General features: G+C 34.0%; 57 protein-coding genes and 1 tRNA gene (1 of these 58 only partly in view). 33 read left to right on the top strand and 25 right to left on the bottom strand.

Annotated elements, in window-relative coordinates; genetic code table 11:
* On the bottom strand, window positions 1-489 hold the 5' end (the start) of the coding sequence (gene gltX, locus BUR19_RS18370) for a glutamate--tRNA ligase (protein WP_074236965.1). 1,233 nt of this gene lie to the left of the window's left edge; only the first 489 of its 1,722 coding nucleotides appear in the window; it begins with the start codon at window positions 487-489; its stop codon lies beyond the left edge, outside the window.
* A gap of 156 nt (window positions 490-645) precedes the next feature.
* On the opposite strand from gltX, the gene BUR19_RS18365 reads away from it, so the two are divergent.
* The 6 genes from BUR19_RS18365 to BUR19_RS18340 are packed head-to-tail and all read left to right on the top strand — an operon-like array spanning window position 646 to window position 6,034.
* Window positions 646-990 carry a phosphomannose isomerase type II C-terminal cupin domain gene (locus BUR19_RS18365; RefSeq protein ID WP_074236964.1) on the top strand — a complete coding sequence of 115 codons (345 nt, stop codon included), beginning with the start codon at window positions 646-648 and terminating at the stop codon, window positions 988-990.
* A 5-nt stretch (window positions 991-995) separates the two neighbouring features.
* Entirely contained in the window at window positions 996-2,192 is a 1,197-nt protein-coding gene (locus tag BUR19_RS18360) for a glycosyltransferase family 2 protein (RefSeq protein ID WP_074236963.1), read from the top strand.
* Window positions 2,155-2,808, top strand: a complete 654-nt coding sequence (locus BUR19_RS18355) for a glycosyltransferase (RefSeq protein WP_074236962.1) — start codon at window positions 2,155-2,157, stop codon at window positions 2,806-2,808. Before BUR19_RS18360 ends, BUR19_RS18355 begins: the two co-directional genes overlap by 38 nt.
* A 29-nt stretch (window positions 2,809-2,837) precedes the next feature.
* On the top strand, window positions 2,838-4,061 hold the full coding sequence (locus tag BUR19_RS18350) for a glycosyltransferase family 4 protein (RefSeq protein WP_074236961.1): 1,224 nt from the start codon (window positions 2,838-2,840) through the stop codon (window positions 4,059-4,061).
* A 12-nt stretch (window positions 4,062-4,073) separates the two neighbouring features.
* Window positions 4,074-5,207 carry a glycosyltransferase family 4 protein gene (locus BUR19_RS18345; RefSeq protein WP_074236960.1) on the top strand — a complete coding sequence of 378 codons (1,134 nt, stop codon included), beginning with the start codon at window positions 4,074-4,076 and terminating at the stop codon, window positions 5,205-5,207.
* Window positions 5,204-6,034 (top strand): glycosyltransferase family 2 protein, encoded by an 831-nt coding sequence (locus BUR19_RS18340; RefSeq protein WP_074236959.1) that lies wholly within the window; start codon window positions 5,204-5,206, stop codon window positions 6,032-6,034. The genes BUR19_RS18345 and BUR19_RS18340 overlap by 4 nt, the downstream gene beginning before the upstream one ends.
* Before the next feature lie 78 nt (window positions 6,035-6,112).
* Here BUR19_RS18340 and BUR19_RS18335 read toward each other — a convergent pair whose 3' ends face one another.
* Window positions 6,113-7,078: a glycosyltransferase family 2 protein gene (locus tag BUR19_RS18335; RefSeq protein WP_074236958.1), complete on the bottom strand. Its 966-nt coding sequence runs from the start codon at window positions 7,076-7,078 to the stop codon at window positions 6,113-6,115.
* A gap of 209 nt (window positions 7,079-7,287) precedes the next feature.
* Here BUR19_RS18335 and BUR19_RS18330 point away from each other — a divergent pair, with 209 nt between their 5' ends.
* Window positions 7,288-8,157, top strand: coding sequence for a hypothetical protein (locus tag BUR19_RS18330; protein ID WP_074236957.1), 870 nt, complete (start codon window positions 7,288-7,290; stop codon window positions 8,155-8,157).
* 18 nt (window positions 8,158-8,175) lie between these two features.
* On the opposite strand, the gene BUR19_RS18325 is transcribed toward BUR19_RS18330, so the two are convergent.
* The 7 genes from BUR19_RS18325 to pdxA all read right to left on the bottom strand — a co-directional run bounded on the left by BUR19_RS18325 (window position 8,176) and on the right by pdxA (window position 14,276).
* A complete protein-coding gene (locus BUR19_RS18325) occupies window positions 8,176-8,928 on the bottom strand; it encodes a glycosyltransferase family 2 protein (RefSeq protein ID WP_074236956.1) in 753 nt (250 codons plus the stop codon).
* A gap of 1 nt (window position 8,929) precedes the next feature.
* On the bottom strand, window positions 8,930-10,180 hold the full coding sequence (rocD, locus tag BUR19_RS18320; protein WP_074237048.1) for an ornithine--oxo-acid transaminase: 1,251 nt from the start codon (window positions 10,178-10,180) through the stop codon (window positions 8,930-8,932).
* A 102-nt stretch (window positions 10,181-10,282) separates the two neighbouring features.
* Window positions 10,283-11,641 carry an acetyl-CoA carboxylase biotin carboxylase subunit gene (accC, locus tag BUR19_RS18315; RefSeq protein WP_074236955.1) on the bottom strand — a complete coding sequence of 453 codons (1,359 nt, stop codon included), beginning with the start codon at window positions 11,639-11,641 and terminating at the stop codon, window positions 10,283-10,285.
* 88 nt (window positions 11,642-11,729) lie between these two features.
* Window positions 11,730-12,206, bottom strand: a complete 477-nt coding sequence (gene accB, locus BUR19_RS18310) for an acetyl-CoA carboxylase biotin carboxyl carrier protein (RefSeq protein WP_074236954.1) — start codon at window positions 12,204-12,206, stop codon at window positions 11,730-11,732.
* 105 nt (window positions 12,207-12,311) lie between these two features.
* Window positions 12,312-12,515, bottom strand: a complete 204-nt coding sequence (gene rpmF / locus BUR19_RS18305) for a 50S ribosomal protein L32 (protein WP_027383684.1) — start codon at window positions 12,513-12,515, stop codon at window positions 12,312-12,314.
* A 43-nt stretch (window positions 12,516-12,558) separates the two neighbouring features.
* Entirely contained in the window at window positions 12,559-13,086 is a 528-nt protein-coding gene (locus BUR19_RS18300; protein ID WP_074237047.1) for a YceD family protein, read from the bottom strand.
* Between the two features lie 101 nt (window positions 13,087-13,187).
* Entirely contained in the window at window positions 13,188-14,276 is a 1,089-nt protein-coding gene (gene pdxA, locus BUR19_RS18295) for a 4-hydroxythreonine-4-phosphate dehydrogenase PdxA (protein WP_074236953.1), read from the bottom strand.
* Window positions 14,277-14,492: 216 nt separating this feature from the next.
* Here pdxA and BUR19_RS18290 point away from each other — a divergent pair, with 216 nt between their 5' ends.
* The 3 genes from BUR19_RS18290 to BUR19_RS18280 all read left to right on the top strand — a co-directional run bounded on the left by BUR19_RS18290 (window position 14,493) and on the right by BUR19_RS18280 (window position 17,424).
* Entirely contained in the window at window positions 14,493-15,107 is a 615-nt protein-coding gene (locus BUR19_RS18290; protein ID WP_074236952.1) for a riboflavin synthase, read from the top strand.
* Window positions 15,108-15,159: 52 nt separating this feature from the next.
* Window positions 15,160-16,614, top strand: coding sequence for a sensor histidine kinase (locus tag BUR19_RS18285; RefSeq protein WP_074236951.1), 1,455 nt, complete (start codon window positions 15,160-15,162; stop codon window positions 16,612-16,614).
* Window positions 16,615-16,719: 105 nt separating this feature from the next.
* A complete protein-coding gene (locus tag BUR19_RS18280) occupies window positions 16,720-17,424 on the top strand; it encodes a tRNA1(Val) (adenine(37)-N6)-methyltransferase (protein ID WP_074236950.1) in 705 nt (234 codons plus the stop codon).
* A 40-nt stretch (window positions 17,425-17,464) separates the two neighbouring features.
* On the opposite strand, the gene BUR19_RS18275 is transcribed toward BUR19_RS18280, so the two are convergent.
* Window positions 17,465-18,175: a cell division ATP-binding protein FtsE gene (locus BUR19_RS18275; RefSeq protein WP_074236949.1), complete on the bottom strand. Its 711-nt coding sequence runs from the start codon at window positions 18,173-18,175 to the stop codon at window positions 17,465-17,467.
* A 135-nt stretch (window positions 18,176-18,310) separates the two neighbouring features.
* Window positions 18,311-18,469: a 50S ribosomal protein L34 gene (rpmH, locus tag BUR19_RS18270; RefSeq protein ID WP_039365072.1), complete on the bottom strand. Its 159-nt coding sequence runs from the start codon at window positions 18,467-18,469 to the stop codon at window positions 18,311-18,313.
* A gap of 342 nt (window positions 18,470-18,811) precedes the next feature.
* On the opposite strand from rpmH, the gene BUR19_RS18265 reads away from it, so the two are divergent.
* Both BUR19_RS18265 and BUR19_RS18260 read left to right on the top strand, forming a co-directional pair.
* The gene (locus BUR19_RS18265) at window positions 18,812-19,156 is read left to right on the top strand and encodes a cupin domain-containing protein (RefSeq protein WP_074237046.1); all 345 of its coding nucleotides are present in this window, start codon (window positions 18,812-18,814) and stop codon (window positions 19,154-19,156) included.
* A 3-nt stretch (window positions 19,157-19,159) separates the two neighbouring features.
* Window positions 19,160-20,416 carry a 3-deoxy-D-manno-octulosonic acid transferase gene (locus BUR19_RS18260; RefSeq protein ID WP_074236948.1) on the top strand — a complete coding sequence of 419 codons (1,257 nt, stop codon included), beginning with the start codon at window positions 19,160-19,162 and terminating at the stop codon, window positions 20,414-20,416.
* Here BUR19_RS18260 and BUR19_RS18255 read toward each other — a convergent pair.
* Window positions 20,408-21,034, bottom strand: a complete 627-nt coding sequence (locus tag BUR19_RS18255) for a deoxyuridine 5'-triphosphate nucleotidohydrolase (RefSeq protein ID WP_074236947.1) — start codon at window positions 21,032-21,034, stop codon at window positions 20,408-20,410. The genes BUR19_RS18260 and BUR19_RS18255 overlap by 9 nt on opposite strands.
* Window positions 21,034-21,789, bottom strand: a complete 756-nt coding sequence (locus BUR19_RS18250) for a glycosyltransferase family 2 protein (protein ID WP_074236946.1) — start codon at window positions 21,787-21,789, stop codon at window positions 21,034-21,036. The genes BUR19_RS18255 and BUR19_RS18250 overlap by 1 nt, the downstream gene beginning before the upstream one ends.
* Window positions 21,790-22,245: 456 nt before the next feature.
* Between BUR19_RS18250 and leuS the strand changes: the two genes are divergently transcribed.
* The 11 genes from leuS to BUR19_RS18195 all read left to right on the top strand — a co-directional run bounded on the left by leuS (window position 22,246) and on the right by BUR19_RS18195 (window position 33,410).
* The gene (gene leuS, locus BUR19_RS18245; protein WP_074236945.1) at window positions 22,246-25,056 is read left to right on the top strand and encodes a leucine--tRNA ligase; all 2,811 of its coding nucleotides are present in this window, start codon (window positions 22,246-22,248) and stop codon (window positions 25,054-25,056) included.
* A gap of 286 nt (window positions 25,057-25,342) precedes the next feature.
* Entirely contained in the window at window positions 25,343-26,206 is an 864-nt protein-coding gene (locus BUR19_RS18240; protein WP_074236944.1) for a MotA/TolQ/ExbB proton channel family protein, read from the top strand.
* Between the two features lie 82 nt (window positions 26,207-26,288).
* Window positions 26,289-26,891: an ExbD/TolR family protein gene (locus BUR19_RS18235; protein ID WP_074236943.1), complete on the top strand. Its 603-nt coding sequence runs from the start codon at window positions 26,289-26,291 to the stop codon at window positions 26,889-26,891.
* Between the two features lie 11 nt (window positions 26,892-26,902).
* A complete protein-coding gene (locus BUR19_RS18230) occupies window positions 26,903-27,442 on the top strand; it encodes an ExbD/TolR family protein (RefSeq protein WP_074236942.1) in 540 nt (179 codons plus the stop codon).
* 33 nt (window positions 27,443-27,475) lie between these two features.
* The gene (locus tag BUR19_RS18225) at window positions 27,476-28,303 is read left to right on the top strand and encodes an energy transducer TonB (protein ID WP_074236941.1); all 828 of its coding nucleotides are present in this window, start codon (window positions 27,476-27,478) and stop codon (window positions 28,301-28,303) included.
* 67 nt (window positions 28,304-28,370) lie between these two features.
* The gene (locus tag BUR19_RS18220) at window positions 28,371-28,556 is read left to right on the top strand and encodes a C4-dicarboxylate ABC transporter (protein WP_074236940.1); all 186 of its coding nucleotides are present in this window, start codon (window positions 28,371-28,373) and stop codon (window positions 28,554-28,556) included.
* Between the two features lie 2 nt (window positions 28,557-28,558).
* Window positions 28,559-29,431, top strand: a complete 873-nt coding sequence (locus BUR19_RS18215) for a PstS family phosphate ABC transporter substrate-binding protein (RefSeq protein WP_074236939.1) — start codon at window positions 28,559-28,561, stop codon at window positions 29,429-29,431.
* 116 nt (window positions 29,432-29,547) lie between these two features.
* Window positions 29,548-31,191 (top strand): tetratricopeptide repeat protein, encoded by a 1,644-nt coding sequence (locus tag BUR19_RS18210; protein ID WP_245799104.1) that lies wholly within the window; start codon window positions 29,548-29,550, stop codon window positions 31,189-31,191.
* Between the two features lie 83 nt (window positions 31,192-31,274).
* Entirely contained in the window at window positions 31,275-31,997 is a 723-nt protein-coding gene (gene bshB1 / locus BUR19_RS18205) for a bacillithiol biosynthesis deacetylase BshB1 (protein ID WP_074236937.1), read from the top strand.
* Between the two features lie 35 nt (window positions 31,998-32,032).
* Window positions 32,033-32,108, top strand: a tRNA-His gene (locus BUR19_RS18200).
* A gap of 81 nt (window positions 32,109-32,189) precedes the next feature.
* On the top strand, window positions 32,190-33,410 hold the full coding sequence (locus BUR19_RS18195) for a glycosyltransferase family 39 protein (protein WP_074236936.1): 1,221 nt from the start codon (window positions 32,190-32,192) through the stop codon (window positions 33,408-33,410).
* 19 nt (window positions 33,411-33,429) lie between these two features.
* Here the strand turns inward: BUR19_RS18195 and BUR19_RS18190 are convergent, their stop codons facing one another.
* Together BUR19_RS18190 and BUR19_RS18185 are read right to left on the bottom strand one after the other, a co-directional pair.
* The gene (locus BUR19_RS18190; RefSeq protein WP_027383662.1) at window positions 33,430-33,765 is read right to left on the bottom strand and encodes a DUF3276 family protein; all 336 of its coding nucleotides are present in this window, start codon (window positions 33,763-33,765) and stop codon (window positions 33,430-33,432) included.
* 140 nt (window positions 33,766-33,905) lie between these two features.
* Window positions 33,906-35,594: an ABC transporter ATP-binding protein gene (locus BUR19_RS18185; RefSeq protein WP_074236935.1), complete on the bottom strand. Its 1,689-nt coding sequence runs from the start codon at window positions 35,592-35,594 to the stop codon at window positions 33,906-33,908.
* A 170-nt stretch (window positions 35,595-35,764) separates the two neighbouring features.
* Between BUR19_RS18185 and mqo the strand changes: the two genes are divergently transcribed.
* Window positions 35,765-37,246 carry a malate dehydrogenase (quinone) gene (gene mqo, locus BUR19_RS18180; RefSeq protein WP_074236934.1) on the top strand — a complete coding sequence of 494 codons (1,482 nt, stop codon included), beginning with the start codon at window positions 35,765-35,767 and terminating at the stop codon, window positions 37,244-37,246.
* Window positions 37,246-37,641: a hypothetical protein gene (locus tag BUR19_RS18175; RefSeq protein WP_074236933.1), complete on the top strand. Its 396-nt coding sequence runs from the start codon at window positions 37,246-37,248 to the stop codon at window positions 37,639-37,641. The genes mqo and BUR19_RS18175 overlap by 1 nt, the downstream gene beginning before the upstream one ends.
* Before the next feature lie 31 nt (window positions 37,642-37,672).
* Here BUR19_RS18175 and BUR19_RS18170 read toward each other — a convergent pair whose 3' ends face one another.
* Genes BUR19_RS18170 through dapA form a run of 3 tightly spaced genes read right to left on the bottom strand, consistent with a single transcriptional unit; the run spans window position 37,673 to window position 40,597 of the window.
* On the bottom strand, window positions 37,673-38,734 hold the full coding sequence (locus BUR19_RS18170) for a M48 family metallopeptidase (RefSeq protein ID WP_074236932.1): 1,062 nt from the start codon (window positions 38,732-38,734) through the stop codon (window positions 37,673-37,675).
* Window positions 38,735-39,694 carry a YjgN family protein gene (locus BUR19_RS18165; protein WP_074236931.1) on the bottom strand — a complete coding sequence of 320 codons (960 nt, stop codon included), beginning with the start codon at window positions 39,692-39,694 and terminating at the stop codon, window positions 38,735-38,737.
* A 24-nt stretch (window positions 39,695-39,718) separates the two neighbouring features.
* Window positions 39,719-40,597, bottom strand: a complete 879-nt coding sequence (gene dapA, locus BUR19_RS18160) for a 4-hydroxy-tetrahydrodipicolinate synthase (RefSeq protein ID WP_074236930.1) — start codon at window positions 40,595-40,597, stop codon at window positions 39,719-39,721.
* A 235-nt stretch (window positions 40,598-40,832) separates the two neighbouring features.
* Between dapA and BUR19_RS18155 the strand changes: the two genes are divergently transcribed.
* From BUR19_RS18155 to BUR19_RS18125, 7 genes are all read left to right on the top strand, one after another.
* On the top strand, window positions 40,833-41,600 hold the full coding sequence (locus BUR19_RS18155) for a 5'-nucleotidase C-terminal domain-containing protein (protein ID WP_074236929.1): 768 nt from the start codon (window positions 40,833-40,835) through the stop codon (window positions 41,598-41,600).
* Window positions 41,600-42,550, top strand: a complete 951-nt coding sequence (locus BUR19_RS18150; RefSeq protein ID WP_074236928.1) for a bifunctional metallophosphatase/5'-nucleotidase — start codon at window positions 41,600-41,602, stop codon at window positions 42,548-42,550. The genes BUR19_RS18155 and BUR19_RS18150 overlap by 1 nt, the downstream gene beginning before the upstream one ends.
* Before the next feature lies 1 nt (window position 42,551).
* Window positions 42,552-44,828 carry a type IX secretion system anionic LPS delivery protein PorZ gene (porZ, locus tag BUR19_RS18145; protein WP_074236927.1) on the top strand — a complete coding sequence of 759 codons (2,277 nt, stop codon included), beginning with the start codon at window positions 42,552-42,554 and terminating at the stop codon, window positions 44,826-44,828.
* A 3-nt stretch (window positions 44,829-44,831) separates the two neighbouring features.
* On the top strand, window positions 44,832-45,509 hold the full coding sequence (recO, locus tag BUR19_RS18140; RefSeq protein WP_074236926.1) for a DNA repair protein RecO: 678 nt from the start codon (window positions 44,832-44,834) through the stop codon (window positions 45,507-45,509).
* A 3-nt stretch (window positions 45,510-45,512) separates the two neighbouring features.
* Window positions 45,513-46,007, top strand: coding sequence for a GNAT family N-acetyltransferase (locus tag BUR19_RS18135; protein WP_083600823.1), 495 nt, complete (start codon window positions 45,513-45,515; stop codon window positions 46,005-46,007).
* A 701-nt stretch (window positions 46,008-46,708) separates the two neighbouring features.
* Complete coding sequence (locus tag BUR19_RS18130; protein ID WP_074236924.1) at window positions 46,709-48,172, top strand: hypothetical protein; 1,464 nt, start codon at window positions 46,709-46,711, stop codon at window positions 48,170-48,172.
* Window positions 48,173-48,185: 13 nt separating this feature from the next.
* Window positions 48,186-48,713: a hypothetical protein gene (locus BUR19_RS18125; RefSeq protein WP_074236923.1), complete on the top strand. Its 528-nt coding sequence runs from the start codon at window positions 48,186-48,188 to the stop codon at window positions 48,711-48,713.
* 6 nt (window positions 48,714-48,719) lie between these two features.
* On the opposite strand, the gene BUR19_RS18120 is transcribed toward BUR19_RS18125, so the two are convergent.
* The 7 genes from BUR19_RS18120 to BUR19_RS18090 form a co-directional block, all read right to left on the bottom strand.
* Window positions 48,720-49,088, bottom strand: a complete 369-nt coding sequence (locus BUR19_RS18120) for a hypothetical protein (protein WP_139297427.1) — start codon at window positions 49,086-49,088, stop codon at window positions 48,720-48,722.
* Window positions 49,089-49,121: 33 nt separating this feature from the next.
* Window positions 49,122-51,209: an ATP-dependent DNA helicase RecG gene (recG, locus tag BUR19_RS18115; protein ID WP_074236921.1), complete on the bottom strand. Its 2,088-nt coding sequence runs from the start codon at window positions 51,207-51,209 to the stop codon at window positions 49,122-49,124.
* An 87-nt stretch (window positions 51,210-51,296) separates the two neighbouring features.
* A complete protein-coding gene (locus BUR19_RS18110; protein ID WP_074236920.1) occupies window positions 51,297-52,031 on the bottom strand; it encodes a serpentine receptor domain-containing protein in 735 nt (244 codons plus the stop codon).
* Window positions 52,032-52,064: 33 nt separating this feature from the next.
* The gene (locus BUR19_RS18105; protein ID WP_074236919.1) at window positions 52,065-52,805 is read right to left on the bottom strand and encodes a hypothetical protein; all 741 of its coding nucleotides are present in this window, start codon (window positions 52,803-52,805) and stop codon (window positions 52,065-52,067) included.
* A 230-nt stretch (window positions 52,806-53,035) separates the two neighbouring features.
* Window positions 53,036-53,569 (bottom strand): thioredoxin family protein, encoded by a 534-nt coding sequence (locus BUR19_RS18100; RefSeq protein ID WP_074236918.1) that lies wholly within the window; start codon window positions 53,567-53,569, stop codon window positions 53,036-53,038.
* Window positions 53,570-53,629: 60 nt separating this feature from the next.
* Complete coding sequence (locus BUR19_RS18095) at window positions 53,630-55,141, bottom strand: peptide MFS transporter (RefSeq protein ID WP_074236917.1); 1,512 nt, start codon at window positions 55,139-55,141, stop codon at window positions 53,630-53,632.
* 178 nt (window positions 55,142-55,319) lie between these two features.
* The gene (locus BUR19_RS18090) at window positions 55,320-57,035 is read right to left on the bottom strand and encodes a peptide MFS transporter (RefSeq protein WP_074236916.1); all 1,716 of its coding nucleotides are present in this window, start codon (window positions 57,033-57,035) and stop codon (window positions 55,320-55,322) included.
* Window positions 57,036-57,144: 109 nt separating this feature from the next.
* Between BUR19_RS18090 and BUR19_RS18085 the strand changes: the two genes are divergently transcribed.
* Window positions 57,145-57,636 (top strand): GNAT family N-acetyltransferase, encoded by a 492-nt coding sequence (locus BUR19_RS18085; RefSeq protein WP_083600822.1) that lies wholly within the window; start codon window positions 57,145-57,147, stop codon window positions 57,634-57,636.
* The last annotated feature ends 35 nt before the right edge of the window (window positions 57,637-57,671 follow it).

The raw sequence follows: 57,671 nt of genomic DNA, 5'->3' as shown, positions 1-57,671 counted from the left end.
GAAACGAACCACATAAGGAACATTCTCATCCAATAATTTCTGAACTTCTTTAGAAGAAAGAGAAATACTGTTTCTCAATTGCTGTCTTGTCTGATGATTGTAGGCAAAAACATCACCTCTAGCTTCGAAGTCTTTTCTGATGGCATCCAATTCTTCAGGCGTATCGAAAGCTAAATAAGCATAATCTGTTTTCAGGATTTCCTCTTTGTATCTGTCGTAAATATCTCTTCTTTCAGATTGTCTGTAAGGAGCATAAGGTCCACCAACTTTTGGGCTCTCATCAGGAATAATTCCGCACCATTCCAAAGAATTCATAATATAGTCTTCGGCACCTTCTACATATCTTGCAGTATCCGTATCTTCGATTCTAAGAACAAATTCTCCACCTTGATTCTTAGCAAAAAGATAATCATACAAAGCAGTTCTAACACCTCCTAAGTGTAAAGCTCCCGTTGGACTTGGTGCAAAACGCACTCTTACTTTTTTCATTTGTAGATATTTAATTTTCTTTTAAAAGTCATATGCAATCGTATTATGATTCATTTCAAAAATTGTGGTGCAAAATTAAGAAATTCTGAGCGTTTTGCCTTTCGAATTTGGTTAATCTTTTCCGAAATACTATTTTTGTAGATTAAAATAAAAGCTATGCTAGAAATCGGAGAAAGACCTTGGGGTAAATATTATGTTTTGGCGGATGAACCAAATTACAAACTGAAAAGAATAGAAGTAAATCCCGGTCAGAAATTATCTTACCAGTTCCATCACAAAAGACAGGAACAATGGACAATTATTGAAGGAAATGCAACTATTGTTTTAGACGGAGAAGAAATCCCTTTGACTTATGGACAAAGCATTTTTATTCCACTAGGAGCGAAACATAGAATCATGAATCTTACAGAAGAACCTGTTGTTTTCATAGAAGTTCAGACAGGAACTTATTTTGGAGAAGAGGATATTGTGAGGCTGGAGGATGATTATGATAGGGAGTAAATGGAATGAACAATTTATCTTTTCTTGTTGGCTTAAAAAATAATTTAGAGTATTCTCAGAAGTTTTATGAGAATACTCGTTTATTATATAACGAAATTGAAATTGTTTTTGTGAGCTTTGGAAGTACAGACGGAACGCACGAATGGCTTGATTCTTTACAGGATAAAAATTTAAAATATTATTATTCAGATCATCATAAAACATTATCTGACACCTATAATAAAGCCCTAAAAGTTGCTACAAAAGAATTTGTTTGTTTCTTACATAATGATATGGTTTTAGGAAATAACTTCCTTGCAGAAATTTACCTCGCATTAGAAAAGCATAATATCATATATTATAAAACAATTGAACCTCCAATCTTCGGGAAAGATGAACGGCTTTGGAAAGAGGTGAAAGATTTTGGTAATTCTTTTGATGATTTTGATTACAAAGGTTTTTATGATTATGAGAAAAATAGCAATCCAAAACCCGGACAATTCGTAGATTCTGCTAGTTTCTTTCTAGCTTGTAGAAAAGATCTTTTATTAAATATTGGAGGTTTGGATCCGCTGTTTGCTCCTATGTTTTGTGAAGATGATGATTTGATACTACGGTTAAGGTTATCAGGAGAGAAAATTTTCTTATGTGTAAGTGCCATTACTTATCATTTTGTAAGTAAGACATCAAGATTTTCCGAAGAGTTCAGAAATAAAACTCTATCAATTGAAAAAAAATCCCAAAGAAATTTTGTCCGGAAATGGGGATTCCCTACCTTTTCAAAATCTAAAGCAAAGTATGATATAGGATTGATTCTGAAAAATGGAACTTTAGAGACTCTTTCAGGATTGGAGCCTTTAGTCTCTCAAATTTACACAGATTTTGACTTTAAAAGTTATTTGGAAACTGAACAACTGAATACTTCTATTAATTTGAATGAAAAGATACATCTATTAGCAGAAAAAAGAGAGCACGATGTTATGGTCTATGTGGATGGCAGTAAAATGAATTCGAAGACTTTACATATTTTGAATAATTTATCTGAGTTAATTTCGAATAGAGTAGAACAGAAACAATTTCGAATTTCATTTTTCAAACAACTGTATTATAAGATATTTAAAAATTATAAACCGATTATCATTATAAAAGAAGGAATAAGATTAGAAAAAAAACTTATAAAAAACTATGCTGAACAGGATTCTCAATTTTTTAAGAGTAAATAGCGTTACTTATGGGATTACTGTAAATAATGAAGCTAAGGAAGTGAAAAAACTTCTGGATATTCTTATTCCACTGATTGACGAAAATGATGAAATTATTGTATTGCAGGATGTTACAAAAGAAAATGCTGATGTTACAAAAACTTTAGATTCTTACGGAGGAAAAATCATAAGGATTACTTCCAAATTAGATGGTGATTTTTCAACCTTTAAAAATAATCTTATATCCCACGCTACCAAACAGTATTTATTTCAAATTGATGCCGATGAATATCCTCAGAAAAAGCTCATAAAAAACCTTAAATTCTTTCTTTGGAAAAATTTTAACTATGACTGTTTCGTGGTACCTCGGATAAATATTGTTAAGGGAATTACAGAATCTGATATTAAAAATTGGAATTGGAATTTGAATGAAAAGGATTATATAAACTTTCCGGATTATCAGAACAGAATTTTTAAATTGGGAAAAGATATAAGATGGCAGAATAAGATTCACGAAGTACTTGTCAATTTCAAAAAAGTAAAGAAGATGCCATCTAATACTGAAGATTATTGTTTAGTTCATATCAAAAATATTGATAGACAAAGAAATCAAAATGCTTTTTACGATACTTTATAGTTAAAGATTAAACACAAGAATTTATTATCGTGCAAAAAATAAAAGTCATATTTGATCTAGAAGTTATAGGAAATTCCTATAAAAATAATCAAACGGGAGTATACAGAGTTGCTTATGAGATCTTCAAACGTTTTGCATTGAGAGCAGATTTGAAAGTTCTATATTCTAACTTTAATTTTAACAAAGATAAACATACAAATTCAAAGATTGATCGGTTTATTTGTGAAAATCATGTAGTGATTAAACCTGCCACTTCTTTTAAAAGAATTAGATTTATTCCCTTTCGTAAAGAGAAATTTTTCAGAAAACTTTATAATAAATTTGGATTATTTGATTATAGAATAAGCTATAGTAAAGAAGTTGATACGGCCAACATATATCATTCATTATTCTATCCAATTCACGAAAGTCTTGCTAAATTCCCAGATATTAAAAAAATTGTAACAATACATGATTTGATCCCAGTATTGTTACCGGAATATAATTCTAATACGGAACTTCTGGAAAATACTATTACAAGTATTGGTAAGAATAATTTTGCAATCTGCGTATCCGAAAATACAAAAATGGATTTATTGAAATATGCTCCACAAATTGATCCTAATAAAGTATTTGTAAGTCTTTTAGCAGCATCGCCAGAATTTTTTTATCAATGTAAAAACGAGACAAAGTTCTCGGAAGTTCAAGGAAAATATAATATTCCAGAAAAGTATTTTTTAAGCCTAAGTACTTTAGAGCCACGTAAAAATATTGATCACGTCATTCGAAGTTTTGTGAGATTGATTTCTGACAAAAAAATTCATGATCTTAGTTTAGTTTTAGTTGGCGGTAAAGGTTGGGATTTTGATAAAATATTCAATGAATTTGGTCATGCAAAAGATTTTCAAGATAGAATTATCATAACTGGACGAATTCCTGATGAAGATTTGGCAAGTATTTACAGTCACGCGAATTCATTTTACTACATGTCTTTTTATGAAGGATTTGGACTTCCGCCACTTGAGGCAATGCAATGCGGCACGCCAAGTGTTGTTTCTGATACATCGTCATTACCCGAAGTCGTAGGAGAAGCTGGGATATTATTGGATCCAAAAGATCAGGAAAGTCTTGTAAAGTCTATGTGGAAGCTTTACAATGATAAGTTTTACAGAAATGAACTAAGTGAAAAATCGCTTATGCAAGCCAAAAAATTTTCGTGGGAAAAGACAGTTCAACAACATATTGATATTTATAATAAAATATTAAGTCTTTAATCTTGAGTCAATATGAAAATATTATTAGATCCGCAGATTTTTAGTCAGCAAACTTATGGTGGGATATCGAGATATTACACAGAAATATTTTCTGAACTTGAGAAAAAGGATGATTTGGAAGTTGTTTTACCAATTTACTATACCGATAATTTTTATCTCAAAACAAGCAATCTTCTTTCTAAAAATAAAATTCTAGTATCATTTTATAATCTTCTATCATTTTTTAAAATAAGTACAAAAACGCTCAGAAAGAAAAAATCAGAAAAGTCTTTAAAACAAGTTTGCCGGAATAATAATTATGATGTTTTTATTCCCACTTATTACAATCCTTATTTTCTTGATTTAATAGGAGAAAAACCTTTTGTGCTAACTGTTTATGATATGATTCACGAATTGTTTCCACAGTATTTTTCTGATGATCCTTATAGGGTTATAGAAAATAAAAAAAAACTAATTTACAAAGCTACTCGCATCATTGCGGTTTCTCATAATACAAAAAAAGACATACTAAAAATCTTTCCTAATATTGATGCGAATAAAATTCATGTCATTCACCATGGCAGTTCTATAAAAATTAAAGAGTACGGCAAAGTTAATTTGCCAAAGAATTATGTTTTATACGTCGGATCCAGAGCCGATTATAAAAATTTCAGATTTTTAGTCAGTGCTATTAAACCAATTCTAAAAGAAAATCCAGATTTGGTATTATTAGCCGCAGGAGGTGGTGAATTCAAAGATGACGAAATCAATTACATCGAAGATAAGGGTCTGAGTCAACAAATTAAGCAAAAGAATTTTGAGGAAGATCAGTTGGGACATTTCTATAAAAATGCGAAATTTTTTGTTTTTCCGTCACAATATGAAGGATTCGGAATACCGGTTCTCGAATCAATGGCTTGTGGATGTCCTATCATCCTGTCCAATAACGCATCTTTTCCTGAAGTTGCTGGAGATGCAGGTATATATTTTGATAGTACGTCAGAAGAGGATTTAAGAAGCCAAATCAGAATGTTACTAGATGATGATAATTTAAGAACACTATTCTCCGAAAAAGGATTGGAGCAGGTGAAAAAATTTGATTGGAAAGTGGCAGCAGAACAATGTTTGGAGGTTTACAGACAAGCAGTAGAAGATAAGAGAAAATGAAATTAACAGTATTAACAATCAACTATAATAATAAAGAAGGTCTGATTAAAACTTTTGAATCTATCTGGGCTCAGACCTGGAAAGATTTTGAGTTTATTGTAATTGACGGTGGAAGCACTGATGGCAGCAAAGAACTGATTGAACAAAATGATCAGATAAATTACTGGGTTTCTGAGAAAGATTCTGGGGTCTACAATGCAATGAACAAAGGAATTAAAAAGGCAGAAGGCGATTACATCATCTTTATGAATAGTGGCGATTTCTTTTATGATGAGTTTGTTCTGGAAAAGATAAGAGCTGAATTCGATTTTGATATAGATATTTTATATGGAGATTCCGTTTTCTTTAATGACCAAGGTTATCGAAAAGTTATTAAGGCTCCGGAAAAATTAACCTTTGGTTTTTTCTATGATGGTGGGCTTAATCATCAGGCTGTATTTATCAAAAAATCTTTATTTAACGACTACTTTTTTTATAATGAAGAGTACAAAATTTGTGCAGACTGGGAGTTTTTTATTATCATGGTTTGTCTTCATAATGTATCGTTCAAACATTTGAAGGAGATTATTTGTTATTATGATTTCTCTGGTATTTCTGCAAAAGTTGAAAACCTGCCGATTTACATTCAGGAAAGAGAAACAACTCTCAATAAGTATTTTGCAGCCTTCAGAGAAGATGCAGAATTGGCTAAGGAGACTCGAACAAAAAGAGTAAAGCAGGTTTTACACATCAAAAAATATCCGGTAGCTTGGCGGATTTTTAAATGGATGATCAGCTTATTTCTTTTGTTTTTACCAAGAATTCAAAAAAAATCTTCGGACAAATAATTTGTTTTTTATGTAAAAGATTTGAAAAAGGCTTAAGTCATTTTTCTGTAAATACAATACAGAAAATAATCAAAGGTATTACTTTGAGATCAATCTCGTGTACAAATTTGGATAATAATAATATAGCCTTACATGAAGATAAAATTCTATACCAATATCTCTAGCAGGATATACCAAAAGTGATTTAAAAGATTGTCGAATTTCTTCCTTTTCTGTTCGCATTTCCCTTTCGGTTGTGCTTCTTAGAATCCGTTTAAGAACCATCAGAAGTTTTCGGATAAAATCTTTTATGACTTTTCCGTTATTTTTAAGATGTGTTTTACTTTGCCAAAATTTGTAAACATCCATTATCGCCAAATAAAAATAATAGGCAGTTTCAGGAGAGAGACTATGAGAGAGGCTGTCATCAAGCTGTATATAATGATAAAGCTTATCATTGCATTTAACAACTTTTTCGGCTTTATCAAAAACTTTGAAAAGTGTTGAGTAATCTTCAAAACATTTCAGGTTTTCTGGGAAGCGCACATTGTTAAAAAAAGATGCTTTGTATAATTTCCCCCACGGATGGCTTTGGATAACATTGTCTTCCAATAAAAGAGATAACGCCCTTTTTCCGTCCAATACTTTCTCTTCTGATGTGGGTTTGTCAAATACAACATTTCCGTTTTCATCTTCGTATGAGGCTTCTATAATGGAAATGTCAGCATTTTGTTCAATAAGTAGCTGATACAATTCTGAACAATAATCTGGTTCTACCCAGTCATCAGAATCGACAAAACAAATATATTCACCTGTGGCAACTTTTAAACCTTCATTTCTCGTTTTTGAAACACCTGAATTCTCTTGCCGGAAAATTTTTATTCTGTCATCTCTACGTTGGAAGTCTTCATATATTTTTGAAGTATTATCGGTCGAACCATCATCAATCAAAATAATTTCTAGATTATTGTAAGATTGTTGAATTACAGAAGTCAGACATTTCTCCAACGACCTTTCGGCATTATAACAAGGGATGATTACGCTAATCAATGGATAGTTATTCATAAGAATTTTTGATGAAGAAAAATTTATATTTGAATAAAAATCATTCCTTTTTACTTTTTAATGGCTATACTTGCCGAATATTTATGCCAAAATTAGTAAAAATATATCAAGCGGAAAAAATCGAGACCAGCTTGTTTTTATTAATTTTGGCATAAAGTTGAATAAACTTAGTATTATATTAAAAATTTTTAAACGAAATTTCCACCGATATGAATATAATTTATCTGGTATTTGGCAATAACATGGACAATTATCAGCAAGTCTATTTTTCTGTCTACACAGCTTTTGCGCATAAAAATACTGAAGACAGGATTATCGTTGTTGCAGAAGATCCATCATTATTTGCTTCTTTTCAGGATAAGATAGAAATAATACCCATTAGCCGTGCAATTATAAAAGAGTGGGAAGGCAAATATCAATTTTTTTGGAGAGTGAAAATCAAAGCGCTACAATTAGTGGCCGAAAAATATCCATTAGACTCTATTCTATATTTAGACGGAGATACTTTTTTTTATCAGAATATGGATTCTATACGGGATGGAATGAAAAATGGACAAAATTTTATGCATGTAGAGGAAGGAAAACTATCGGCTCTTTCATCAAAAACTGAAAAACTGATGTGGAAACAAATGAAGGGAAAATCGTATTTTAATACTAAAATAGACGATGATTCTACGATGTGGAATGCAGGGTTGATCGGTATTTCTCCAAAACATTTTGCTTGTCTTGATTTAACTTTAGAAATTAATGACGCAATGTGTGCAGATGGCGTGACAAGAAGACTAATAGAACAATTTGCCTTCTCATTAGGATTGAATAAATATTCATCCCTGAAACCTGCGGATCATGTCGTTGGACATTATTGGGGAAATAAGCCAGAATGGAACAAAATCATTGGCCATTTTTTGAAAGAAATCTTCATGAAGAATTATTCTTTAGATCAAATTATAGAAAGGATAAGAGAAATAGATTTTACTCAAATTCCAATTAAGGTAAAGGAATCTACTTCCCAAAGAAAACTCAAAAACTTGGTTGATCAATTTTATAAGAATAAAAAACCTATTTACATTAAGAAATAAAACTCTTAAGAATTTGAGTTAGTGCTTCAAAGTTCTATAAGTCTCGTAGACGTATAAACTCTGAAGATAGCTGATTTTCAATCCATTGATACCATCCAATATTCCAATTTTTAGAAAATAAGTTTTAAAGAATTTGAAAATAACTTTGCTCCATTGTTTGATGAAGTTATATTTTTCGCCCTTCAGTTGAAGTTCCTGCCCTTTTAATCTACCATAAGACAACATTTTATTTCTGAATTGCTCGTAGTTTTCAAAGGAATAGTGAAGAAGTTTATGTTTTAAAACTCCTGTTGTTCCACTGACTTCCAAAGTCTCATGAACTTTTTTATTTTTAGAATAACGTGCTTTTGACTTTCTGAATAAACGGAAATTTTTATCATTCTGAGTGCCTGAAAAATTGATTTGTTTCCTTCCTAGAAAAAATGTTCTGTAAAAATAATACGCATCTTTAGCATCAGGATTTTTAACAGTTTCGATAATTTCCTCTCTTAGTTTCGGTGTAATTCTTTCATCACCATCTAAAAATAAGACCCAGTCATTTTTTGTCTCCTCCAAAGCGAGATTTCTTTGTTTTGTAAAATCTTCAAATTTGTTTTGAATAATTTTCACTTTCGGAAATTGCCTTGCGATTTCTAAAGTTTTATCTGTGCTGAAAGAGTCTACAAGAATAATTTCATCACAAAAGTCAAAACATTCAAGAACTTCCTGAATGTTTTTTTCTTCATTATAAGTGATGATGAGTCCGCTTATCTGCTCTTTCAGCTGCTGCATTTTATTTTTGAAATTCTAAAATTGTATTTTCGATAATGTTTATACAATCTAAAAGTTGTTCTTCTGTAATAACCAAAGGAGGTGCCAATCTAATAATATTACCGTGCGTAGGCTTAGCTAGAAGACCATTTTCTTTCAGCTTTACACAAATATTCCAAGCGGTTTTGCTATCTGGAGTGTCATTAATAAGAATAGCATTTAATAAACCTTTCCCACGAACTTTTGTGATTAAGTCTGTTTTCTGAATTAATTTTTCAATTTTCGAACGGAATAACTGTCCTAATTCTTCCGCTCTTTCGGATAATTTTTCTTCGGCTACAACATCCAAAGCGGCAACTGCAACCGCACAAGCAATTGGATTGCCTCCGAATGTAGAACCATGTTGGCCAGGTTTGATTACATTCATAATCTCATCATTTGCTAAAACTGCAGAAACAGGATACATTCCTCCAGATAATGCTTTTCCTAAAATCAAAATATCGGGTTGAACATTTTCGTGATAACAAGCAATCAATTTTCCGGTTCTTGCAATTCCGGTTTGAACTTCATCGGCAATGAAAAGGACGTTATATTTTTTACAAAGTTCTAAAGCATTTTTTAAATAATTTTCATCTGGAACATAAACACCGGCCTCTCCTTGAATTGGTTCCACTAAAAATGCAGCAATATTCTGAGCATCATTTATAAGTGTTTCTTCCAAAGCAGCTAAATCATTGTAAGGAATTTTTATAAACCCAGGTGTGAAAGGTCCGTAGTTTTGATTAGCATCAGGGTCATTCGAGAAAGATACAATCGTCGTAGTTCTTCCGTGGAAGTTGTTTTCGCAAACGACTATTTTTGCAGCATTTTCAGAAATACCTTTGACTTCATAACTCCATTTTCTGGCTAATTTTACAGCCGTTTCTACAGCCTCAGCACCAGAATTCATTGGCAGAACTTTATCAAAACCAAAAAGAGTTGTTATTTTTTTCTCATATTCTCCAAGATTTGCATTGTAAAAAGCTCTTGAAGTCAGTGCTAATTTTTTGGCTTGATTGATTAGAGCTTCTACAATTTTTGGATGAGAGTGTCCTTGATTAACAGCGGAGTAGGCGGAAAGGAAATCATAATACTTCTTGCCTTCTACATCCCAAACAAATACGCCTTCACCTTTTTCTAAAACCACAGGAAGCGGATGGTAATTGTGTGCACCGTATTGATTTTCTAGGTCGATGAAGTATTGAGAATTCTTTTCCTGAACTGCTGTTGACATATCTTTAATTTTTGTAAAAATAATAAATTTGGATCCAATAATAACAACGAAAAATGCCCAACTTTTAAAGTCAGGCATTTTTATCTATAAGGATGATAATCTTTAGATATGATTATCAAAACTTTTGTCCATTACAAAATCTTCCATAAACTTGGTCGTGTAATTTCCGGCAAGGAAATCCTCATTTTCCAATAATTGTCTGTGGAAAGGGATGGTAGTTTTTACACCTTCGATGTAAAATTCTTCCAAAGCACGCTTCATTTTTGCAATTGCTTCATCTCTTGTTTGAGCTGTTACGATTAATTTTGCAATCATTGAATCATAGTTGGAAGGAATTGTATATCCGGAATAAACGTGCGTGTCAACTCTCACACCGTGTCCACCAGGAATATTAAGTTCTTTAATTTTCCCCGGAGAAGGACGGAAATCTGCGTAAGGATCTTCCGCATTGATTCTACACTCGATGGCGTGCATTTTCGGATAATAATTTTTTCCGCTGATTGGCGTTCCAGAAGCTAATAGAATCTGCTCACGAATCAAGTCAAAGTCTACAACTTGCTCAGTAATTGGATGTTCTACTTGGATTCTGGTATTCATTTCCATAAAATAGAAGTTTCTGTGTTTGTCTACCAAAAATTCTATAGTTCCAACACCTTCATATCCAATATATTCAGCGGCTTTTACAGCGGCTGCTCCCATTTTCTCACGAAGTTCATCCGTCATAAAAGGAGAAGGCGTTTCTTCAATCAGTTTCTGATTTCTTCTTTGGATAGAACAGTCTCTTTCAGAAAGGTGGCAAGCTTTACCAAATTGATCCCCAGCAATCTGGATTTCAATATGTCTTGGCTCTTCGATCAGTTTTTCCATGTACATTCCGCCATTTCCAAAAGCCGCAACAGCTTCCTGAATTGCAGAATCCCAATGTTCTTTCAGATCTTCTTCTCTCCAAACAGCTCTCATTCCTTTTCCACCACCACCGGCAGTCGCTTTAATCATCACAGGATAACCAACCACTTTTGCAGTCGCTTTGGCATCTTCGTAAGAATCGATCAAACCATCAGAACCTGGAACGCAAGGTATTCCTGCTTCTTTCATAGTCGCTTTAGCCGTAGCTTTGTCGCCCATTTTTTCGATTTGCTCAGGCGTTGCTCCAATGAATTTGATTCCGTTTTTCGCACAGATTCTAGAGAAATTAGCATTCTCTGAAAGGAATCCGTAGCCTGGATGGATTGCATCTGCATTAGTGATTTCTGCAGCAGCGATAATATTAGGGATTTTAAGATAAGAGTCTTTGCTCATCGCAGGACCAATGCAAACAGCCTCGTCTGCAAAACGAACGTGAAGACTGTCTTTGTCTGCTGTAGAATAAACTGCAACAGTTTTTATCCCCATTTCTTTTGCCGTACGTAAGATTCGCATTGCTATCTCACCACGGTTTGCGATCAATATTTTTTTGAACATCCTTTTATAATTAAAAATTAAGAATTAAAAATTAAGATAAAGTGCATCAACTAAATAATCACTTATCACTTATAATTTATCAATTATATTAAGATGGATCAACTAAAAATAATGGTTGGTCATATTCTACAGGAGAAGAGTCCTCTACCAATATTTTTACAATCTTTCCGCTAACTTCTGACTCGATTTGGTTGAAAAGTTTCATTGCTTCTATAACACAAACCACTTTCCCTTCTGTTACAGAATCGCCTACGTTTACGAAAACATCTTTATCTGGAGATGGTTTTCTGTAGAAAGTTCCAATCATTGGAGATTTGATAGTGATATATTTGCTGTCATCAGCAGCGCTAGCAGCATCAGAGTTTACAACAGGAGCAGAAACTGGATTTGCAGCCGGTGCAGAAACAGGAGCCTGATAAGCAACTTGTGGAGTTACATAGCTTACAGCTTCGCCTCCTAGTGGAGTTTTGATATAGATTTCGAAGTCTTTATTTTTATATTTCACTTCGGAAACACCTGCCTTTGCAACAAATCTTACAAGATTCTGAATGTCTTTTATATCCATAAAATTTTTAAATTGTTTTGAACGCCAAATATAATAAAAAACCACTCAAATTGATAAAATCCGAGTGGTTTTTTATGCTAAGTATAAGATTATCAAAGATAGATCTTAGTTTTCTTCTGTAGTTTCTACGGTTTTCTCTAATACAACTTTTCCTCTGTAATAAAGTTTTCCTTCATGCCAGTGTGCTCTGTGGTATAAGTGCATTTCTCCAGACGTAGCGTCTTTTGCCAATTGAGGAACTACAGCTTTGTAGTGAGTTCTTCTTTTATCTCTTCTTGTAGACGACTGTCTTCTTTTAGGATGTGCCATTGTTAGTACTTTTTAAAATTCTTACGAATTATATTGTTATTGCTTAATTGTTATCTTTCAATTTTTTCAAAGCTTCCCATCTTGGGTCTGTGCTTTCCTTTTCCTCTTCGACTATTTTTGGACTGTATTGGTCTAATATTTTTTGATATTCATCATTGTCTCTTACAGATGGCGCCAGTTTTTTCATCGGAATTGATAAAACAACCGCTTCATATATAAGGTTGGCAAGGTTGAATTCGCCATCTTTTTTATTGATGGTAATTACATCTTCATCACTGTCATCATATTCTTCTCCAAATTTTACAAGAATTTTCAAATCATTCTCAATATTTTCAGAAAATTCATCATTGCTAATGTCGCAAATCAATTGAACGGTTCCTGAAACATTAATGAAGAACTCCAAAAAAGTTGTATGCTTGTCCAAAAGAACATTAGCATTGATTTTTGGATTAAAAAATTCCTGCTCAGTCTCAAATAAATCAAAGAACTCTTGATTAATTTCAAATATGAAATCGTGTTTACCCGGTTTTAAGCCTAAAAAGGCAACGTCATAGTTTCTAATTCTGTCCATAAAAACGGTTTGCAAAAATAATTTATTTTTTTTAAATAACAAAATCTTTTTTGGAAATACTTGACTTGCAAAAATTTACTCCTCAAAAACTGATTTTTTGTCTAGCTATTTTCAAGCGGAAGGTCTTCGTCTATCCCATTATTAGCGTGAGAAGCTTTCGGACGAAGACGATTGCTCATCAAATCGTGGTATTCTTCTCTGTTTTTAAAAATATGGATGGCTGTAAAAATTGCTTCGGAAAAAGAAGTCTCATCCGCCATATTTTTCCCCGCAATATCATAAGCAACGCCGTGGTCTGGAGATGTTCTGATGAAAGGCAATCCTGCTGAGTAATTTACGCCCTCTTCATAAGCAATTGTTTTGAAAGGTGCCAGACCTTGGTCGTGATACATTGCCAAAACAGCATCGAAAGCTTTATATTTTTCAGGCTGGAAAAAACTGTCTGCCGGATACGGTCCAAAAGCTAAAGTTCCATTATTAAAGAGTTCTTTTATCGCAGGTTCTATAATCTCTATTTCTTCTTTACCGATTACACCGCCATCGCCAGCGTGTGGATTGAGCCCTAGGACTGCAATTTTTGGTTTTTCTACACAGAAATCTTCTTTCAAAGTTTTCACCAATTGTGTGATTTGCTTTTTCAATTTCTCTTTGGTGATATTCTGTGCAATCTCAGCAACAGGAATGTGATGTGTAGAAACAGCCACTTTCAAATTGTTGGTTACCATAAACATTACCGCTTTTTTGCCTGCCTTTTCTTCGAAATAACCAGTGTGCCCAGCGTGAGCGAAACCATATTTCATCATTTCGTCCTTATTAATAGGAGCGGTTACGATAACATCTACTTCATTATTCAGAAGAGCTTGGGTAGCAGATTCCAGAGAATCAATCGCCATTTTTGTGGATTCTTCCGTTGGAACACCGAATTCTACATTGCTATTTTCTTTGGTAAGATTCACCATATTGATTTTCCCAGACTGTGCTTCTTTTGCAGAATTGATGTAATTGAAGTTGGTCTGAAGCTTGAAAATATTTTTCTGATAAGTGAATAGTTTACCCGAACCAAAAATAACCGGCGTGAAAAAATCTGTTATGCTTTTATCTTTCAGAGATTTTAGAATAATCTCGGGTCCGATTCCGTTGAAATCGCCGATTGAAATTCCTACTCTGATTTTATGATGTTTGGAGCTCATTTGTTTATCTTTGACATTTAAAAGAATTTTACAAATTTAGGTTTTTTAGGTTGTTTTTATAACTATTTGTTTACATATTATACTAAGCAGTTAGTAAAATATGCAATATTTATAGCCCCGATTGCAACGACATCCTTTTTCTTTTTTTGCTAAAAAAGAAAAAGATATAGTGGAAAGCGGGATTAAGCTCCTGAAAAAATCAATAAAACCAAAAGAATGTTTACAGGAATAATAGAAGCGACCGGAAAGGTTGAGAAAATCGATAGAAATGAAGGGAATATTGATTTTGTGTTGAGTTGTCCTTTTACTCAGGAATTGAAAATCGACCAAAGTCTGGCACACAACGGCTGCTGCCTGACAGTTGTGGAAATCAATAGTGATTCTTATAAGGTGACGGCCATCAATGAAACGCTTGAAAAAACGAATCTTGGTGCGTGGAATGTTGGAACGGAAGTGAATTTGGAACGTTGTTTGAAATTCGAAGGTAGATTGGATGGTCATATTGTGCAAGGTCACGTGGACAAAACCGGAGTCGTTGAAAGTATCGAAGACCAGAATGGAAGTTATCTCATTACAGTTTCTTACAAGGAAACCAACGAGTATAGAACAGTTCCGCAAGGTTCTATCACGCTGAACGGAACGAGTCTTACGGTTGCTGAAAGCGAAACGAACCAGTTTTCTGTGGCAATAATTCCGTACACTTGGGAGTTTACGAATATGAAACATTTGAAAATTGGCGATGTTGTGAATTTGGAATTTGACATCATCGGAAAATATGTTGCGAAACTTTTGAAATCGCCATTGTCTAATATGGTGCAAAAATATCAGTAGAATTGGCAATTGCATAAACTCCAAAAACGAAAAACTACATTTGAAAAGCAAAATGCCATTAAATGATTATAAAGGTTACCGGTTAAGAAACAGGGTTTTTATTGGATTTCTCGCTATTTGTTTCCTAAGTGTCATCGCTTCGGCTACTTTGTCTTATGTGATTTTGAGAGACAATGCGAAGAAGCAAAGCCAACAGGATATGCAAAACAAGTCCGAAGCTCTTATGTCTTCTTTGGATTATGCGCTCAGCCATTCTCAGGTAGAAACCTATGATATTCCTAAAATTCTTGAAAACGAAATCTACGAAATTGCTGATATCAACAAGCACGACATTATTATATATGATTTAAATGGTAATTATCTTTTGTCTAACAAAGACCCGAATCTTGTTGCCCAAAAGAAAATGCCGTCTGATGTTATAAAGGCCATCAAGAAAAACGGTAAACAATACGATGATAAAGCTTACGACGAAAAACTTAAAGCGACGATTGTTTCCTCATATATGGTATTGAAAAATAATATGTTGGAAAATATTGCTTATGTATATTTTCCGTATTATCATAACGAGAGTGCTTATATGGAGGTTTTCAAAGAGTATTTTATTTACATCATTGGTGTCAATCTCCTTATCATATTGTTCAGTATTTGGTTTAGCTGGATTATTTCGAATAATTTGACGGAAGCGATTATCCGATTTACTTCGATGATTAGTAAAATCAACTTGTTTGATAAGAACCTCAATCCCATCAAATATTATAAAAACGATGAGCTAAATGCTTTGGTTAAGGCTTATAATAAAATGATTGCGGAAATTGCTGACCAACGCGAACGTCTCAGTTATATCGAGAAGCAATCAGCTTGGCAAGAAATGGCGAAGCAAGTGGCTCACGAGGTGAAAAATCCGTTGACGCCAATGAAGTTGATGATGCAAAATTTCGAGAGAAAATTTGACCCGAACGCCCCAGATAATGCTACTAAAGTTAAAAATCTTAGTGAAATTATCATTGGGCAAATTGATGTTATCAGTAGAGTAGCGAGTGCGTTTTCTGAATTTGCGCAGTTGCCTCAAAAAAATGATGAAGAAATTTCTTTGAATAAAGAAGTGAAAAATGTGTTGACGATTTTCAGTGATGAAAATATATTTGTTCACGCCAATCACGATAATATTCCGATGAAAATTGACAGAGATTATCTTTCGAGAATCATCACCAATCTAGTGACCAACGCAAGTCAGGCAAAAGCAGATGATAGAAAATCCGTCATCAATGTAGATTTGGAAAAAATTGAAAAACGAATTAGAATCACGGTCGAAGATAATGGAGTAGGGATTTCTGAAGATAAAATAACGAAGATTTTCGACCCGAATTTCACTTCCAAAAGCAGTGGAATGGGAATAGGTCTTACGATGGTAAAACGAATGGTTGAAGATTATAACGGAACGATAACTGTAGTTTCCGAGCCAGATAAAGGAGCGACATTCACCATCTCAATGCCTTCTAATTTATAGATTTCAAAGTGGTAAAGCGACGAAGTCGCGAAATATTGGTAGAAAAACGACAAATCGAATTTTGTAGCTTCGAAGGTGCGAAATGTCGGTTTTCATTATTATAATATGAAGGATTTCCAATTTCAAAAATTTTCAATTCAGCAAAGTTCTGATGTTTTCCGAGTGGGAACAGATGCGGTTTTGCTGGGGATTTTATCTGATATTCATCAAGCAAAACGAATTCTGGAAGTAGGAACTGGAACAGGAATTATTTCATTAATGTTAGCTCAGAGAAATCCAAATGCAAATATCTTAGCAATCGATATCAACTCTGAAGCTGTCAAAATTTCTCAAAATAATTTCTCCAATTCTCCTTTTTCTGAAAGAATCAAAAGTCAGCTTCAGGATTTTAAAAGGTTTGAAACTGAAGAAAAATTTGATTTAATCATTTCAAATCCGCCATATTTTGAGATTAACAATTCTGAGAAAGATATTCTGGCAAGACAAAGATTAGAATTGGATTTCTCTGATTTAATTCAGAAAGCTTCACAATTACTTTCTGATGAAGGTTTGTTTTCGGTTATTATTCCTATTGATTCAGATAAGCAATTCACTCAAATTTGTAGAGAGAATAATCTGTTTCTCAAAAGAAAAGTTATCATCAAAGGAATCGAAACTGCTGAACCCAAAAGAGTAGTTTTAGAATATTCATTCCAACAATCAGAAACGAAAGAAGAAAATTTTGTTATCGAAAAATCGCCAAGAGTTTATTCCGATGAATATCTTGAGCTGACAAAAGACTTCCATCTATTCAACAAAAAAGCTCTCTGAAATTTCAAAGAGCTTTTTCTATCTATAACTAATAATTTTCTTATTCAAACAATTCTGCTGTATCCAAAACAGAAACCTGCCCGTTTTCGCATCGGATGGCTTCGCCAGGATAATTCTGAATCATATGGTAATCGTGCGTTGCCATTACAACAGCGCAATGGTTTTCTTCCGCCAGATTTTTAAGAAGTGTCATAATATCGTTAGACGTTTCCGGGTCAAGATTTCCTGTTGGCTCGTCTGCAAGAATTAATTCAGGGTGATTCAGAAGCGCTCTTGCGATTGCAGCACGTTGTTGCTCGCCACCGGAAAGTTGGTGTGGCATTTTGTGCTTTTTAGTTTTCATTCCAACGCTGGATAGAACTTCATCAATTCTCGCTTCCATTTTGTGTTTGTCTTTCCAGCCGGTTGCTTGTAGGACAAAAAGAAGATTCTTCTCGATATTTCTATCCGATAAAAGTTGGAAATCCTGAAACACAATTCCTAATTTTCTTCTTAGGTTTGGAACATCAGATTGTTTCAGTTTCTTCAAATCAAAACCTGCAACTTGTCCGCTTCCGCCTTGTAAAGGCAATTGTCCGTAAAGAACTTTCAAAAGAGAACTTTTTCCGGAACCAGTTTTTCCAATCAGGTAGCAGAATTTTCCTTTCTTGATATGAAGGTCAACATCATTCAGGACAGTGAAGTTTTTCTGAACAATTTTGGCACTGCTCAAATCTATAATATCGACTCCAGGGTCATTTCTGTGCGGCATAATTTCAAATTGAAAGTTGTGAAACTCAAAAATAGCAAAAACTTATTTTTTGTCCTCTACTTTTGGCAAATTTTAACAACAAAAAATGTCTGAAACCAAATCCAGACATCTTTGTATATGATAATTTTGAAGAAATTATCTCTTAGCGCGCGCTGCACTAACAGTTAAGCTCTTTCTGCCTTTTGCTCTTCTAGCTGCCAACACTCTTCTTCCGTTTGGTGTAGACATTCTTTCACGGAAACCGTGCTTGTTTCTTCTTTTTCTTTCAGATGGTTGGAATGTTCTTTTACTCATCACTAATATATTTAGTTCGTAATTCTATTAAATTTTCAGATTGCAAATATAGAGATTTTATTTTGAGTGGCAAATATTTAAAAACTTTTTTATGTTAATTTTTCACTTTTCATTATTCCAATTATTTGGGCAGCTATTTGACATTCGTCGAAACCGTTTTATTATATTTTTTATGGCAGCTTTTCCGCCTTCCGCTCCCGCTATTTTTGCCATCACTAGAATCCTCAGCAAAAAATGAGCTCCGCTCAAGTCGGGCTGCGCTTCGCAAAGTTCAACATTCAAATTGAATTCAACTTTCTCAAAGAGACATCAATAATTATATTTGTATCAGAAAAAATAAAGATGATAAAATCAAAACAAAATACAGAACATTATAATTGGGGAGGGAGTTGTGATAGTTGGGTTTTACTAAATTCTGAAAGTCTTTCTATTAAACAGGAAACGATGCCTCCAAATTCACAAGAGCAATTGCATTTCCATAAAAACGCCCAACAGTTTTTCTTTATTTTAAAAGGAAAAGCCACTTTTATCGTGGATGAAGAGGTTTTCGAAGTGATTGAAAATTCAGGATTTCATATTACTCCAAGTAAAAAACATTTGATAAAAAATCAATCAGATTTCGATTTGGAATTTCTTGTCATATCTAATCCTTCAACAAATAATGATAGATTTGCAGTAGAAAAATAAAAGATGAAATCGCTATACAATCTTTCTATCCATCTAATGATTTTTGGGATGAAAATCTTTTCCCTGTTTGATTCTAAAACAAAAAAGGGAGTTAGGGGAAGAAACGAATCTTTGAAAATTGTTGAAGAAAAAATCCAAGGTCAAAAAGTGATTTGGATGCATGCTGCAAGTCTTGGAGAGTATGAGCAAGGTCTTCCAGTTCTCGAAAAACTAAAAGAACAATTCCCAGAACATAAAACTTTGGTCACTTTTTTCTCGCCTTCCGGTTACGAAAATGTGAAGAAAAGAAAGCAGATTGCTGATGCCGTTTGTTATTTGCCCTTTGATAGAAAAAAAGATATAAAAGAGTTTGTTTCCACTTTCGAGACGGAGATTTTCTTCACTGTAAAATATGATTATTGGTACAATCTTTTAGAAGAATTAAAAAATCGAGGAACGAAAATCTATGTGATTTCCGCACTGTTTTATGAGCATCAGCTGTTTTTTGAAAGCTATGGAAAATGGTTTGCAAAACAGCTTCGTCAAAACATCGATTGGTTTTTTCATCAGACTATCAAATCTCAGGCATTGGCAAAAAAAATTGGATTGACCAATTCTACGGTTTCCGGTGACACAAGATTTGACAGGGTAAAGCAGTTTTTGGATAGAGATAATCATCTTGAATTCATAGATGAATTTAAAAGCAATCAAAAGCTAATTGTTTTTGGAAGCAGTTGGCAGGCAGAAGAAGATATTGCGCAGGTTTTGGTGAAAAAACTTCCTGAAACCAAAATTGTAATTGCACCGCACGATTTGCACAGAGTTTCACATTTGAAGAATTTATTTCCGAACGCTATATTATATAGCAGTGTGCAAAATTCTCAGAAACCTGATTTTTCAAATTCTCAGATTTTAATAATCGATTCAATCGGGAAACTTTCCAAATTGTATTCTTATGCGGATTTAGCAGTTGTTGGTGGCGGGTTTCATTCGGCTGGTTTACATAATATTCTGGAAGCTGCGGTTTATGGAGTTCCCGTGGTTTTCGGAAATCAATACAAGAAAAATCCGGAAGCAGATACATTAATTGCGGCAAAAGGCGCAAAGAGCTTTGATGATTTTGTTGCAGCTTCAACTTTCATCACGGAATTGATTGACAAAGATTCTAAAACTGAAATCGGTGAAAAGTCTTATCTAAAGGAAATGGCAGAGAAGGCAAATGAATTTGTCAATTCTCAGCCAGATTCTACTGAAATTATTATCAATAAAATCCTATCGTAAGAAGCCTTGACTTTTGATGTCTTTGATGATTAAGTCCAAGTGGTCTGGGATATTTTCACATTTTAGCCAATTGAAATCAAAGCTATTATTGACACAAAGTTTGCTTAAATAAATATTGTTGTCGATTTTCTCATTAAGGTTTTCCAGTAACTCATCAAATTCCATCCAATAATCTTCGTCTAGCTTTTTGATTTGGATTAAGGCTTTGATGATTTTATTGATGAGATAAATGTAAAGTTTGTAAACCGCATCGAATCTCTGTCTTCCCAGTTTTTCGTTATGTTCAAGGACTTTATTAACTAAAAATAAATTCAGATAAACGTCACCAAATTTATCTGTTGTGATTTTGACGTGTTCTGTGATTTCTGCGCTCAGTTTTCTGATTAAAACCAAAAAATATTTCTGATTCCCAACATATTTAGAAATCTCAGAAACTCTTTCACGGATAATTTCTTCCATCATATTTCGTTTGTCATCCGTCGTTTCTGGGTCGATGAGCTCGAAATAAAGTTTTTTAGAAAGTAATTTATCTTTCTTCAACAATCGGAAAATCAACTTATCTTTTTCTGCCGGAGAAAACTCGCTCAAAGCCTGCTTGAATTCTTTTGAATATTCCATTAATTGAAGATTTTAGAATATTTGATAAAACCATTAAATGCCCAATTCGCAGTATAATACAACGATTTCAATGTTGAAAATTTCATATAATCTTTGTAAACCAAATATTGGTCTTTCATAATATTTGTTTTTTTTCTGGAAACGCTGTTGGGCAACATTCGGTATTTTGATAAAGTCTTTCTTAGAGGTTTTCCTTGCGGAATTTCCTTCAAAAGTTCCAGCCACATCACGTGATCTTCGCGTTTTGTACCTTCCGGAAAGTAGAATTTCCCCACTCTTTTGGAATCATACATCGACGCTAAAAGTGATAATCTACAAGTTTTCAAAAGATTATTAAATGTCACAATTGTATCAGCTTCGTAATCTCCTATTTTTGTTGGATTCAGATTTTCATCGCATCGGGAATAAGTGGAATAGGCCAGTTCTGCATTTTCGGATTTCATAAAATTGACCATTTCTTCAAGGAAAGTGGGTTCCCAAAAATCATCAGCATCCAGAAATGTGATAAATCTTCCGGTCGCATTTTCCAGAGAAATATTCCTTGCGTGACCAGCGCCACCATTTTTTTCAGCTTTAAAAATTTTGATTCGAGAATCCTTTTGTTTTTCCAGAATTTCCACCGAATTATCTGTCGAACAATCGTCTGTAATCAACCATTCCCAATCTTGGAAAGTTTGATTGAGGACAGAAGCAATGGTTTCATCCAGATGTTTTGAAGAATTGTAACTCGGTGTGATGATTGAGATTTCCGGCACTTGCGATTTTTTACAAAGATAAAGATATAGACTAAAAGATAATAGATGAAAGATAAAAGACTTTTTGATTACGAAACACTTCGACTCCGCTCAGTGTGACAAGTCTAATACTGACTGTTATTTTATGATTTCATACTATTTGTCATTCCGTAGGAATCTCGACAGCTTTGTTTAGATTCCTACGGAATGACAAACATTGTGGTTAATGACAAATGTTGATTCGAAGCTGGAATCTGCAGCCCGACTTGAGCGGAAATCCTTTTTTGCGTGTCATCAAGTTCAACTTAACCGAAATCGTCTGCAAAAAAGATTGGGAGCGGAAGGCGGAAAAAGCTGCCCAAATTATTGTAATTACAAAAAAGTGAACTCGAAAATTTAAAATTGTCTATTTATTCCAAAATCTTAACTTTGTGAATCTTAAAAAAAATTATTCATTACTAATTCTTACTTTATAGAATGTTTTACGACCATCAGCAGATAGAAAAAAAGTGGCAGAAATACTGGGAAGACAACAAAACTTACAAAACTTCCGACTCAACCGACAAACCGAAATTCTACGTCCTCGATATGTTTCCGTACCCTTCCGGAGCGGGACTTCACGTGGGTCATCCGCTGGGATACATTGCGTCGGACATCTATGCGAGATTCAAAAGACATCAGGGTTTCAACGTTTTGCATCCGGTTGGTTATGACAGTTTTGGACTTCCTGCTGAGCAATATGCAATCCAGACCGGAACGCATCCTGCAATTACAACGGAACAAAATATCACGAGATATGAAGAGCAATTAAGAAAAATCGGATTTTCATTTGACTGGAGCAGGGAAGTGAGAACTTCGGACGCTTCTTATTATAAATGGACGCAGTGGATTTTCATCCAGTTGTTCCATTCTTGGTACAATAAAGATTCGGACAAGGCGGAATCTATCGAAACCTTAATCAAACATTTTGAGGAAAAAGGAACAGAAGGTTTGAATGCCAATCAAAATGAGGAATTAAATTTCACTTCAGAAGAATGGAAAAATAGTTCTGAGATTAAGAAAGAAGAAATATTATTAAATTACCGTTTGGCTTTCCGTGCAGAAACGACTGTGAACTGGTGTCCGGCTCTCGGAACAGTTTTGGCGAACGATGAAATTAAAGACGGAAAATCCGAAAGAGGTGGTTATCCAGTTTTTCAAAAGAAAATGATGCAGTGGAGTATGAGGATTTCTGCATATTCGGAAAGATTGTTGCAAGGTTTGAAAACTTTGGACTGGCCTCAACCTTTGAAAGATGCTCAGGAATATTGGATTGGGAAATCTCAGGGTGCGCAAGTAAGATTTGCAACTGAAAACGGAGAAACGATTGAGATTTTTACAACAAGACCTGACACGATTTTTGGAGCGACGTTTATGGTTTTGGCGCCGGAAAATCCTTTGGTTCAAAATTTAACAACTCAGGAACAAAAAACTGAGGTTGACCAATATATAGAAGAAACTTCCAAAAAAACGGAACGTGATAGAATGGCTGACGTGAAAAACGTGAGTGGTGCTTTCACGGGAAGTTATGCTATTAATCCGTTTACGTGCAAGAATATTCCGGTTTATATTTCGGATTATGTGCTGATGGGTTACGGAACTGGCGCTGTGATGGCGGTTCCTGCGCACGATGAGCGCGACCATAGATTTGCGAAGAAATTTAATTTGGAAATCATCAAGGTTGTAGAATCTGATGTGGATGTTCAGGAAGAAGCTTACGATTCTAAGGATTCGGTTTGTGTGAATTCTGATTTCTTGAACGGCCTTAATTATAAGGATGCGAAATCCAAAATAATCGCTGAAATCGAAAACAAAGGAATTGGTCACGGAACAACGAATTACAGACAGCGCGATGCGATTTTCTCCAGACAAAGATATTGGGGCGAGCCGGTTCCTATCTATTATAAGGACGGGATGCCGTACACTTTGCCAAATTCCGCTTTGCCTTTGGAACTTCCTGAGGTTGAAAAATATTTGCCGACTGAAGACGGCGACCCGCCATTAGGAAATGCAAAAACATTTGCGTGGGATGAGGCGAATCAGAAAGTGGTTGACACAGACTTGATTGATGATAAAACGGTTTTCCCATTAGAATTATCTACAATGCCAGGTTGGGCAGGAAGTTCGTGGTATTTCCTAAGATATATGGACCCGAATGATGACGCGGTTTTTGCTAAAAAAGAATTGACCGATTATTGGGGACAAGTTGATTTGTACATCGGAGGAAGCGAGCACGCAACCGGACACTTATTATATTCCCGTTTTTGGAATATGTTCTTGAAAGACAGAGGTTACATTGAACAAAATGAGCCTTTCCAAAAATTGATTAATCAAGGGATGATTTTGGGGATGAGTGCGTTTGTTTATAGAATTGACGGAACTAATCAATATGTTTCTAAAAATTTGATTGGCGAATATAAAACCCAAGCCATTCACGTTGATGTATCTTTATTAAAAGGAACAACAGATGAATTAGATACCGAAGCTTTCAAATCTTGGCGACCAGATTATGCTGATGCAGAATTTATTCTTGAAGACGGAAAATACATCACAGGTCGTGAAGTAGAAAAAATGTCCAAATCAAAATACAATGTCGTCAACCCAGATGATATTTGTAATGAATACGGAGCAGACGGCTTAAGATTGTACGAAATGTTCCTTGGTCCATTAGAACAATCCAAGCCTTGGAACACACAAGGTCTTAGCGGCGTTTATGGTTTTCTGAAAAAATTCTGGAATTTGTATTTCGATGGTGATAATTTCTCTGTTTCTGATGAAGAGCCAACGAAAGAGGAATATAAAATCCTTCACACCTTAATAAAGAAGGTGAATTTCGATATTGAGAATTTTTCTTTCAACACTTCTGTATCATCATTTATGATTGCTGTGAACGAATTGCAGAAATTAAAATGTAATAAACGCAATATTTTGCAACCTTTGGCTGTTGTTATCTCACCATATGCGCCACATATTTGCGAAGAGGTATGGAATTTGCTGGGAAATAATGCTTCTATTGAATTTGAACCGTTTCCAACTCTTGATGAAAGCTATCTGATTGAAGATGAGATAGATTATCCGGTGAGCTTCAATGGTAAGATGAAATTTAAAATCAAATTGGCTGCTGATTTAGGAAAAGAAGAAGTTGAGAAAATAATGATGGAGAATGAGGATGTAAAAAGATTCTTAGGAGATAAATCAGTTAAAAATTTCATCTTCGTTCCAAAGAAAATCATTAATATTGTTATATGATTTTGGAATTCTTTAAGAAATGTTAAGAAAAATTGTTATCCTATACATTGGAATTTGTTGAAATTAAAATCGTAATTTATGCAAGTCAATTTTATATATCTTCCATTAATGTTTCTAAAAGAGATAATGATTTCATAAAAACAAGGTTTTAATTTAATTAATAATTAAATAATGCGGATTTAGTAGATAAAAAAATTACAAGTCAAACGGAAAATAATTTTGCATTTTCCAAATATTTGACTTTATTTTACACGATAAAATTTAACAATTATAATTTAGTTTTAATATGGAAATGAATGTTTCAAACACAGATGAGCAAGTAGTTGCTAAGAAAAAAGGAGGACTTAATCCTGCGGTAATTATTCCTATTTTATTAGTGATAGGTATTGCCATTTATTTATTTGTTTGTGGTAACCCATCAAACTTTACTGCTGACCCTCGTATTGATGGAGTAGCTTCTGTCGCTTTCGCAGATATCGAAAGTAAGGAATTACATCCACACGGGTTAGGAATGGTTTATATGGGTGGATTTATCGTACCAATCCTTATTACATTCATGATCACGGTTATTGTATTTGCTATCGAGCGTGCATTCGTTTTGAGCAAAGCAGCTGGAAACGGTAGCGTTGATAACTTCGTTTTGAAAATAAGAAGTTTGCTAAACCAAAACAAAGTTGACGAAGCTCTTGAAGAGTGTGACAGACAACAAGGATCTGTAGGTAATGTTGTGAAAGAAGGTCTTACGACTTACAAAGCATTAGCTAAAGATACTACATTAGACAAAGAACAAAAAATGGCTGCGCTTACAAAAGCAATCGAAGAAGCTACTACGCTTGAAATGCCAATGTTGGAGAAAAACATGATGATCCTTTCTACTCTAGGTACAGTTGCAACTTTGGTAGCACTACTTGGAACCGTAATCGGGATGATTAGAGCGTTCGCTGCCTTAGGTGGTGGAGGTGGAACTCCTGATGCTGCTGCATTATCAATCGGTATCTCTGAGGCCTTGATGAATACTGCTTTAGGTATTGGTACTTCTGCAATCGCAATTATTCTTTATAACTTCTTTACGTCTAAAATTGACGGATTGACTTACAAGATCGACGAGATCTCTATGAGCATCCAACAGTCTTTTGCTGAATTTCACTAAGAAATAAAAGTATCGACTATCAAAAATGTAAAGCTTTACATTTTTAAAATTCATAAATTAGTTAACAAAGACATTTATAATAATGGCGAGAATTAAACCAAAAAGACATGGAGTAGTTACGGACATGACCGCGATGTGTGATGTTGCGTTCCTACTACTTACATTCTTTATATTAACCACACAGTTCAAAAAACCTGATGTGGAACAAATAAAACCGCCTTCTTCTATATCAGAGAAATTGCTTCCTGATGCAAGTCTTATGACAATAAATGTTACACAAGCTGGTACATTCTATTTCCAACCTGTTGAAAATGGGACAGAGAGAATTCAGCTTCTAGATAAAATGGGTCAGAAATACGGAATGAGTTTCACTAACCCAGAAAAAGTAGCATTTACAAAAGTACAAGCGGTAGGAGTACCAATGGGACAGCTTAAAAGTTATTTGAATCTTCCTGAAGATCAGCAAAAAGCTTTCAAAGCAACTACAGGTATTCCAATGGATAGTACAAATAAACAATTGATTGATTGGGTACAACAGAGTTTAGCTGTTAATCCTAACTATAAGTTAGCGATTAAAGGTGACGTAACTACAAAGTATCCAAAAGTGAAAAGTTTATTTGAAGGTTTAAGAGATATTGATTTTCTTAAATTTTGGTTGATCACATCACAAGAAAAATCTAATTAATTCTATTAGAAATGGCAGAAGTTCAAGTAAAAGAGGATAGCGGGAAAGGCGGCAAGGTCCGTTCGAAAAAGCAGAACACCCGCGTAGATATGACGCCGATGGTAGATTTAGGTTTTCTTTTGATTACATTCTTTATGTTTACCACAACATTTAGTAAACCTAATGTAATGGATCTTGGCCTTCCGGCGAAACCAAAGGACAAGCAGAAATCACCCGAGACAGAAATCAAATTGAATAATTCAATTTCTATCATCATAGGCAAGGATAACAAGATTTTTTATCATCAACAAGATCAGGCTGGTCTTAATGAGCAAACACTTGTTGAAACTAACTTCGATAGAGAAGGAATTACGAAAGTAATTGAGAGAGCAAAAGCTGGAGCATCTGATAAAGACAAATTCACAGTAATTATCAAACCGACAGACGATGCAGTATATAAAAACTTTGTAGACATTCTGGATGAAATGGCAGTTACCAAAAATGAAAGATATGGGGTTACCGATATCAAACCTTGGGAAGAAGCTGTTTACAAAAAGAAAGTAGGAGAATAATCCACTACAAGTATTACATTTAATAATATTAAAATGGCAGAAGATAATTTGAATTACAATCCAACTTTGGATGAGATTGTATTCGAAAATAGAAATAAAGTATACGGAGCCTATGATCTTAGGACTGCATATCCTAAAATGCTGACAAAGTCTTTCCTAATTGGTACTGCTTTTTTCCTAGCTCTTGCAGTTTCTCCACTTGTATATCTTAAGATTCAACAAATGAATGCTAAGGATAAAGTGGAAGTAGAAGCGAAGTTAGTAGATATTTTAGAAGAAGAGCCAATCATTGAACAACCTAAAGAAGAAGAACCACCACCACCTCCTCCTCCAAAAGAAGAGGAAAAGCAAGAGGTAATTCAGAACGTTGTTCCGGAACCTAAAAAAGCGCCTAAAATTGAAACGCCACCGCCACCAATTACGAAACAATTGGAAACTACGACGGGGCTTCAAAACCAGGAAGGTGTAAAAACTCCGGTTTATGCACCACCTCCACCACCAGTAACAGGTAAAGGAGTTGCAGCTGAGGTAAAACCAGTGACGAATGAGGTTTACGAATCTGTAGATCAGGCATCTGAGTTTCCTGGTGGAATTAATGCTTTTAGGAAAAAAGTTGCTGAAAATTTTGATACAGCAGCTATAGAAGGAGCAGATGGTGTAGTTAAAGGACAGGTTTCTTTTGTAGTAGAAAGAGATGGTACTATTACTGATATTAAAGTTACTGGATCAAATAATGATTTTAATGCTGAAGCTATCAGAACGATTAAATCAATAAAAAATAAATGGACACCGGCAAAAACAAATGGACAAACTGTACGATATAGATATAGATTACCATTAGCTATGCAACCACCAGAATAATTATTTTGTAACATATTATATAAAAGAGAAGTTAGAAAAACTTCTCTTTTTTTATTAGATTTGTCATATGTTTAATTGGCTTTCTTTGATAACGGGTCTTTTCTATATTGTTTTAGGAATCGTAGTTATCGTATATAAATTCTTCATCATTATTTTAGAACCTAATGTGGCTTATCCATTAGGCGGATTACTTATAGCTTATGGTGTTTTCCGTATTGTAAGAGCTATCATATCATTAAAAAATAATAATTAGAAATGAAAAAAATCTTTTTCCTGCTTGTAGCAACTTTTGCTATTGCTGTTTCGTGTTCCAAAGAGAAACCGAAAGAAATAGATACGCCTAACAAAGGTGAAATAACGATAGAAACAGATGAGTCTTTCAAAAGTGTTATAGAAGCTTTGACAGAAAGATATATGGCGCTTAATCCTGAGACAAAAATCAATGTTATCATCAAGAAAGAGGATCTTGGGTTATTGGATTTGTTGGATAGAAAAGCAAGAGTTGTGGTAATGTCCAGAGAACTTTCGGTTAAGGAAAAAGAAGCTTATGATAAAAAGATAGATTTGCCTTGGCTCCCAGGAAAATTTGCAGCTGATGCAGTGCTTTTTGTCGTTCCAAAAGACTCACCATTGGAGTCTATTTCTATGGATGAGATTTCTAATGAACTTTCATCAGACAAAAAAAGATTAATATTTGATGGAACCAATTCAAGTAATCTTAATTTTATTGCTCAAAAATTTCAGAAGAATCCTGCTGATCTTAAGTTTTCTATCATCAACGGAAATGAAAATGTAGCAGAGCAATTGAAGAATTATCCGGATAAAATTGGTGTGATTAGTTATAATACTATCAGTAGACCTTTTGGTGAAGAAGCAACAAAACTAAGAAACGAATTAAAAGTTCTTAATGTAGTTAAAGACAATAAATCCTATGAAGTTTCTTCTGAAAATCTGAAAGATATGACTTATCCTTTTACACGAGTTTTATATTTTTTAAGTAACGAAGCGTACTATGGATTAGGAAATGGTTTTATCAGATTTTCTTGTCAGCAGTTGGGACAGATTGTTGTTGAAAAAGAAGGACTTCAACCTTATAATATCTTCAGAAGAGAAGTTCAGATGAGATGATTTAATTTTTAATATTTATTTAACAGAAGATTTAAATTTAATTATCTATTTTGGTCTAAATATTGACATTAAAACCAGAATTTTTACAGTTACGAAAAATGAAAAAAGAGAATATAATGAATTTATCAAAAAAAATTGCTGTAACAGCAGCAGTAGGTTTTTTTACAAGTTTCAGTTTTGCACAATCTGTTCAGGACGGGATTAACTTTGTAGATAGCCAAAAATATGCGAAAGCAAAACAAAACTACACAGATCTTATCAATCAAAATCCTAAAGATGCAAATAACTATTTCTATTTAGGTAATACATATTTAACTCAATTCGATCCTAATTTTGATTTAGCTAAAGAAAGCTTTGACAAAGGGCTAGCAGCTGATCCAAAAAGTTATTTGAACAAATTAGGTTTAGCTTCTGTAAAATTGGGTAAAGGAGACAAGTCTGCCATCACAGAGATTCAGCAGATTGTAAAAGATTCTAAAGAAAAAGATGCAGAAGTTCTTTTCAGAGCTGGTGAAGCATTAACATTATTTGAAAAATACAGTGCGCCGGATTTAGCAATTACATTCTTGAACAAAGCTGTTGAAAGAGCTCAGAAAGCTGGTGTTCCTGCCAATTATTATTATTCTTTAGGTGACGCTTACAGAATTAAAAAAGACCCGGGAAATGCAATGACTGCTTATGATAAAGCAGAAGCTGTTGCTAAAAATAAAGCTTCGGTTTATACAAGAAAAGGAACACTTTGGATTGCTGCTCAACAATGGCAACAAGCCAAAACTAATATTGATAAAGCGATTGCTGTAGATCCAACTTATGCACCGGCTTACAAAGCTTTAGCAGGATTTAATATCAAATATCAGAAGAATGCGGAAGCAACTCAGAATTTGATTAATTATACCAAATATGCAGATGAGGATCCATATACTCAATTAGAGATTGCAAAACTTTACTTTTCTAATGACGATTATGCTAATGCTAAAACGACTTTGGATTCAGTATTTGATAAAGTAGATGATCCTATCAAATATAAATTGAGAGCTTATATCCAATATGGTGAAGCTAAATATGCAGATGCACAGCAGAGTATTAATACTTTCTTGTCTCAGGCAGATAAATCAAGAGTTCAGGCATCTGACGAAGGTTTACAAGGTTTGATTGCTGCAGGTTTGGCAAAAGATGAGAAAGACTCAGCTAAAAAAGCACAATTAGAAGCTACTTCCCAACAGAAAATCGCTATTGCAAAAAATGCAAAAGATGAAACCATGAATTGGGATGAAGAACTTGGCAAAATCAAAGGTGGGTTGGTTGGTGTTTCTGCAGATGCTGGTGGAACTTCACCAGAAATCGAAGCTCTGAAAGCCAAAGTTGCTGCAAATGCTCAGGATACAGATGCAATTTATAAATTAGCTCAAGCTTATCAGGATATTAAAAACTGGAATGGCGCTATTTTAACTTGGCAGAAAATGATAACATTACTTCCAACTTGGGAGCCTGCTTATTATAGCCAGGGTTATGCTTATCAACAAGCTGGAAGCCAGGACTTAGCTTCTGCTGCATACCAAAAATATATTGATACATTGTTGGCTAAGCCAGCGGCAGATCAAGAAACAAACAAAGAAACAATGTCTTATGCTTATTTCGCAATTGCATTTATAGCAAAAGATAGCGACAAAGAAAAAGCGAAAGCTAATGTTGCTAAATCATTGGCTCTTAATCCAACTTATGCAGATGCACTTTCTCTGCAGAAAGTTCTTAATCAATAATCTCAATTAGATTAATATAAACTTCCCAATTCTTAAAATTGGGAAGTTTTGTTTTTAGTAATTTTGTACAAAAATATTTTGATATGAAATGTGATTTTCTTGCAATAGGAGCACATCCGGATGATGTGGAATTAGGTTGTGGAGGAACAATTATAAAATTAATTTCTGAAGGAAAAACAATTAGTGTTATTGATTTAACAGAAGGTGAACTAGGAACCAGAGGAACCGCTGAAACACGCGCTGAAGAAGCTGTCGCTGCGGCAAAAATTTTAGGAATAAGTTCAAGAGAAAATCTTAAGCTGAAAGATGGTTTCCTTAATAATTCAGAGGAATATCAACTTAAAATTGTCGAAAAAATAAGAAAATACAGACCTGAAATTGTCTTAGCAAATGCAATTGATGACAGACATCCTGATCATGCAAAAGCTGCAAAATTAGTTTCCGATGCTTGTTTTCTTTCAGGTTTGAAGAAAATTGAAACTTTTGAAAATGGTCAACTACAAGAAGTTTGGAGGCCTAAACATATCTTCCATTATATCCAATGGAAAAATGTGGTTCCAGAATTTGTCATTGATATTTCTGGGTTTATGGAGCAAAAAATAGAAGCGTGTTTGGCATACAAGACACAATTTTATAATCCTGAATCCAATGAACCGATTACACCAATTGCAACAAAAGATTTTCTGGAAAGCTTGACTTACAGAGCACAAGACCTAGGAAGACTTTCCGGAGTAGAATATGCGGAAGGTTTTACAACCGAAAAATTGATTGCTCTGAAAAATTTCGATGGAATTATTTGTGATTAACAAAGAAAATATTATATATTTGCACACGCAAAAACGGTGATTGTAGCTCAGTTGGTTAGAGCGCCGGATTGTGGTTCCGGAGGTCGGGGGTTCGAGACCCCTCATTCACCCACAGATAAAAAGCATTTCATTTTATGAGATGCTTTTTTGTTTATATAAAATTATTTTCTATCTTATCTTTATATTTGTTTAATGATAAAAAAATTATTGACTTATAAAAACTTGTGTCTAGTAAGTGGTATTACAGTAATTCTTAAGGTAATTTATATTATAATAATTCAAGAAAATATTTCTGGAATAGAAGATTTTACTATTGCTAAAAATATTGTAAAATATCACCAATTTTCAGAATTTATCAACTTAGGAGGAACGGCTTTCAAATTGCCTATTTATCCCTATTTTTTAAGTTTTTTTATTTGGTTATTGGGAGCTAAAGGTCTAGTAGGTGTTGCAATATTTCAAGCTATTCTTAGCTTTTTTTTACCAATTTTAATCTTTCAGATTTTAAAAACTTTTTCACAAGATAATATAGGAATTTTGGCTGGGTTTTTATTTCTTTTATCGCCAGCCTATTTTCTTTATTCGGCAAGTATAGAAGCAACTAATATCTTTATCCTTATATTACTAATTTGGCTTTTACTGTATTTTAAAGTTTGGTTTGGAAATCAATTAGAAATTAAATGGACAATCATTTTTGGAGCTATAACCGCAATTTTATTCTTAACACAAGTTATTATAGTTCCTTTAGCTGTAATAATGATGTTAGGATTATTAATATTTAAAAAACTAAATTTTCAGAAATTTTCGATTTTAGTTTTTACAGCTTTATTGTTATACTCTCCTTGGGTCATTAGAAATTATTATGTTTTCAATCAGATTGTATTGTCCAAAACGCCAGCATGGCAAAATATTTATTACGGATTTACTCCTAATGGACAGCTTTTAGATGATTTAAAATTAATTCCAATGGCAAGAGATCATTATATCTATCAAATGCGTGATGAGATTGATGAGTTGAACATGGAAAAAATTTATAAGAATGAAGTAGCTAAAGCAACACAATGGAAGCCTCATTATTTTATAAAGAAAGCATTGAGTAATGCTTTTTGTCTATACTATGTACCACCGAAATATTTTAGTGATGATAGTTTAGTATTGCTTTTAGGGAGGAAAATCTATGTTGTTTTAGTTAATTTAATTAGTTTGATTTCATTAGCCTTTTTATATAAAAAATCAAAACCTTTATTTTGGTTTTCACTTTTATTTTTTGCCAATTTTACTTTTCCATACGTAGTTGGACATGCTGCGAATATGAGATTTAAGTTGGATTTTGAATGGTATCAGCTAATTTTAATAGCCTTTTTTTTAGTAGAAATAAGTGACAAATATTATAAACAAAAAAGCGCATTCTAAAATGCGCTTTTTTTTGTTTTTAAACTTCGTCGTCAGAGTCAATCGTAAATGATTTGGATTTGAAGTCTTTATCGTGTCTTTCAGAAATCACATCTTCGCCTTTCTGCTGGATGATAAAGTCTGTAGATTCATTGAATAATTCCTGGAAACTTTTGAAATCCTCTTTGTAAAGATAGATTTTGTGTTTTTCAAAAGTTGCCTCACCGTTTTCCCCGAAGTTTTTCTTACTTTCTGTAATGGTCAAATAATAATCACCCGCCTTTGTCTCTCGCACATCAAAGAAATAAGTTCTTCTTCCTGCTTTCAACACTTTAGTGAAAATCTCATTCTCATGTCGTTCCTTAAATTCACTCATTGTTAAATATTTTTTTAGAAATCTGTTTTAACAAATATAACAGAATTCTCGGAATTTCAAAATATTTTGTTAAAAAAATCTGTTAAATGAGCTTTTTTCTTAAAATTTTAATAAAAATATTATTGATATTGTAGTTGATTTTAATTGAGATATAAAATTTCGTCAGCTCTTTTCGCGCTTGATTCTCTGTGAGTTATTATGATAGAAGTAGTAGTTTTGATGTCGTTATCAATATTCTGCAAGATGTTTTCCTCTGTTTCTGTATCCAAGGCAGAAAGACAATCATCAAAGATTATAATATTCGGTTGTTTGATCATCGCTCGGGCAATGCAAATTCTCTGTTTTTGCCCACCAGAAAGCATTACACCGCGTTCGCCAACCATCGTTTCATATTGCTCTTTGAACTCTTCTATATTTTTGTGGACATCTGCTTTTTTCGCCATTTCTACTACCAAGTCACGATTTGGGTTATCGACGGCAAATCCAATATTGTTCTCAATCGTATCAGAAAAAAGATAACTTTCTTGTGGTGTATAGCCTAATTGGTCTCTATAAAGTTTCAGATTATGAGTTTTCAGATTCTTTCCATCGATGAGGATTTCACCTTCGTCCGGGTCAATTAGTCGGCAAAGCAACTGTGCAATTGTAGATTTTCCGCTTCCGGTTTTACCCATTATCGCGAGAGATTTTCCTGCATTAATTTTAAAGCTTAGATTTTTGATAGCTTTGATACCTGTATTTGGATAAGTGTAACTCACATTTCGGAATTCAATTTCTCCGGTTATAGGATAAACTTCATTATTCGTATTAATAATATCAGATTTCATATCCAAAAACTCATTGACACGTTGCATACTGGCGTCAGCTCTTTGATTGACAGAAGTTACCCAACCCAACATCGAGAAGGGGAAAATCAACATATTGATGTACATAAAGAAATCGGCGATTGTTCCGACACTCATTTCTCCGGCAATATATTTTTGTCCGCCAATGTAAAGAATCGCAACATTTAAAAGTCCAATAACGAAAATAATGATTGTGAAAAAATAAGCTTCTGTTCTGGCTAAATCAAGCGCTTTGTCCTGATAATCTTTAACCTTGACTCCGTAATTTTTCTCGATATATCTTTCCTTACTGAAGAATTTTACCACTCGGATTCCCGAAAAACTGTCTTGTACAAAAGTCGAAATACCGGACTGGCTTTTCTGCATTACCTTCGATTTTTTGTTGATAATGTCGCTTACTTTGTAGATTCCATAAGATAGAATTGGTAACGGAACCAAAGTCCAAAGTGTCATCTGCAAATCCGTCATAAACATATAAGTGCTGGTAATGATTAATAAAATAATCAAATTCACCACGTACATTACGCCTGGACCAAGATACATTCTGATGGCAACAACATCTTCACTCAATCGATTCAATAAATCTCCAATTGTTGTCTTTTTGTAATCTGTAATAGAAAGCTCCTGATAGTGACGGTAGATTTTGTTCTTCAATTCATATTCTATTCTTCTGGATGCTACAATAATGGTTTGTCTCATCATAAATGTGAAAAAACCAGAAAGCAGGGAACATCCAATTAAAATTCCTGAGTTGATAAAGATTATTCTGAAGTAAGTCCAATTATTCTTAACATTATCAATGATGTTAAGGTCAGAAGATAAATTTAATGTTGAATAATTTTTCTCTATAATATTGATAGTCTGACCGATATACTGGATTTTGTAAATCGCAAAAAAGTTACTCAGAATGATGAATAGAAATCCCCAAAAAAGTAAGACACGATGTTTCCAGAAATAGGGATTCAGTGTTTTTAAAGCTTTCATTTTTTACACTTCGATTTTCCAAAGTCTTTGCAAAATTAATGATTTAAAATTTCAGAAAAGACTTTAAAAGCAGATTTGAGATTTCTTAACAAATGATAAGATATTTAAAAAATGACGAGGCACAGAAGTTGACATTTATCACTAATTTTGTATCCGAAAAATCTAAATAAATGAATCCAAAACCTAAATACGATATTGCGTTGGTAGGCGGTGGAATTATGAGTGCAACTTTGGCAACAATGCTTCACGAATTTGACCCGAGTCTGGAAATTGCAATTTTCGAAAGACTGGAAAAAGTGGCCAAAGAGAGCTCTTCTGCTTGGAACAATGCTGGAACAGGACATTCTGCTTTCTGTGAACTGAATTATACGCCTGAGAAAGAAGGCAAAATCGATATCAAAAAAGCTGAATATATCGCAGAACAATTTGAAGTTTCTAAGCAATTCTGGTCTTATTTAATCAATAAAGGAATTATTGACAATCCGAAAGAATTCATCAATTCCTGTACACATATGAGTTTCGTCTTTGGAGAGAAAGATGTGACTTATCTTAAAAAAAGACACGAAGCTTTACTAAAATCGCCTTTGTTCCAGGGAATGGAATATTCTGATAATCATCAACAATTAGAGAAGTGGCTTCCACTGATGATGCAGAAAAGAATGGCGACAGATAAGCTTGCTGCTACGAAAATGGATCAGGGAACGGATGTTGATTTCGGGAATTTGACAACAAAATTGATAGACCATCTCAAAAAAACTGAGTCTGTAGAAGTTTTCACTTACCACGAAGTAAAAGATGTGGAGGCAGACGGAAACGGAGGCTGGAATCTGAAAGTGAAAGACAGAAAGAATCTTCATAAACAAACCGTGAATGCAAAATTTGTTTTCATTGGTGCAGGTGGATATGCACTTCCGCTTTTGGAAAGTTCTGGAATTGAGGAGAGTAAAGGTTACGGTGGATTCCCGGTGAGTGGACAATGGCTGGTAACAACTAATCCTGAATTGGTTGAAAAACATCATGCCAAAGTTTACACACAAGCAACTGTTGGTGCTCCACCAATGTCAGTTCCGCATCTTGATCTAAGAATTATTGATGGTCAAAAAGCATTGTTGTTTGGACCTTTTGCAGGATTTTCTACTAAGTTTTTGAAAGAAGGAAGTTATCTGGACTTGCCGGAAAGTGTTAATTTTAAGAATATCCGTTCTCTGTTTGGCGCTTGGTGGCACAATATGCCTTTGACAAGATATTTGATTCAGCAGGTGACGATGAGCAAATCTCAGAGAATGTCGCATTTAAGAGACTTTGTGAAAGATGCCAAAGAAGAAGACTGGGAATTGAAACACGCCGGACAAAGAGTTCAAATCATCAAAAAAGACAGATTCGAAGGTGGAAGATTGGAGTTTGGGACAGAAGTGGTTGTGAACAAAGACAAAAATATTGCATCACTTTTAGGCGCATCTCCAGGAGCAAGTACTTCTGCTTTTGCGATGATTATGGTTTTGGAAAACTGTTTTGCTGATAAATTGAAAACAGATTGGAAAGACAAATTGGTAGAAATGGTTCCTAGTTATGGAAAAAAATTAGCAGAACATCCGGAACTCATCCACGAAATCAGAGATTATTCTAAAGAGAAATTAGAATTGGAATATTAATGAGCGAAACTATTGTAAAACCAATCATTGCTGAAGAAATTCTATTGGAGCTTCAGTCCAAAATGAAAGAAGAGAAACAGGTCATCTTACATTGCTGTTTCAAATCAGACTTCATTATGGAGGAAAAAATTAGGATTTGGTCATCAACTTATCTTGTTGACAGAAATTCTGACCATATTTCTAAACTCATCCATTTTGAGAATATCAGCCTTTTCCCGACTTGGACAGATGTCCCTGTTGCAAAAGAATATTGGTTTACATTGATTTTTTCCGGATTGCCAGATGACTGTAAGGTTTTTGATTTTATAGAATTGATTCCTCAGTCGGGCGGATTTTTTCAAGAAGGTATTGTGAGGAATTCCTCTGATATTTACAGAATTATCCTAGATATATAAAAAGAAAGGTTCAGAAATCTCTGAACCTTTTTTAATTTTTTAAATTATCAAATGCCTTTTGCAATTCGGGATTGGAAGAAAAAGAGTAGTCATTTCTGTCCATCAAAGTTTTGGAATAGTTCATTCGGTCTTTGGTTAATGGATGAGTGGATAAGATTTTTGGAACTTCTAGATTATCACTTTTCTCAAGTATTTTGAAGAGTTGATACATCCCTTCCGGATTGATTTTATTTTGTTTCAAAATCGCATAAGAACCTTCATCGGCCGATTGCTCAAATTCTCGGGAAAAAGACAAATTATTCAGCTCATTGGCGTTATTCGCTAAAGTTGTCATAATTCCATTCACATCGCCAACAACTAAAGAAACAATGGCATATCCAGCGATACTTCTTGCCAGAATTTTTGTGCTGTGTCTTTCTTTGATATGTGTTGCCTCGTGTCCTAAAAGTGCTGCTAATTCGTTCGGATTTTCAACTTTTGAAAGCAAGCCAGAATAAACAACAATAGTTCCATCAGGCAAAGCAAAAGCGTTGACTTCTTCATCATTAATAACTTTAAAATAGAGTTTTCTCTCAGTTCCAAAATTGATAAGATTAGCAAATTCCTGAAGTTTTTCAGACTGTTTTTCATCAATATTAGAAGTCGATTTGATTTGCTGAAAATTGGTATTTCCGATTTCTTCATCGAAACTGATTGGTAAAATATCAGTTACTTTTTCGCTGACATACGGAATGATGAAAATGTAAAAACAAGCGATAAGTGTGATAACGGATACAAAAGCAGTTAAATAAAACTTCGGACCAAAATCCAGAATGTTTTGATACCACGATAGATTTTGAGAAGTTTTTGCAGACTTGTAGATTGTATCAGCAGTTTCAGGATTTTCGATTTTGATGATTTCGTGGAGGTTGTCTTTTTTTGTAATAGACAATATTTCTCCGTTTTTCTCAAACTTAATATCCTGAAAATTCCATATTAATCTTCTGTTTTCAAAATAAAAGGTTACCTGATTATGCAGAAAAACTTCTAACTCCACAAAATGTGGTTTAGAAGTTTTTCCGTCAAAATATTTAGCCTGCGATGTGATTTTCATTTAGATGATGCCAGAAAGGTCCATTGCATCCAAAGCCTCATCGCCAAAAGCATTTTTGTATTCTTCTTCTGTTTGTTGCAACGTATCTAAGTTGATATTTCCAACAATTTCGAGACTGCTGAAAAGCTTCGTCAAAGTTCTTACTTCTACAAAAGCATATCCCAAACCTAATGTAAACATCAGAATCAACATATTGATAATCAATAATTCGAAGATGTCTCCTGCGGATAATTTGGATTGGAATCTTACTTTTTCAGTGCCGTTGTGCAAGGTCAAATGGTCAAAATAAAATCTCAAAATATCTCTCTGAAACCAAAAACTGTAGATTCCTAAAGTGATGTATGTTAAAATGACACCTTTGAAATTAAGCCAAAAGTAATCGCTTCCGCTGGCTTTGTATTTGAATTCAGCACTTCCAAATTTTACATTGCTTAATGTGTAATTTCGCAAATCCGTCGTCATCCAGAAACTATAAATTCCGAAAGTAATAATCGTAAGGAATAAGTCTTTGAAATATATTTTCATCAATGTTCCTCTGTCGCCTCTATAACCAAATCTTACGCCTCTCCAATTGGTTCTGGACATTCTGTATTTGTAAAATCCGTGGATAGCAAACGGAATGATTCCCAGAAAAAATACATAAAATAAAAATACAAAAATTCCCATCAGAAATGTATTCTGAGTTTTTATTGCTATGATAATCCCAATGTAAAATGCCGCAACGATTCCAAAAATTTTCACAAAACCAACAAACATCTCTTTTCCGGTTCCGGTGAACTGAAAATTATCGCCCTCCAAATAAGAATTAGCGTAAAGATATTTAAGGGTCCTTTCCTTTGCCCAAGGATAATAAAGCCCAAGAGTAATGATTGTTAATAGCCAGTTTACGACCACGACTCCAAAGAAATCGCTGCCTTTTCCTTTGAAAGAAAAGTTGTAAGTTTTCATTTGTGTTTCCATTAGTTTTTAATTCTGTTGTGTTTATTAATGTTCTAATTTTTGCATTTCTTGTTTTATCTTTTCCTGCAGACCTTCCGAAGCTGGAACTAGTGGAAGTCTCAAGTAGTTTTTAATCAAACCTTTTTCAGCAAGAATAGTTTTCACGCCACAAGGATTACCTTCAGCAAAAATCAATCTTGTGATTTCTACCAAAGAATTGTGAATCTTGTAAGCTTCGTCCACCTCTCTGTTACGAGCCAGTTTTACCATTGTAGAAAATTCCTTTGGATAAGCTTGTCCGATTACGGAAATCACACCGTCGCCTCCAGCCAAAGTTACAGGCAAAGTATATTCGTCATCGCCGGACATTAGTGAAAAATTTTCTGGCTTTTGTCTTAGAATATCAAAATATTGAAGAATATTAGGAGCAGCTTCTTTAACCATAAAAAGATTAGGGAATTCATTAGCTAAACGTAAAGTTGTAGAAGCTTCAACATTTTGTCCGGTTCTTCCTGGAACGTTATAAATAATGATTTTTTCACCCGTTTCAGCCAAAGCTTTATAATGCTGATAAAGTCCTTCCTGATTCGGTTTGTTGTAATAAGGAGAAACCGATAAAACAGCATCAAAATCTGACAAATCTGTTTCCTTGATTTGTTTTACAACTTCAGCCGTATTGTTTCCACCAATTCCTAAAACTAATGGCAATCTGTTATTATTGATCTTCGTGATGTGAGCAACAACTCTGTCCTTTTCTTCCTTGGAAAGTGTTGCAGCTTCTGCTGTAGTTCCTAAAACAACGAGGAAATTGGTTCCGTTGTCTATATTATAATCGATTAATCTCGTAAGAGAATCAAAATCTACGGATAGATCTTCATTGAAAGGTGTTACCAAAGCTACACCTACGCCTTTTAGCTGACCCATTTTTATTTGAAAATTAAATTTCTCAAAGTTAATTTTATTTTAATAATTGACAAAGATTATGTTTGGCTTTGTTAGCAGGTAGCAATTTTTTAATCTAAACTAAAATGAATGTTCTTTTGACTTCTCTAACAATTATTTAGTTAGTTTTAAAACCCGAAAATCATTAGATTTGTATCCATATTATTTTTTAAATGAAATCGGGAATTCACGAATTCAGTAATTAAGATAAAATTAAATGATAAAAAATAAATTATTAGGATTTGGTATAGTCAGTTTGTTGTTGATTGGTTGTAAAGCGCCACTCAACATTGCAAACATCCATACCGAAAAGAATATTTACATTACCAGCGAACTTAGTGAGGATAAGGAAATGGCAGCCATCATTCAACCTTACAAACACGAGCTGGAAGGTAAAATGAATACCAAAATTTCTCATACCAATACAGAACTTAATAAATCAGGCGATAACAGCAATCTGGGAAATCTTTTGGCGGATTATACTTTTGAAGGTGCTGATGAGTGGGCGAAAAAGAATAGCCTCCCACCAATTGATGCTGCAGTTATCAATATCGGTGGGATCCGAACCATCATTCCAAAAGGTGATATTTTGACGAAGCAGATTTATGAAGTAATGCCGTTTGAAAATGAAGTGGTAATTATCAAAATGAATGGAAAAGATGTGGAAGGTTTGTTCGATTATTATTTGAAAACTCAGAAAAATAATCCGGTTTCTCATTTGGTAATCGAAACCGATGAGAATAATTCGATTTCTAAAAAATTAATCAACGGAAAAACAATCGATTATAATAAAACATATTATATCGCAACATCGGATTATCTGGCTTTGGGAGGAGATAATATGTTCTTTTTTAGCAAAGGTGAAATGATATCAACAGGGATCAAGATGCGTGATCTTTTCCTGGAAAAGTTCAAACAAAATCCAGAGATTTCTTCTCCGGACGATGTGAGATTGATTTTCAAAAACAAAAAAGTGCAGGAATAATGAAAAGAAAAGAGTTTCTAAAATATATCGGAGGCGGAAGTCTCGCTTTGACATTGGCTCCTAATCTTTTGTTGGCAGAGCAATTTGATATTCTAAAAAAAGAATCAGCTCATAAATTGACAATTCTTCATACAAACGATCAACATAGTAGGATAGAACCGTTTGATACTTCTTACACCAAAAATCCAAATCAAGGTGGTTTTGCGAGAAGAGCTTCATTAGTCAATAAAATCAGAAGTGAGGAAAAAAATGTTTTGCTTTTGGATTCAGGAGATATTTTCCAAGGAACGCCTTACTTCAATTTTTTTGGCGGCGAATTGGAATTTAGACTAATGAGTATGATGCAATATGATGCGTCAACAATGGGAAATCACGATTTTGATAATGGCTTGGAAGGTTTTCTAAAAGTCCTTCCGAATGCGAAATTCCCTTTCATTTGCTCCAATTATGATTTCAAGAATACAATTCTAGACGGAAAAACCGAACAATATAAAATCTTCAACAAAGACGGAATCAAAATCGGGATTTTTGCTGTAGGAATTGAGCTGAATGGTTTGGTTGGTAAAAAGAATTATGGGGAAACAATTTATCAAAATCCAATAGAAATTGCTCAACATTATGCTGACTTTCTGAGAAATGAAAAAAAGTGTGATTTGGTAATTTGTTTATCTCACATCGGTTTTGATTATAAAGATGATCCGAAGAAAATGTCTGATAAACATTTGGCGGCTAAAACTTCCGGAATAGATTTGATTTTAGGTGGTCACACGCACACTTTCCTTAAAGAGCCTGTGAATTTCCAGAATAAGGATGGTAAAAATGTCATTGTCAATCAAGTAGGTTGGGCAGGGATTTTATTAGGCAGGTTAGATTTTTATTTTGATAAAAATAAGAATGTGAAAAATATTTCGTGGAATAATCAGTTAATAGATGAAAACATAATTGTTTAGAATGAAGAAAATTTTATTAATTATATCAGTTTTTACAGCACTGATTTTTCAAGCGCAAACCAGCAAATGGAGCGATCTTTTCTCATATAATAATGTCCTGAAAATAAGAGAAGACGGTGACCGATTAATCGCTGCCACAGAAAACGGTATCTTTTATTATTATCCAGGAACAGGCGAAATCAAAAAACTGTCAAAAGCCAATGGTCTTCACGAGGTAAAAATTTCAGCGTTTGATTATAACCCAGCAACCCAAACTGGTATTGTGGGTTACAAAAATGGCTCACTCGATATAATAACCCCTAATGGAATCTTTTTGACTGTTGACATACCTTTGGCTACAGGTTACAATGGAAGTAAAAAGATTAACCATATTTCAATTAATGGTGACAAAGCTATCATTTCTGCTGGTTATGGGGTTTCAATTTTTAATATTACAAAAAGAGAATTTGGGGAAACTACATTTTTCATGAGTGGAGGTATATATGAGTCAGCTTTTTCTGCTGTTTTAAAAGATAATACTATTTATGTGGCCACTGCAAATGGTATAAAATACCATGAACTGAATGCTACTTTTCCTGTCTACACAACTTGGATCACACCGTCATCTTTAATAGGAGCCTTCAAAAAAGTAGATGCTACAGATATTTTAGTATTTGCAAATGCTAAAGAAGTTAAATATGGATCACTTGGCTCTCTATCTACAATTTCAGGATTTACTGATATTCAGGATGTGAAAGTATTCAACAATCAGATTATCATAACAGATCAACAGCAAGTTTTTGTTTATGGGGCAAATGGAGTTCTACAGAAAAATTTTAATGTTGGCGAGCTTATCAATACTGCTTTAATTTATAATGGGCAATTATTCACCGGAACTCAGATGAATGGGTTGTATAATGAACAAAAAAATAGTTTCAAACCAGATGGTCCATATAATAATAGATCTTACAAACTATCTATGCTTAATAATCAAATATGGATATCTTCAGGTAATAGAGATGCTGATCCAGCACCAAATATTGATAATCCAAATCCAAATGTGAGTAAAATAGGGTATTATCACTACGATGGAACAAAATGGATTTATCCAAACTTATTTGTAAATAATTCATCTACTGTTTTTAACATATTAGATGTAATACCTGATCCCTCCAATCCAACTGAAGTATATTTTACAAATTTTTATGCAGATAGTGGAAGCAAAGGTGTTTATAAAATGAAGAATAATGAATTTGTTAAAAGATATTTTTTTAATGATTCAAGTAGTTATTGGTATAGGGCAATGGGGTTAGCGTTTGATGAACAGAATAATTTATTCTCTACGGTTCAATCTACTTGTCCCGGATATAGTGATCCTTGTCCTACATCTAGCTTTTACTTATTTAATAAATCTACTGATGCTTTTGGAACATTACCATTTACAACATTTAACATTGGAGGTATTCAAAAACCATTAATAAAAGAAGGTGTACTATATATTCCAGCTCCATATAACAATGATGGAGGATTAATGATGTACGATTATAATAATACTGCAAGTAATACATCTGATGACAAATTTAAGGTACTTAAAAAAACAAATAATCTTCCTATAGATGGTACAACATCTGTAGCGATGGATAACAATAATGATATTTGGATAGGAAACAATCAGGGTCTTAGGATACTATCAAATCCTAAAGCGGCAATACTAGAAGATAATCCGCAGACAGACGCAATTATTATTGAAGAAAACAATTTGGCTGAAGAACTTTTTAGAGATGCCAAAATTTTACAAATTGCTGTAGATTCAGGAAATCAAAAATGGGTTTCGGTTGATGGAGGAGGGGTTTTCTACCTTAGTCCATCGGGAGATAAAACGATTTATCAATTCACAAAGTCTAACTCACCATTGCCAAATAATAGTGTTACTGATATTAAAATAGATAATAAAACAGGTAAAGTCTACTTCGTAACATTAGATGGAGTAATGGTTTACCAAGGAGATGTATCCGAGGTTACTTCCAATTTTGGTAATGTACTTGTTTATCCAAACCCTGTAGTTTATGCTCAATATAAAGGAAATGTGAGAATAAAAGGATTAGCGCAAAAAACCAATATCAGAATCACAGATGCTGCAGGTAATTTGGTACATTCAGCAGTGGCTAACGGTGGTTATTTTGAGTGGAATCTTAACAATCAAAGAGGTGTAAGAGTAGCTTCGGGAATCTATTATGTTTTGATGACCAACGAGGACGGAACAGATACAGCAACCGCAAAAATAGCTGTCGTAAATTAAGAAATGACCCAAGAAGTTTTTTTACTGTCTTATACAAAATATGGAGATCACGATGCTGTTCTCCATTGTTTTTGTAGAGAAAACGGATTCGAAAGCTTTTTTGCCAAAGGAATTTACGCACCCAAAAACAAGAAAAAAGCGTTTCTTTTTCCTTTGAACGAGCTGTTACTTTACACTTCTGATAAAAAGAAGAATATCCAGAATGTTATCAAGTTGGAACAGAGAAATTCAGACCTTTTCACTTCTGATATTAGAAAGAACTCTATTTTATTTTTTATTTCTGATTTACTGAATCAAGTTCTAAGGAATGAAAACCAAAATCAGAATATTTACTCGGAGATTTCTCTTTTTTTAAGTCAGTTGCAAATGGATAATTTCCAATCTCATTTGATATTTATTTTTAGATTACTGAAACAACAAGGTTTGCAGCCACTATTTTCTGATAAAACTTATTTGAATCCAGAATCAGGTAACTTCGAAGAAACCGAATCTCATCATTTTTTTGATAAAGATATTTCTGCAATCTGGAAAGAACTGATTGTATCACAAAATCCCTATGATATCAAATTGAGCCGATTCGGAAAACAAAATTTCCTCGATTCTATTTTAGTTTATTATCATTATCATTTTACGGATTTTAGAGAGCCAAAATCTCTTGAAATCATCAAAGAAATTTTTTAAATTATGATTATCAAAGCCGAACAAAAAGACATTCCTATCATTCAAAATTTAGCAAAAAAATCCTGGGCTTTTGCTTATGCTGATATTTTGGAACAAGATCAGATAGATTATATGCTTAATATGATGTACTCCGAAGAAGCATTGAAAAAACATTTCGAAAATCCCAATTATCATTACTATTTAGTTTTCGAAAATGATGAATTTCTTGGCTTTGTTGGATTTGAATTTCATCAAGAATCAGAAACTACAAAACTTCACAGGATTTACTTTTTGAAAGAAGCGCAAGGAAAAGGCTTGGGCAAGAAAGCGTTGAAATTTGTTATCGATGAAGCGAAAAATGTGAATGATAAACGAGTTACGCTCACTGTCAATAAAAATAATTCGGCACATAAATTCTATGAATCCCAAGGTTTCAAAGTTTATAAAGAAGCCGTTTTAAATATCGGAAATGGTTATGTAATGGATGATTATCTGATGGAATTTGTCATCAATCAATAATACACTGAAGCATTTGCAAACGCGCAGATGCTTTTTTTGTGATTGATTTTTTACTCTTTTACATACTATATGTTAACTGAGAGTGAACCGCTTTCAAACTTCAAATTTCTATAAATTAGATTTGTGGCTTTTCAATTTTGCTTAAATTCTGATTTTAAGTCCATTAATAAAATTAAAAATATTAAAAATATCAGTTTCCTAAAACAATATTATGAAGGTGTTAATTCTCAATAAAACTTCATTTAATTTATCCTTAAATATTATTAATACACAGATAATGATGCATTAAAGTTGTATCTGCTGCATAATTTTAGATTTGTCCCAGAACGAAATCAGTAATGCCTGATAGTAATTTTTCTTCATATACTATTTTTTAAATTTGGAAAGCCTGCTATTGATAGTAGGCTTTTATTTGTCATATAATCTTAGATTGTTAATAATAATGTATTAAGTTAAAAAAAATCATTTATTATGCTTTTGCGGTATAAATAATTATATATAATTATTTAAATTTGCACTAAAACACAAATAAATGAAAAATTCAATTGGCACAGCTGTGCACTCTATTTTCTTACATAGGAAACCTTATTTTCTACAAATCTTTATCAATCCGAATAAGCTATAATTAAGTTACAGCTATAATTCTGTCTATTTCAAGTTTACACTTGAGAAATTTAATATCTATTTAAAAACACACAATAATGAAAAGAATAATTTTCGTCTTCTTTTTGTTTTCTGCATTATCAAAACTTTTTTCACAGGCAACAACTCCAATACCTTGTACTAGTGGAAAAGCATATGTTGTAATGCAAAACGTAACTGGAACAAGTGGTATCTCTGGTTTTTATTCTATTGATGCTAATAGCGGAGCAGTAACTACAATTAAAAATCCAATTATCCCAGCATCTACTGGGATTACCGGAAGAAGGATCAATTGTATTGGTTATAATAAGCTGGATGGATTTATATACGGATACAGAGCAAACTCTAACCAGATTATCAGAATGGATGCTAATGGCAATTATGACCTTATTACTGTAAGCGGCTTAACTGCAGGAACGGTAGGTTCGGCTACCGCTGGAGACGTTTATAATAATGAGTTGTATATTTTCCGGAATTCTTTTGCCCAGATTTATAAGGTTAATCTCAGCACCTTAGCTGTTACTATAATCCCTTTTACTACACCTACTGCCATTACCAACTTTCAAATCAACGATTTCGCTTTTGCATCGGATGGTAATATCTATGGAATCACTCAGATTAGCAGTGCTAGAAAAGTTTTTAGGATCAATTTAACAACCAATGCACTACAGTTTTTGGGAGATGCTTTAGGTACTCAAATCAATTCTGAAGCTGATGATTCTTGGGGAACCGCTTTTATTGATTCTGCGGATAATCTATATGTTGGAAACAACGGGAGTAGAAATGCCTATAAATTTCAGTACAATTCTGCAACGACGTCGTATAATATGAATGCCAGTTTGTTCGCAACAGCGAATGATGCAGGTCAAGTTTTGGCAGATGGCGCAAGTTGTGCACTTGCATTGCCTCCAAATCCCAAAGATGATACAGGTTGTATTGCTGATCCAACGCTTTCACAAACTATTACAATCAATGTTTTAAGTAATGATGTGTCTGGAACAAGAGCTATTAATCCTGTAAGCGTAAGGCTCATCAATCCGTCAACAATGGCTCCGGCTACTTCAGTTACAATTCCTGGACAGGGAACTTTTACCGTCAATACAGCCACTGGCGTAATTTCATTTTCCTCTTTAACGACTTTTACGCAACCAGTAACTATCCAGTATAGTGTAGCAGATACGGCTGGACTTGTTTCTGCTCCTGCAACAATTACGGTTTCAATTTGTTATTGTACAAAAATGCCAGCAACAGGAACCCCAAATGCATATACCCCAATCGGGATAACTTCACAACAGAAACAGGACAGCTGGCCGCAAAGTATTCCTAATGGTTTTATAGCTTTAGAATCAAAACAGAGAGGACTTGTTATTACGAGAGTCAATCACGTGAGTACAACGCCTCAAACGATAGATTCTGTTACAGATCCCAAAGAAGGGATGATTGTGTATGATATCCAGGACAAATGTGTGAAGCTTTTCAACGGAACAAGATGGAAATGTATCAATAGAAGTTGTAACCAATGATAATAAAAACCAAATGAAAAATAAAATTTATAATATAATTTTCTGTGCTGTAGCAGTCATTGTAAACGCCCAAGTTTCTATGGGTGGTAAATTAAATGTAGATGGCGCATCGGCAATTTTAGATTTCAATGATTTAACCAGTAATACTAATGGCATCATACTTCCTGCTGTAGATGACACAACCAATGCCTTTAATTCTATGACATCAGCTAATAATGGAACATTTCTTTTTGATAAAAGTAATAACAGAGTAAGGATGTACGAGAATAATATTTGGGTTAATCTTACCGATGAAGGAGCTTCAAGTTCCATTATCCCAAATACTTCAGATGAATCCGGCTCAGGTGTTATCATGGGATCAGAAACTACTGATGCAAAAGGGATTTTGATTTTAGAAGCTGCAGATAAAGCCTTGATATTACCAAAAATTGCCAATCCACATTTAACTGTAAAAAGTCCTTATCCAGGTATGTTATGTTACGATACTGTTGGTCGTGCGATTGCAGTTTACGATGGGAATGTCTGGAGCTATTGGAAGTAAATTAAATCACTTTTTGCTTAAATAAAATCTTAAAATTTCAAGTTTATTATTAAGAATAATTTTATTCTTTCTGTAAACGTATTCGATTGAATCTCCTTTCTTTTTAACTAAAGAATCTCCTTTTTTATATTCGAATTCTAAAATTGTTTTTTTTCCTCCTGAATATGCAACATACCTGAAATTGTGTTCTTCTTTATTTACATACACACTATCAACTCTTCTGATGTAATCTTTTGCTAAGATTCTTTTGACACTCTCATCATAACCAACAAAATATTCTCGAACAAAAATAAATATAATGAATGCGCCAAATATTAAGACAAAAATGTTTAATGCCCTTTTTGTTTGCTTATCAAGTTCCATTATGTCACTCATTTTTGAAAACTATATTTTAATTCTAATATAAAATCAACTTATTTTAGCCCACTTATTCTTCCCTTTATATTGTCTGATGTAATATTGTTTCATCACCTGATTATCGGGATGATTGAGGAGAGAATCTTTTTCTAGGATTCGCTCAACGGTTAGTTTCGAAGCTTTGATAATTGCCGAATCTTCTATCAGACTCAATTTTTTGAAATCTACAACACCACTTTGCTGAGTTCCAAGAATATCGCCAGGACCACGCAATTCCATATCAACTTCTGAGATTTTGAAACCATCATTAGTCTGAACCATCGTTTTGATTCTGGTTCTGCTTTCTTTGCTCAGCTTATCGTCCGTCATCAGGATACAATAACTTTGTTCTGCGCCTCTACCAACACGTCCACGTAATTGATGAAGCTGCGATAACCCGAATCTTTCAGCGCTTTCAATTACCATTACAGAAGCATTTGGAACATTCACACCAACTTCTATCACAGTTGTTGCGACCATAATTTGGGCATTTCCGGAAGCGAAAAATTGCATATTAATATCTTTCTCCGCAGGTTTCATTCGTCCGTGAACCATTGTCACATTGTAACTTTTGAAAAAATTCATAACCTGGTTCAATCCTTCCATCAGATTTTTGTAATCCAGAGTTTCTGATTCCTCAATCAATGGATAAACGAAATAAATTTGACGACCTTTCTCTATCTCTTCCCGACAGAAATTGTAAACCGAAAGTCTATCCTTTTCTCGCCTGTGAGCAGTGATAATTGGTTTTCTTCCGACTGGCATTTCATCAATCACAGAAACATCCAAATCCGAATAAAAACTCATTGCCAAAGTTCTCGGAATTGGCGTCGCAGTCATTACCAAAATGTGAGGCGGAATATTATTTTTTGCCCAAAGTTTAGCCCGTTGAGCCACTCCGAATCTATGTTGCTCATCGATAATCGCTAATCCCAATTTATGGAATTTAACTTTGTCTTCAAGGATTGCGTGCGTTCCAATAAGGATAGAAAGTTGTCCGTTTTCTAATTCTTCGTGGATGATTTTTCTTTCCGAAGTTTTGGATGAACCGGTCAAAAGTTTGACATTAATCTCTGTATTTTGTAATAATTCTTTAATTGAATTAAAATGTTGCTGAGCCAAGATTTCTGTCGGAGCCATCAGGCAAGACTGGAAACCGTTGTCCATTGCAATTAGCATTGTTAATAATGCAACCATCGTTTTTCCTGAACCAACGTCGCCTTGCAGCAATCGGTTCATTTGGGTCGAACGTTTCATATCGGTTCGGATTTCTTTTAGAACTCGTTTTTGGGCGTTCGTTAATTCGAATGGAAGATTGTTATTATAGAAATTAGTGAAATGGTCGCCGACAATCGGAAACGGATTTCCGAACGATTTCGTTTTCTGATGCAGTTTTTTCAGTCCATAACCTAACTGGAAAAAAAATGCTTCCTCGAATTTCAATCGCCTGTCAGCCGCTTCAAAATGTTTAAAATCTTTTGGAAAATGAATGTTATAGTAGGAATTCAATCGCCCCATTAATTTCATCGATTTCAAAAGATAATCGGGTAAATTCTCGGAAATCAGTTGAGGTAAATCTTTTAAAATGTTGAAAATAACATTTTGAAAAAACTTATTATTGATTCCTCGCTTACTCAATTTTTCGCTTCCTGGATAAATTGGTAAAAGCGTTCCGGATAACGCTTTTTTTTCATCGGCTTCAATCTCCGGATGTGGCATAGAAAAATTACCATTGAAGAAGTTGACTTTCCCGAAAATAAAAATTTCTTTATTTAATGGAATGGAGTCTTTCATCCAATTGGTGTATCGGAACCAAACCAAATCTATCGTCCCGGTTTCATCCCGAAATTTTGCAGACAAACGCTTCCCTTTTTCGTTAGCAACTTCTTGGATATCTGTGATTTTTCCTTTTAACTGGATATCTGCATCCGGCTCTTTTGTCAAATCACCGATTTTGTAAATTTTACTTTTATCAATATAACGGATTGGATAGAAGGTCAGCAAATCTTCCACAGTCGAAATGCCCAACACGTTTCTGATAAATTTTGCGCGTTCGGTTCCTATGTTTTTGAGAAATTCTATGGAAGTTTCTAAAGTCAAAAAAGGAAAATTTGTTCCGACGAATTTCGGGAAAATTTATGAAATTTCAGTTTAGAATCAATTCAAATCAAAAACAAAATTGGAGCATTATTGGTGACTTTTTTTGAAGAGTTTCGGAATCGTATTAAAACCTAACCAAAGAACTGCGAGGATGAGTGCAATCCCAACAAAAACTTGTACGCAGGACATCAGCAAAGAATAACTGCTGGAATTACTTACTAAGATTTTTTCTGTGGTAATGAACAATTTACTCTCGCCGTTTTTTGGATTGACAAAGATTTTATATGCTTTATTTTTTTTGTAATTCTCGATATTCTGAGAAAGCTCATTTTTTAGTTTTTCTTTTTTTTCTTCTGTTTTACGGAAATACCAAGGATAAACAATTTTGATAGCTTCAAACTTTGTCACCTTTTTGATTTGATTGTTATACAGGAAAGAATATTGGATATTCGCAATCGCTTTTGGACCTTTTCTTCGGGTGATTTCTTCCCATTTGACATACTGATTTTCTATGGTTCCATTGGTTTCTTTCCAGTTCCAATGAAATAATTTGAAATCTTTTAACTGAAGATATGGAGAAATAGAGTAGATGCTGGTCAGGGAAAAGTGAAGCAGTAAAAAAATTACCAATAACCTTTTCCATCTTATTTTAGTTTTGAATTGTGGTATGCAAATCAGAAGCGAAATGATGACCGAAAGAATAGACGCACTGATTGGCGAAAATATGAGGTAAATAATCAAAATTATAGGAAACAGGACTTTCCAAGTCAAGAAATCAGTAATGCCTTTTCCCTTTTTAAGATAAGCTTCGTTAGAATTCATATTGTTTCTTTGTATTAACCAACTTAGTCGCGATTAAGAGCCTTCCGCCACTGGTTCAGAATTTAAGATAAATCGGTTTTTGGCTGAATTATAATTCACAATTAAATAACCGCCAACCCGACCGTAACTATTGGAAACCATGAAGTTGTTGGTTTTGTCAGTCGTTACATTGTCAAAAATAATTGTCATCAAATTTCCTGTAGGTGTTTTGATAGCATCAAAATTCAGTGTTTGAAAAATCTGATTGGTTTTTTTGTTGATTATTTTCAATTCCTGCATAAAAGCATCTGATTGGCTGTTTTTTTTATAAACTCCAACAAAATAATAATCTTTCAACGATTGGTTTTGCAGAATTTGTATGTTTTGAAATTGCTCATTGGACAAATCGCTCAATTTATCTTTCAGTTCAAGTATGACATTGAATTGTTTTTCATTATTTTTCCAAGTTCCAGATAACTTATTAGACTTTAAAATAAGCGAAAAAGTGGCTGAGATTTTATCGTTCTTATCCAATTCATAAACTTCAATTCGATTCGTTTTCTGGTCAAATTGGCCTTCTAATCGGATAGGATTGTTGAATTTATCATATTTATAAATACCAATGACATTGTAGTCTTTTTTAGCAGGCTCTCCAAAATATCCGGGCTTAACCTGTAAAGAAAAAGTCACAGGGAATTTGTCAATCTTTCCGGTGAAATTGTAAACCTCATACCAGCCTGCGTAGCCTTTGACGGCAATAAAAATAAAAAGGAATAAGAGAAATTTTACTTTCATTTGTGTTTTATTGATTTAATTTCAGTTTTGTTTAATAATTAAATTCATTTTAAGGTATTGGTGAAAAAATTGAAACCTGAGACCTTCATACAATTACTTGTACTTTATTTTGATTCAAAAAAAGTGCCCTAGCAATAAAGTAATAGTAAGCTTGTTAAATTATAATTTTGAATATAATTATACAATGATAGGAACTAAAAAAACATCCAAGTTGTTGGATGTTTCTGTAATTATTCTTTGATTTTCGATTTGAACTTTTTCTGATAGCCTTCCCATTCTTTTCGGGTCTTGATGGTCTTGTACTCGTTGGAAGCAATCATAGAGAAATAGGGTTCTACTTCTTTAGCTTTCAGCGCGCCAGAAAGACTGGTAATTGGGTCTGTTTTCTCATCCAGAAAAACCATTGTCGGGATCATATTGATGTTCATATATTTGGAAAACTGATGAAGTCCGCTTTTAGATCTTTTGCCTTTATAATCAGGATTGATAAATGTATGTCCGGCAAAACTAACAGTTTCGTTCCCATCACTTTCAAACTTTACAGCATAAAAATTTTCATTGATAATTTTTGCAATTTCCGGATGATTGAAAGTGAATTTGTCCATCTCTTTGCAAGGTGCGCACCAATCTGCATAGAAATCAATCAGGATTTTCTTTGGTTCTTTTTTCTGAGCTGCAAGAGCTTGCGTCATCGTCATCCAGTAGACTTGCGCAAACCCTGAAGTTTGAATAAGAAATAAGGTTAATAATAAAATTTTTTTCATCTGTGTGTTTTTTATATTTCATTTAACTTTTCATAGTAGTAGACGTTTTAAAGCTTCAATTTACTTTACACCTTGCATCAGTTTTTTCACGAATGGTGATATCAAAATTAATATTACTCCGGCAATCAATGCATATAATCCCAATTGTTTATATCCATCGGTATAAGTGATAAGAGCATCGTGATTGGTGGCTCCGGATTTTACTTTTGCTAATCCTGCTCCAATTTGTCCTGCAACATATTGTCCATAAGCAGAGGCTAAGAACCACATTCCCATCATCATTCCCTGTAGTTTTTCTGTAGATAGTTTTGTCATAATGGAAAGTCCGATCGGAGATAAGCATAACTCACCAAAAGTAATTACCAGTAATGCGATCGTGAAAATATTAAGAGAAGTGATTCCTTGCAGATTAGCGAAAAATTTGGTTCCGAAAAGAATATAATAACCAAGTCCCAGGAATATAAATCCTAACCCAAATTTGTTGATGGTATTCGGCTCCAGTTTCTTTTTGCTTAACCAGATCCAAAGTAGCCCAACCAAAGGTGCCAGGAAAATAATAAAGAAAGCACCTCCGGAATTGTTAACGCCATTTGGGTCTAATCCGAAAAGGTCTTTGTTGAGGTTATTCGCTGCGAAAATACTTAGTGAACCGCCGCTTTGTTCGTAGATTCCCCAGAATAGAATTGAGAAAATAATGAAGATTAAGGCCGCCCAAAGTTTTTTACGTTCAGGTGCAGTAACCTTCGTCATCTCATAAAAAAGATAGAGTAGCGTCAATGGCCCGACAGTCCACATAAAATAATCAGTGTACTGTGGAACGGAAACCATTATCATAATCAACGGGATGAAGATCAATGAAAGAGTGTAAACGCCATATTCTTTCCATTTTTCTAGTGGAGAAAAAGAACCATCTTTATTAATTTTTTGAGGAGCAAGTCCAATTGGCCCCAAACTTCTTTGTGTGAAAATGAAATTGATCAAACTGACAACCATTACAATTGCAGCTAATCCAAAAGCAACATTCCATCTTTTACTTTCAGGAATAAGATGAGAAAACATCTCGCCTTTTCCAATAGCGATACAAAGATAACCGCCTAAAAGTGCTCCCAAATTGATTCCTGCATAGAACAAAGAGAATCCAGCATCGGTTCTTGTATCGTTAGGTTTGTATAATTTTCCAACCATTGTGGAGATATTCGGTTTGAAAAATCCTGTTCCCACAACAGTGAACGAGATTCCCAAAAAGAAATAATCGTGCGGATTGGCAGCAAGAATTAGACTCCCAATAATCATCAAAATTCCACCCCAAAAAAGAGATCTTCTGAATCCTAGAATCTTATCTGCAAACAAACCGCCCACAAAAGTAAAGGCATAAACAAAAGCTTGTGTTGCGCCATATTGCAGATTAGCTTGTTCATCACCAAATTTTAATTGAGAAATCATAAAGAAAACGAGCATTCCTCGCATCCCGTAGAAGCAGAAACGCTCCCACATTTCTGAGAAAAATAAAGACCAAATTTGTTTAGGATATTTTCCTTTGAAATTCTGAATTTCTTCGAGGGTAAGATTCATAATATAATTGATAAATAATTCAATTCGTGACGCAGTGAGTCACAAATTTGTTTTGATTAAAATTATTCTAATCCAATTGCTGACACACTACGTCAACAATTGGATTCTAACATACGAATTTAACAAAAAACCACCGAATATTCGGTGGTTTGAATTTATAAATAAATGTGAACGGTTTTTACTTTACACCATGCATCATTCTTTTAAGAATAGGCGATAAGAAAGCTAGCAATACAGATGCAATTCCACAAAGAACTACGAAAACCATAAAGAATTCGAAAAGGTTGTGAATTGTAACTCCTGCGAATGTTGTGTATTCTGTAGGCAATTGTGCTGTAGAGAACGCTTTCACTTGGTCTGCGTTCAATGTTACTTTTTTGTCAAGAACATCCTGAAGGTTAACACCAATTTCTTGTGCTTTTGCAAATTTGTCTCCTGTTGCAGGGATAATTGCTCCCAAAGTTCCTGCTAACGCATAACCTGCAGCATTCGCAATGAAGAATACACCATATAATAAAGATGAGAATCTCTTAGGCGCTAATTTACCAACCAAAGACAATCCAATTGGCGATAAACAAAGTTCACCCATTGTTTGTATTAGATAAAGTAAAATCAACCATTTGATAGCCAATAATCCTGAGTTTCCAAGGTCTTTTACGTTATAAGCGATGATAAAGTAAGAAAGTGCAATTAATGCCAAACCGATCGCTTGTTTCAAAGGAGAAACCGGCTCTTTTCCTTTAGTTCTTAATTTATCCCAAAGTAAACTGAATGGTAAAGCCAAAAGCACAACAAAAAGTCCATTGAAAATCTGAACCATTGAAGGCGGCATATCCCAACCAAAGATACTCCTGTCGGTTTGATTATCCGCAATGAATGTTAGTGATGAACCAGCTTGTTCGAATGCTGCCCAGAAGAAAATAATAAAGAACGAAACAATATAGATGACCCAGATTCTTTGTCTTTCGATTTTGTTCTCAGCGGAGCTCATAATTAAGAATGCTAATGAAATACCAGCTGCATAAATGAAAGGATAGATGATTCCTTTGATCAATTGTCCCATTTCCACAGAATTAAACCCAAATTCTCCTACCAAAAAGTATCTGAATACGAAGAAAAGAATGACAAACAAAATCGTTGTAAATCCTATAAATTTTCCAGAGAATTTAGCAGTTTGAGATTCTCCTTCTTCAAAGTCTTCACTTGTATTATGCTTCGGCAATCCACCAATTGGTCTTCCTTCAGGTGTTACAACATATTTATTTTTAAGAATAAAGAAAGTTACAGTTCCAATCAACATTGCGATAGAAGCCGCAAGAAATCCCCATTTGAAAGCAAAAATATCTCTTACTCCGGCAGCGTCTTTTACATCACCAACGTAGGGACAGATGAACTGACCCAAGAATGCTCCAATGTTGATCCCCATATAGAAAATCGTGAAAGCAGAATCCAGTTTAGATTTTTCTTGTTTTGGATAAAGACTTCCTACCATTGATGAGATATTCGGTTTGAAGAACCCGTTTCCGAAGATAATTACAAAAAGAGCAAACCACATTAGACCTTTTGCACCCCCAAGGTTGTCAGAAAAAGTTGAAGCACTCAAGAAAAGCAAAAATTGCCCAATCGCCATCAAACTTCCTCCTAAAATGATACAGTTTCTGTTACCCAAATATTTATCAGCAATGAAACCTCCTAAAAGTGGCGTTAAATAACACAATGCCAAGAATCCACCATAGATGATAGAAGCATCGGCTTCTCTTATCAGTAGAGAGTTTACCATAAATAAGGTAAGCAATGCTCTCATCCCGTAAAAATTAAAACGCTCCCACATCTCCGTCCCAAATAGGACCCACAAGCCTTTAGGATGTTTCGAACTAGTCTTTACTGTCTCCATATAAATTAATTGTTAAATTTTCTTAAAGGTAACAAATATAGTTTTTTTTCATCAACGGTAAAGTTAAATTGCAGACGATTAACACATTCAGCCAGATTATTTTTATATTATGGAAATTAGAAAGTCAACGCCGGAAGATATCAATGAAATAATGGATTGCATCAACACCGCAAGACAGCTGATGCGCGAAAGTGGAAATACAGTCCAGTGGACCAATGGTTATCCATCAAAGGAATTGATGTTGGAAAGTGTAGAAAAAGATTATAATTTTTTGATTATTAATGATGATGAAGTGGTTGCAACCTTCGATTTCATTATTTGTGATGACCCGAATTATTCATTAATTGAAAACGGAGCTTGGCTGAATGACGAAAAATACGGTGTCATTCATCGTTTGGCTTCCAACGGAAAAGCAAAAGGAGTAGCACAATTCTGCTTCGAATGGTGCTTTTCCCAATTCCCGAACATTAGAATTGATACTCACGAAACCAATGTCGCAATGCAAAAAGTTTTAGAAAGACTCGGTTACCAGAAATGCGGAATCATTTATGTGGCAGACGGAACACCAAGATTAGCATATCAGAAGATAGATGATAAATGATAATCGATTGATTTTGATTCAAATCAATAATCATT

This window comes from Epilithonimonas zeae (assembly GCF_900141765.1).
GTDB classification, from domain to species: Bacteria; Bacteroidota; Bacteroidia; order Flavobacteriales; family Weeksellaceae; genus Epilithonimonas; species Epilithonimonas zeae.
This window is presented reverse-complemented; position numbering and strand designations above follow the sequence as displayed.

Excerpts from the sequence above, each read along its gene's own strand:
- rocD (WP_074237048.1), bottom strand. The coding sequence starts at position 10,180 with ATGTCAACAGCAGTTCAGGAAAAGAATTCTCAATACTTCATCGACCTA.
- BUR19_RS18085 (WP_083600822.1), top strand. The coding sequence starts at position 57,145 with ATGGAAATTAGAAAGTCAACGCCGGAAGATATCAATGAAATAATGGAT.
- BUR19_RS18280 (WP_074236950.1), top strand. The coding sequence starts at position 16,720 with ATGAAGGATTTCCAATTTCAAAAATTTTCAATTCAGCAAAGTTCTGAT.
- BUR19_RS18190 (WP_027383662.1), bottom strand. The coding sequence starts at position 33,765 with ATGAGTGAATTTAAGGAACGACATGAGAATGAGATTTTCACTAAAGTG.
- BUR19_RS18110 (WP_074236920.1), bottom strand. The coding sequence starts at position 52,031 with ATGAATTCTAACGAAGCTTATCTTAAAAAGGGAAAAGGCATTACTGAT.
- BUR19_RS18175 (WP_074236933.1), top strand. The coding sequence starts at position 37,246 with ATGAGCGAAACTATTGTAAAACCAATCATTGCTGAAGAAATTCTATTG.
- BUR19_RS18225 (WP_074236941.1), top strand. The coding sequence starts at position 27,476 with ATGGCAGAAGATAATTTGAATTACAATCCAACTTTGGATGAGATTGTA.
- BUR19_RS18120 (WP_139297427.1), bottom strand. The coding sequence starts at position 49,088 with ATGAGTGACATAATGGAACTTGATAAGCAAACAAAAAGGGCATTAAAC.
- BUR19_RS18365 (WP_074236964.1), top strand. The coding sequence starts at position 646 with ATGCTAGAAATCGGAGAAAGACCTTGGGGTAAATATTATGTTTTGGCG.
- BUR19_RS18285 (WP_074236951.1), top strand. The coding sequence starts at position 15,160 with ATGCCATTAAATGATTATAAAGGTTACCGGTTAAGAAACAGGGTTTTT.
- BUR19_RS18195 (WP_074236936.1), top strand. The coding sequence starts at position 32,190 with ATGATAAAAAAATTATTGACTTATAAAAACTTGTGTCTAGTAAGTGGT.
- BUR19_RS18125 (WP_074236923.1), top strand. The coding sequence starts at position 48,186 with ATGAAAAATAAAATTTATAATATAATTTTCTGTGCTGTAGCAGTCATT.
- BUR19_RS18170 (WP_074236932.1), bottom strand. The coding sequence starts at position 38,734 with ATGAAAATCACATCGCAGGCTAAATATTTTGACGGAAAAACTTCTAAA.
- BUR19_RS18165 (WP_074236931.1), bottom strand. The coding sequence starts at position 39,694 with ATGGAAACACAAATGAAAACTTACAACTTTTCTTTCAAAGGAAAAGGC.
- BUR19_RS18135 (WP_083600823.1), top strand. The coding sequence starts at position 45,513 with ATGATTATCAAAGCCGAACAAAAAGACATTCCTATCATTCAAAATTTA.
- rpmF (WP_027383684.1), bottom strand. The coding sequence starts at position 12,515 with ATGGCACATCCTAAAAGAAGACAGTCGTCTACAAGAAGAGATAAAAGA.
- BUR19_RS18095 (WP_074236917.1), bottom strand. The coding sequence starts at position 55,141 with ATGAATCTTACCCTCGAAGAAATTCAGAATTTCAAAGGAAAATATCCT.
- BUR19_RS18330 (WP_074236957.1), top strand. The coding sequence starts at position 7,288 with ATGAATATAATTTATCTGGTATTTGGCAATAACATGGACAATTATCAG.
- BUR19_RS18240 (WP_074236944.1), top strand. The coding sequence starts at position 25,343 with ATGGAAATGAATGTTTCAAACACAGATGAGCAAGTAGTTGCTAAGAAA.
- BUR19_RS18255 (WP_074236947.1), bottom strand. The coding sequence starts at position 21,034 with ATGGAATATTCAAAAGAATTCAAGCAGGCTTTGAGCGAGTTTTCTCCG.
- BUR19_RS18325 (WP_074236956.1), bottom strand. The coding sequence starts at position 8,928 with ATGCAGCAGCTGAAAGAGCAGATAAGCGGACTCATCATCACTTATAAT.
- BUR19_RS18215 (WP_074236939.1), top strand. The coding sequence starts at position 28,559 with ATGAAAAAAATCTTTTTCCTGCTTGTAGCAACTTTTGCTATTGCTGTT.
- BUR19_RS18220 (WP_074236940.1), top strand. The coding sequence starts at position 28,371 with ATGTTTAATTGGCTTTCTTTGATAACGGGTCTTTTCTATATTGTTTTA.
- BUR19_RS18130 (WP_074236924.1), top strand. The coding sequence starts at position 46,709 with ATGAAAAGAATAATTTTCGTCTTCTTTTTGTTTTCTGCATTATCAAAA.
- accB (WP_074236954.1), bottom strand. The coding sequence starts at position 12,206 with ATGGATATAAAAGACATTCAGAATCTTGTAAGATTTGTTGCAAAGGCA.
- BUR19_RS18345 (WP_074236960.1), top strand. The coding sequence starts at position 4,074 with ATGAAAATATTATTAGATCCGCAGATTTTTAGTCAGCAAACTTATGGT.
- BUR19_RS18155 (WP_074236929.1), top strand. The coding sequence starts at position 40,833 with ATGATAAAAAATAAATTATTAGGATTTGGTATAGTCAGTTTGTTGTTG.
- BUR19_RS18335 (WP_074236958.1), bottom strand. The coding sequence starts at position 7,078 with ATGAATAACTATCCATTGATTAGCGTAATCATCCCTTGTTATAATGCC.
- BUR19_RS18340 (WP_074236959.1), top strand. The coding sequence starts at position 5,204 with ATGAAATTAACAGTATTAACAATCAACTATAATAATAAAGAAGGTCTG.
- BUR19_RS18230 (WP_074236942.1), top strand. The coding sequence starts at position 26,903 with ATGGCAGAAGTTCAAGTAAAAGAGGATAGCGGGAAAGGCGGCAAGGTC.
- BUR19_RS18290 (WP_074236952.1), top strand. The coding sequence starts at position 14,493 with ATGTTTACAGGAATAATAGAAGCGACCGGAAAGGTTGAGAAAATCGAT.
- BUR19_RS18105 (WP_074236919.1), bottom strand. The coding sequence starts at position 52,805 with ATGAAAGTAAAATTTCTCTTATTCCTTTTTATTTTTATTGCCGTCAAA.
- BUR19_RS18360 (WP_074236963.1), top strand. The coding sequence starts at position 996 with ATGAACAATTTATCTTTTCTTGTTGGCTTAAAAAATAATTTAGAGTAT.
- BUR19_RS18265 (WP_074237046.1), top strand. The coding sequence starts at position 18,812 with ATGATAAAATCAAAACAAAATACAGAACATTATAATTGGGGAGGGAGT.
- BUR19_RS18300 (WP_074237047.1), bottom strand. The coding sequence starts at position 13,086 with ATGGACAGAATTAGAAACTATGACGTTGCCTTTTTAGGCTTAAAACCG.
- BUR19_RS18090 (WP_074236916.1), bottom strand. The coding sequence starts at position 57,035 with ATGGAGACAGTAAAGACTAGTTCGAAACATCCTAAAGGCTTGTGGGTC.
- porZ (WP_074236927.1), top strand. The coding sequence starts at position 42,552 with ATGAAGAAAATTTTATTAATTATATCAGTTTTTACAGCACTGATTTTT.
- bshB1 (WP_074236937.1), top strand. The coding sequence starts at position 31,275 with ATGAAATGTGATTTTCTTGCAATAGGAGCACATCCGGATGATGTGGAA.
- dapA (WP_074236930.1), bottom strand. The coding sequence starts at position 40,597 with ATGGGTCAGCTAAAAGGCGTAGGTGTAGCTTTGGTAACACCTTTCAAT.
- rpmH (WP_039365072.1), bottom strand. The coding sequence starts at position 18,469 with ATGAGTAAAAGAACATTCCAACCATCTGAAAGAAAAAGAAGAAACAAG.
- pdxA (WP_074236953.1), bottom strand. The coding sequence starts at position 14,276 with ATGAGCTCCAAACATCATAAAATCAGAGTAGGAATTTCAATCGGCGAT.
- accC (WP_074236955.1), bottom strand. The coding sequence starts at position 11,641 with ATGTTCAAAAAAATATTGATCGCAAACCGTGGTGAGATAGCAATGCGA.
- mqo (WP_074236934.1), top strand. The coding sequence starts at position 35,765 with ATGAATCCAAAACCTAAATACGATATTGCGTTGGTAGGCGGTGGAATT.
- BUR19_RS18185 (WP_074236935.1), bottom strand. The coding sequence starts at position 35,594 with ATGAAAGCTTTAAAAACACTGAATCCCTATTTCTGGAAACATCGTGTC.
- BUR19_RS18235 (WP_074236943.1), top strand. The coding sequence starts at position 26,289 with ATGGCGAGAATTAAACCAAAAAGACATGGAGTAGTTACGGACATGACC.
- BUR19_RS18260 (WP_074236948.1), top strand. The coding sequence starts at position 19,160 with ATGAAATCGCTATACAATCTTTCTATCCATCTAATGATTTTTGGGATG.
- recO (WP_074236926.1), top strand. The coding sequence starts at position 44,832 with ATGACCCAAGAAGTTTTTTTACTGTCTTATACAAAATATGGAGATCAC.
- BUR19_RS18150 (WP_074236928.1), top strand. The coding sequence starts at position 41,600 with ATGAAAAGAAAAGAGTTTCTAAAATATATCGGAGGCGGAAGTCTCGCT.
- leuS (WP_074236945.1), top strand. The coding sequence starts at position 22,246 with ATGTTTTACGACCATCAGCAGATAGAAAAAAAGTGGCAGAAATACTGG.
- BUR19_RS18100 (WP_074236918.1), bottom strand. The coding sequence starts at position 53,569 with ATGAAAAAAATTTTATTATTAACCTTATTTCTTATTCAAACTTCAGGG.
- BUR19_RS18355 (WP_074236962.1), top strand. The coding sequence starts at position 2,155 with ATGCTGAACAGGATTCTCAATTTTTTAAGAGTAAATAGCGTTACTTAT.
- BUR19_RS18275 (WP_074236949.1), bottom strand. The coding sequence starts at position 18,175 with ATGCCGCACAGAAATGACCCTGGAGTCGATATTATAGATTTGAGCAGT.
- BUR19_RS18210 (WP_245799104.1), top strand. The coding sequence starts at position 29,548 with ATGAATTTATCAAAAAAAATTGCTGTAACAGCAGCAGTAGGTTTTTTT.